The organism is Streptomyces sp. NPDC057271 (assembly GCF_042668715.1).
In the GTDB taxonomy this organism is placed as follows: Bacteria; Actinomycetota; Actinomycetes; order Streptomycetales; family Streptomycetaceae; genus Streptomyces.
This window is the reverse complement of the sequence record NZ_JBHUYJ010000043.1, coordinates 1-55,647: the sequence shown is the minus strand read 5'-3', so window position 1 is coordinate 55,647 and position 55,647 is coordinate 1. Positions and strand designations below refer to the sequence as shown.

Sequence of the window (55,647 nt, the reverse complement as noted above, 5' to 3'; positions counted from 1 at the left end):
GGGATCAACACCGGGACGTTCTACGGCTGCTACCTGCTGCTGCACCCCTGGATGCCGTACTTCGCCGCCTACTCCGTCGCCTTCGTGCTCAGCATGGTCGGCTCGTTCTTCCTCAACACGTACTTCACCTACCGCACCCGGCCCACCTGGAAGAAGTTCGCGCTCTTCCCGCTCACCAACCTCACCAACTACCTCGTGCAGAGCGTCGGCCTGTACGCCCTGGTGACGTGGGCCGGGATGGACGACCGGATCGCGCCGCTGGTCGCGGCCGTCGTCGCCATCCCGTTCACCTATCTGCTGGCGAAGAAGATCCTCGTGCCCGGCGGGCGGAAGGCGGAGGCGGACGCCGCGGGCTCCGCCGGTGACGCCGGCGTCGAGTCGGACTCCGTCGCCACACGGTGACGTCAGACGCCACACGGTGACGTCGGACGCCACACGGTGACGTCGGACCGGGCGGAGCGGCGCCGGTCCGTTCCGGCCACGCGGCGCCCCGCCGCTCCGCGCACGCGCCGCCCGGCCGTTCCACTCAGCGGAATGGACGGGCGCCGTCCGTCCCGGCTCGCGTAGATTGCCTGGCAGACATCCGAATGAGGGCGACGCAGGTGACGGCGGTACAGGTGACAGTGGCAAGGCAGTTCGTGACGGAAGCCCGCAGGATCGTCGTCAAGGTCGGCTCGTCCTCGCTCACCACCGCGTCCGGCGGTCTCGACGCCGACCGGGTGGACGCCCTCGTCGACGTCCTCGCCAAGGTCCGCAGCGGCGGCGAGAAGGAGATCGTGCTGGTCTCCTCCGGCGCCATCGCCGCAGGTCTCGCCCCGCTCGGCCTCACCCGCCGGCCCAAGGACCTCGCCCGCCAGCAGGCCGCCGCCAGCGTCGGCCAGGGCCTGCTCGTCGCCCGCTACACCGCCTCCTTCGCCCGCTACGGCGTACGGGTCGGGCAGGTGCTGCTCACCACCGACGACACCAGCAGGCGCGCGCACTACCGCAACGCCTACCGGACCCTCGACCAGCTCCTCGCCATGGGCGCCCTGCCGGTCGTCAACGAGAACGACACCGTCGCCACGGACGAGATCCGCTTCGGCGACAACGACCGGCTCGCCGCCCTCGTCGCCCATCTCGTCCGCGCCGACCTGCTGGTCCTGCTCTCGGACGTCGACGGGCTCTACGACGGCGACCCCTCCAAGCCCGGCTCCGCTCGGATCGCCGAGGTGGCGGGCCCCGCGGACATCGCGCATGTCGAGATCGGCTCCGCCGGCAAGGCAGGGGTCGGCACCGGCGGCATGGTCACCAAGGTCGAGGCCGCCCGGATCGCCGCCGCCGCAGGCACCCCCGTCGTCCTCACCTCCGCCGTCCGCGCCGCCGACGCCCTCTCCGGCCGCGACACCGGGACGTACTTCCACCGCACCGGCCGCCGCTCCGCCGACCGGCTGCTCTGGCTCGCCCATGCCTCCACCCCGCAGGGCCACCTGACCCTCGACGAGGGAGCGGTGCGGGCCGTCGTCGAGGGCAAGAAGTCGCTCCTCGCGGCCGGAATCGCCGCCGTGGAGGGGGAGTTCGTGGCCGGCGACCCGGTCGAGCTGCGCGACACAGACGGCCGAGCCGTCGCCCGCGGACTCGTCAACTTCGACGCCAAGGAGATCCCCCGGATGCTCGGCCGCTCCACACCCGAGCTCGCCAGGGAGCTCGGCCCGGAGTACGAGCGGGAGGTCGTCCACCGCGACGATCTGGTCGTCGTCCGCCCCTGACGGCGCCGCCGCGTGATCACCGTGTGGAGAAACGGCTGAAAGACCGGCCATCCGGTAGGGACCTTTACCAAAACCGCCCCAGACGCCGCCTCGGGCTGGTCAACTTTGTCTCGGGGACAAGACAAGGGCGGGGTACAGCACCACACGCATCAAACAGGAGGCCGCCGGTGAGACGAGCGCGCCCAGGGGCACCGCCCCGCGGGACTGCCGAACGCGCCCTGACCAGTGTCGAGGCCGGAGCCGACTTCGACGAGGGACAGGACACCGACACAGCTGGGACACGCGTCGAGGAGCGACCGGTGGTCGCCTCGAAGCTCTGGCACATCACCCTCAGCGTCTCGGGCGCCGAGGCCCCGCTGAAGGAGGTCAGGCGCGGCCTCGAACAGCTGGCCCATGACCATCCCTTCCTGCTGACCAGCCGCTACGCCAATGATCACGCCGAGATCCGCTACTGGGAAGAGGCCCGTGACCTGCACGATGCCGCGGCGGTCGCGCTGCGGCTGTGGGGCGAGCACCGGCAGAGCGCCAAGCTGCCGCCCTGGGAGATCGTCGGCCTGGAGGTCATCGACCGCGAGACCTACCACCAGCGCATCGCCGAGGGCTACGGCCCCCCACCGGCCGCCCCGGTGGGGGTCCATCCGTACTGAGACCGCTGTCACCGCGCCCGCCGGGACAGCCGTCTCGGAGTGCGGGATGCGAACGGCATTCGTGAGGGATGTCCGCAGAGGTGCCAGTACCCTGCGGGCATGACCTCGCTCACGCCCCTCGACAACCTGTCCCCGGTCGCCCGGGCCGCCTACCGCGCCCGCGCCGCCGCCGCCGAAATCGCGCCACTTCCGCGCGCGGCCAAGGACGACGCCCTGCTGGCGATCGCGGACGCCCTCGAGGTCCGCACCGCCGAGATCGTCGAGGCGAACGCCGAGGACATCGCCCGTGCCCGTGAGGCCGGCACCAGCGAGTCGATCATCGACCGGCTCACCCTCACCCCGGAGCGGGTCCGCGCCATCGCCGCCGACGTGCGCGACGTGGCCGCCCTGCCCGACCCGGTCGGCGAGGTCGTCCGCGGCTCGACCCTCCCCAACGGCATCGACCTGCGCCAGGTCCGCGTTCCCCTCGGCGTCGTCGGCATCATCTACGAGGCCCGTCCCAACGTGACCGTGGACGCGGCCGCCCTCTGCCTCAAGGCCGGAAACGCCGTGCTCCTGCGCGGCTCGTCCTCCGCCTACTCCTCCAACACCGCCCTGGTGAAGGTCCTGCGCGACGCCGTCGGCGGCGCCGGACTGCCCGCCGACGCCGTCCAGCTCGTTCCCGGCGAGTCCCGCGACTCGGTACGGGAGCTGATGCGCGCCCGCGGCCTGGTCGACGTCCTCATCCCGCGCGGCGGCGCCTCCCTGATCCGTACCGTCGTCGAGGAGTCCACCGTCCCGGTCATCGAGACCGGCACCGGAAACTGCCATGTCTACGTGGATGCCCAGGCCGACCTCGACATGGCCGTCGACATCCTGATCAACTCCAAGGCCCAGCGCCCCAGCGTCTGCAACGCCGCCGAGACCCTCCTCGTCCACCGGGACATCGCGGACGCCTTCCTGCCCCGCGCCCTGGCCGCCCTGGCCGACGCCGGGGTCACCGTGCACGCGGACGAGCGGGTCCTCGCCCTGGCCGAGGGCTCCAAGGCCACCGTCGTCCCCGCGACCCCGGAGGACTGGGAGACCGAGTACCTCTCCTACGACATCGCCGCCGCCGTGGTCGACTCCCTCGACAAGGCCGTCGAACACATCCGGCTCTGGTCCTCCGGCCACACCGAGGCGATCGTCACCACCTCGCAGGCCGCCGCCCGCCGCTTCACCCAGCTGGTCGACTCCACGACGGTCGCCGTCAACGCGTCCACCCGTTTCACCGACGGAGGCCAGTTCGGCTTCGGTGCCGAGATCGGTATCTCGACCCAGAAACTCCACGCCCGTGGGCCCATGGGCCTGCCCGAGCTGACCTCGACGAAGTACATCGTCACCGGCGACGGCCACACGCGCTGACCTCCGAATCCCCCGATCGGCCCCGCCTGCGCGGGGCCCCGGGGGAGCCGGACGGGCGGGCAGAGTTCGCACTCTCCCTGCCCAAAACCACCTCCCAGGTCTACTCTGAAAAACGTGCCGGACGACGTGGGGGGCAAGCCGTTCCCGGACGGCAGGGACCCTGAGAACGCTGACGACCGCGGCGGCGCGGACGACTTCGCCACCGTGGTGTTCGACGAGGACTTCGTACGGGCCGCCGAGGTCCATGAGCCGACCGCCGTGGAGCGCCTGCTCGCGGCCGCGCAGGCGCGGGCCGAGGCGGAGGCCGCCCGTGCCCGGGCCGGCGGCGGACCTGGCGACGACGATCTCCACGAGGACGGTTACGACCTCGCGCACCCTCTCGGCGGCCGCTACGGCCACGAGTACGACCCGGACGACCCCGACGACGACTCCGGCCCCTACGGCCCCCACGGCGGCGCCCTGCGCCCCTACCGGGGCAGCGCCCGCTGGCACCGGCCGGTCGCCTGGGTGCTCGCCCTGGTGATGGGCGTCGGTATGGTCGCCCTCGCCTTCACCGCGGTCTATCGCGGCGCGTCCGCCAACCGGCAGGACCAGGTCCCCGCCCCCGCCACCACCGGCATCGACAAACCGCGTGTGAACCCTCCGGCGGTCACCGCGCCCTCGGCCTCCGCCGAGTACTCCGCGCCCCCCGCCCCCGCCGTCCCCCGGACGCCCTGAACCCCGCGATCCGAGCTCCCGGGCATGTGGCCTGATGGCCGGGGGTTTCGTCGGAATTCCTCGGAACTTGTCGTGTACCTGGGCGTTTACCCGGGCCGCGTCCGACCTACTCTGAAGGTATGGCAGGGCGTGGCGACCCGCCTGAGGGGCCGGTTCCCGACCCCGGCGGTGGTGAGGACGAGTACCGATCCGTCGTCTTCGACGAGTCGTTCGTCCGCGCTGCCCGGCTCCAGGAGTTCTCCGCCGAGGAGCGGATGGGCGAGCACTCCCAGGCCGTACGCTCCCGCCCCACCTGGAGGGAGACCAGAAGCGGCTCCCGCCAGGCCCTCCTGCTGGTCCTGCTGATCCTCCTCGCCTTCGGTACGGCCATCTACCTCGGTGTCCGCAACCCCTACCAGCCCCCCGTCGACCAGCGGGCAGAACCGCTGCGGATCACCATGGTCCCGCTCGCCCCGCAGGGCCCCGTGCCGGGCGGTGAGCCCGCCCAGCTGTTCGCCCACAGCCCCGCCGCCGAGTACCGCACGGGGGCCGCCGGCATCAACCTGCCGGTCACCGGACGCACCACGCACTTCTCGGAGAGCCAGGTCGTGGCCGCCCTGACGATCGCGAAGGAGTACCTCGTGGCCTCCTCGCTGGATCCCGAGGTCCTGGCAGGCACGACGGTCCGGCCCGCCCGGCTGCTCCTGGACCCCGACCAGCTGGCGCAGTTCGACCAGAGCGTCGAGGCGTCGCTCGACGACGGCCGCCACGCGGTCGCCGGCTGGCTGGTGCGGTTCGACCCCGCGGAGGTCGCCCTGGCGTCCCCCGGCATCCGCGTCCAGGGCACCCTCCGCTTCGCGGAGACGGCGACCGACATGCTGGAGGTCACCTCGGACCACACCTTCACCTACGCCCTGCGCCCCGCGGCCTCAGGCGCCGGGCCCGTCGGCGAGGCGTCGCTCTTCACCGTGCACCGCGAGACGCACTTCCGCTTCGACCGTGAAGACCTGCGGATGCACCGCGCCGAACTGCTGACCAGCACCGTCCGGGCCGGTCCGCAGGCCTGCGGAACCGCCCCGGCCGGCACGCTGCAGCCGTTGCTCGCCGGTGAGCGTGCCCGGGACTCCGGCGGGGCGGCCGTCACCGACCCGTACGCCACCGGCCGGCCGGCCGTCTCCTCGCTCTGCGGGACCCTCGCCCCGAGTGCTCAGCCCTCCTTCTGACCGCCGTCGGCGCCACCGACGTCACCCTTGCCGCCCGCGCCGCCGCCCGCGCCGCCGTCCGTACCCGGGGTGCCGCCGCCGAACCGGTTGCGCAGCTTCCCGCCCAGGTCGTTCGCCAGGTCACCCGCGCCGCCGGCTATGTCACCGACCAGCTTCATCAGCGGATCCTTGCTGGTGCGCACCGATTCGGCGTAATGCCCGGCCGATTCCCGGAAGGAGTCGGTCACCGAGGTGTCCTTGTCCTCCGACCGTCGCGGGTAGTGCCCCTCCATGATCCGCTGGTAGTCCCGGCTCTCGGACCACTTCTTCAGCTCGGCCGCCCGGACCGTGGTGAAGGGGTGCGTGCGCGGGAGCACGTTGAGGATCTTGAGGACGGAGTCGCGCAGGTCGCCGCCCTTCTCGTACTCATCGGCCTGGGCGAGGAAGGCGTCCACGTTCATCTCGTGCAGGTGGTTGCCGCCGGCGATCTTCATCAGACCGCGCATCGAAGCCTGGATGTCCTGACCGGCCAGGAGGCCCGCGCGGTCCGCGGACAGCTCGGACTTGCGGAACCACTCCCGCAGCGCCGTCACGATCGCCATGATCGCCACGTTCCCGAGCGGGATCCAGGCGACCTTGACCGCCAGGCTGGTGAGGAACAGCAGGATCGTGCGGTAGACGGAGTGACCGGAGAGGGCGTGGCCCACCTCGTGGCCGACGACCGCCCGCATCTCCTCCTCGTCGAGCAGCTCCACGAGGCCCGTGGTGACCACGATGATCGGCTCGTCAAGGCCGATGCACATCGCGTTCGGCTTCGGGTCCTGCGTGACGTACATCGGCGGGACCTTCTCCAGGTCCAGGATGTAACACGCGTCTCTCAGCATGTCGTTGAGGTGCGTGAACTGGGCGTCGCTCACCCGCACGGAGTCGGAGAGGAAGAGCAGTCGGAGGCTGCGCTCGGGCAGCAGCGCGCTGAGGGCCTTGAAGACCGTGTCGAAGCCGGTGAGCCTGCGCAGGGCCACGAGCGCCGAGCGGTCCGCGGGGTGCTCGTAGGCGCGTGAGGAGATGCCGGGGAAGCGCTTGCGCTGCCTGCTCGGCACGTTCCCCTGGTCGTTGTCGGACTTCTCGGTCATGGATGCCCCCTGTTCGTACGAGACCTTGCTCGTCCCCCTGACGAATCCCAGCCTAGGCGCTGGGGCCCACGCGCACCGGAGCCTGTGGATAACTCGGCACGGTGGACGCGACGGGGTACGACAGCCCGGACAACGACTGAGTCGGCGTGAGCGTGCCCGGACGGCCCGCATACGATGTGCGCGAAGTCTTCGCTCCCGTCCCCGATCGATAGGTCCTGTTGAAGATGAGCCTCCACAGCACCGCCGCCAACCTGGTCATGCTCGCCGAAGGCGCCGAGCACGGTGGCAACCACGACAGCCTCAACCCGTACCTCACCGGTTTCGGCGCGCTCGGCGCGCTGCTCCTGCTGCTGTGGATCACCACCCGCTTCAACCGCGACCGCTGAGCCGGCGACCGGACCGAGGGCGCCCGCTGCCGTGCCAGTAGGCTCTGCACGCATGGGAGAGCAGGAAGTGTCTACTGGCGGCCGCGGCAAGCGCCGACTCGGCGTGATGGGCGGAACGTTCGACCCGATCCATCACGGACACCTGGTGGCCGCCAGTGAGGTGGCCGCCCTGTTCCACCTCGACGAGGTGGTGTTCGTGCCGACCGGGGAGCCGTGGCAGAAGAGCCACCAGGCCGTCTCGCCGGCCGAGGACCGTTATCTGATGACGGTCATCGCCACGGCGTCCAACCCGCAGTTCTCGGTCAGCCGTATCGAGATCGACCGCGGCGGGCCGACGTACACGATCGACACCCTGCGGGACCTGCGCTCCCTCAACGGCGACTCGGACCTCTTCTTCATCACGGGTGCCGACGCGCTGTCGCAGATCCTCACGTGGCGCGACGCCGAGGAGCTGTTCTCGCTCGCCCACTTCATCGGCGTCACCCGGCCGGGCCACGACCTCACGGACGACGGCCTGCCCAAGGGCGGCGTCTCGCTGGTCGAGGTTCCCGCGCTCGCCATCTCGTCCACCGACTGCCGGGCCAGGGTCGCGCAGGGCGACCCGGTCTGGTATCTGGTGCCGGACGGTGTGGTGCGCTACATCGACAAGCGCCAGTTGTACCGCGGCGAGTGAGCCTCGGAGAGGGGCACCGGTGAACGATCAGAACCCGTACGACCCGTACTACCCGCAGCCGCAGATCATCGGCTACGACGAGTACGGGCAGCCGGTGTACCAGCAGGTCCCACCGCAGGCACAGCAGTCGTACGACGCCTACGACCCGTACGCCGCGCAGCAGCAGCCGCAGGCTCCCCAGCAGGGGCAGCAGCAGGGGTACGGCTACGACGCCTACGGGCAGCCCGCCCAGCCCCAGCAGCCCCAGACGTCCCAGCGACCGCCGTACGACCCGTACGGGCAGCAGGGGCAGCAGCAGGGCTACGGGTACCCCTCGTACGAGACCGGTCAGCAGTGGGCCGTACAGCCCGAAGCGGCGCCCGCTCCCGCCCCGGCCGCCCCCGTGGCCGCTCCGGCCGGTGTGCCGGGCCCGCGCTCCGCGCCGGAGGACCGCGGCGAGCGCGACTACCGCACCGAACAGTTCTCGTTCATCGAGGAGCCCGACGAGGACTCCGAAGACGTCATCGACTGGCTGAAGTTCACCGAGAGCCGCTCCGAGCGGCGCGAGGAGGCCAGGCGCCGGGGCCGCAACCGGGTCGTCGCCCTGATCGTGGTCCTCGCCCTCGCCGCCGTCGGCGGGGTCGGCTACCTCTGGTCCGCCGGCAAGCTCCCCGGCCTCTCGAGCGAGGAGCAGAAGCAGAACACCGCGACCGGACCGCAGAAGCGCGACACGATCGTCGTCCACCTCCACGACCTCAAGGGCGGCGGCACCTCCACCGCGCTGCTCGTCGACAACACGACGACCGGGCAGGGCACCACCGTCCTGCTCCCGAACGCGCTCTCCGTCTCCACCGAGGACGGCACTTCGACCACCCTCGCCAAGTCCGTCGAGGACGACGGCTCCAGCGGCACCCGCGAGTCGCTCGGCAACCTCCTCGGTACGGAGATCGCCGGCACCTGGCGGCTGGACACCCCGTACCTGGAGAACCTGGTCGAGATCGTCAGCAACATCGACCTGACCACCGACGTCACCGTGCCCAGTGACAAGAAGGGCGAGGACCCGCTCGTCACCAAGGGCGAGAACCAGACACTGAACGGCCGCGCCGCCGTCGCCTACGCGACCTACCGCGCGCCCGGCGAGGCCGAGGCCAAGCAGCTCCAGCGCTTCGGCCAGGTCATGTACGCCGTGCTGCGGAAGATGTCCGACGACCCCAAGGCCAACGCGGACACGATCGCCACGCTGGTCATGATCCTCGACCCCTCCCTGCCCGAGAAGGACCTCGGCGCCTCGCTCGCCGGACTGGCCAAGCACGCCAAGGGCGGCGACTACAAGACGGCGGTCCTCCCGGTGCAGCAGGACGGCTCCCTCGGCGAGGGCGCGGCGGACAGCGTGGTCAAGGACATCCTCGGCGGCAAGGTCACCCTTCCCGAGCAGGGCGGCGCGGTCCGCGTCTCGGTCCGCGACGCGACCGGCAAGGACGCCACCGAGGCCGCCAGGGTCGTCCTGGTCAACGGAGGCTTCGCCTTCGTCGGCGGCACCGAGACGGACACCCGGAAGAGCTCGCAGGTCCTGTACGGCGACGACGCCCAGAAGGGGACCGCGGTCGAGGTGGCCAAGACCCTCGGTCTCCCGGAGAGCGCGGTCAAGAAGGGCGAGCCCGCCGGAAACGCGGCGGTCACGGTGGTCCTGGGCCAGGATTACAAGATCCCCGGGAGCAAGAAGTGACCCGTTCGTAATCGTTTGCGGGGCGGTCGGCGGTACGTGAGACCCTTGATGTGTCTCTGACCGCCGACGAAAGCCTGCTTGTGACCGCCACGGATCGCTCCATCGAGCTCGTCAACGCCGCCGCCCAGGCGGCGGCCGACCGGCTCGCGCACGACATCATCGCGTACGACGTCAGCGATGTGCTGTCGATCACCGACGCCTTCCTGCTCGCCTCCGCGCCCAACGACCGCCAGGTCAAGTCGATCGTCGACGAGATCGAGGAGCGGCTGAACAAGGACCTCGGCGCCAAGCCGGTCCGCCGTGAGGGCGACCGGGACGCCCGCTGGATCCTCCTGGACTACGTCGACATCGTCGTCCACGTCCAGCACAGCGAGGAGCGGGTCTTCTACGCCCTGGAGCGGCTCTGGAAGGACTGCCCCGAGATTCCCCTCCCCGAGGACGCCCTGAAGACCCGCGGCAAGGCCGCCGAGCACGCCGCGCTGACGGGTGCCGCCGAGGAGACGGACGGTGAGCTGAGCTGAGCACCACCAGGGGCGGCAGTGGCCGCCGCATCGTCCTGTGGCGGCACGGTCAGACCTCGTGGAACCTGGAGCGCCGCTTCCAGGGCTCCACGGACATCGCGCTGACCGAGACCGGTGTCGCCCAGGCGCGCCGGTCCGCCCGGCTGCTCGCCTCGCTCAAGCCGGACGCGATCATCGCGTCCGACCTGAAGCGGGCGGCGGCCACCGCGGCCGAGCTGGCCGCGCTCACCGGTCACCCCGTCGCGCACGACTCCGCACTGCGCGAGACGTACGCGGGGGAGTGGCAGGGGCTGACCCACGACGAGATCGTCGTGCGGTACGGCGAGCAGTACGCCGCCTGGAAGCGCGGCGAGCCCGTGCGCCGGGGCGGCGGCGAGCTGGAGACCGAGGTCGCCGACCGGGCGGCTCCGGTGGTCCTGGAGTACGCCGACAAGCTGCCCGAGGACGGCACGCTCGTCGTCGTGAGCCACGGCGGCACGATCCGCACCACCATCGGCCGGCTCCTCGGTCTGGAGGCGCAGCACTGGGAGAGCCTCGGCGGGCTCTCCAACTGCTGCTGGTCCGTCCTCGGCGAGGGCGCCCGTGGCTGGCGGCTCATGGAGCACAACGCCGGCACGCTGCCCGAGCCGGTTCTCGGCGACGACGACTGAGCCGCCCGCAGACCCGGATTTCACTTTCCGGCAGGTCACAGGCTAAAGTTCTTCTTGTTCGCAGCGCGGAGCGCGAAGAACACGAGGGGCTATAGCTCAGTTGGTAGAGCGCCTGCATGGCATGCAGGAGGTCAGGAGTTCAATTCTCCTTAGCTCCACAGTCACCGGATCCCGTCCCCGCCAGGGGGCGGGATTCGTCGTCTCCGTCTCCGTCACTCCCAGCCGTCCACCTCCTCGACGCACAGCGTCTCGACGGCCCGCCGGCTCTCCTCGTCGTTCGGCGTGTACGCCACGATCCGGCACTCCGGCATCCCGTTGATGGAGAGCGACACCGACGTCAGCCGCAGCTCCCCCACCGCGTCGTGACGGAAGGTCTTGATCTGGCTGCGTGGCGGCACGACATCGCCGCTCCGCCACATCCGCGCGAACTCGGGGCTCGCCTCCGAGAGGCGCCGGACGAACGACTCCCAGGCGGGCTCGCCGACATGCCGGCCGTACGCCCCGCGCATCTGGGCGACCATGAGCGGCAGCTCTCGCTCCTTGTCGACCACCGGGCAGCTCCCGTCGGGGATCGTGAAGAGCGTCCACAGGACGTTGCGGACGCCGGGCGATCGCATCTCCGGTACGGAGAACAGCAGCCGGTACGTGGAGTTGGTCGCGAGCACGTCGTACCGGCTGTTGTAGACGACGGCCGGATGGGGCGCCAGGGCGTCGAGGATGCCCTGGATCTCCGGGCTGACGACGTCCACGTCCACGGTGCCCTGGTCGGGTGCGAACGGCACCTCCGCCAGGTGGTACAGATGCTCCCGCTCGGGCCGGTCGAGCCGGAGGACACGGGCCACCGCGTCCAGCACCTGGGCGGAGGCGTTGATCGGGCGTCCCTGTTCCAGCCAGGTGTACCAGGTGACGCCGACGCCGGAGAGCTGGGCGACCTCCTCGCGCCGCAGCCCGGGCGTGCGGCGGCGCAGGCCCGGTGGCATGCCCACGTCCTCCGGCGTCACCCGGGCCCGGCGGCTGCGCAGGAACGCGGCCAGTTCGTGCCTGCGCCGGCGCGGTGTCGGTGTTGCCACGATCGTCACACCCCCCATGGTCGAGTCCCCCCGCCGCCGTTGCCAGGTGGTGTCAGTACCAGCATCGGCGGGCTCTCGTTACTCGTATCGAATCGTCGTCACGCTGCCTGTCATGACGACGACCACAACACGTCCCGTACTCAGTAAAGACGGCGGCACCGACAACCGGCGGCGGCTGCTGCTCGCGGTCGTGCTCGCCGCCCAGTTCATGGCGCTGCTCGACGTCTTCGTCGTCAACGTCGCCGCACCCACCATCCGTACCGAACTCTCCGCCTCAGGAGCGGGACTTCAGCTCGTCGTCGCCGGATACACCGTCGCCTACGCGGTCCTGCTGATCACCGGCGCGCGCCTCGGCGACCGGCTCGGCCACCGCCGTGCCTACCTCGGCGGACTCGCCCTCTTCACCGCCGCCTCGCTCGCCTGCGGACTGGCCGCGGGAGCGGGTCAGCTGATCGCCTTCCGGCTCGTCCAGGGCGCCGGAGCCGCCCTGATGATCCCGCAGGTGCTCAGCCTCATCCAGCGCAACTTCACGGGGGAGGGCCGCGTCCGCGCGCTCGGCGCGTACTCCGCGGTGCTCGCCACCGGCGCCGCCGCCGGCCAGGTCGCCGGCGGTGTCCTCGTCAGCGCGGATCTCTTCGGCAGCGGCTGGCGGCCGGTCTTCCTCGTCAACGTGCCCATCGGCCTCGCCCTCCTGGCCCTGGGCGCCCGCGTCCTGCCGCCCGACGCGCGCACGGAGCCGGAACGCTCGCGCTCCCTCGACCTGCCGGGTCTGGTCCTGCTCGCCGCCGCCGTCTCCCTCCTGACCGTCCCCCTGGTCCTCGGGCAGGAGGAGGGCTGGCCGCTGTGGTCCTGGCTCTCGCTCGCGGCGTCCGCCGTGGTCCTCGCCGCCTTCGGCGCCTACGAGTCGCGGCTCGCCCGCCGTGGCGGCGCCCCGCTCATCTCCCCGCGCGTCCTGCGCACCCCCGGGATCGGACGGGCCGCGATCCGGATCGGTGCGGCGATGGCCGTCAACGCGGGGTTCCTCTTCACCATCACCCTGCACCTGCAGGGAGGGCTCGGGTACAGCGCCCTGCGCGCCGGGCTGACCTTCACGCCGGCCGCCGTCGTCTTCGGCGTGATCGGGCTCACCTGGCGGCGCTGGCCCGCCCGCGGTCAGCGCTTTCTGATCCCTGGAGGATTCCTCGCCGCAGCGGCGGCGGCGGCCGCCGTGGGCGGCCTCCTCAAGGACGGCGACAGTGGCGGCTGGGTGCTCTACGGGGCGCTCGCCGCCATGGGCGGCGGGCTCGCCCTGGCCTTCAGCCCCGCCCTGACCGGCGCGTTGGCCGGTGTACGGCGGGAGGACGCCGCCGACGCCGGCGGACTGCTCGCCACCGTGACCCAGCTCGGCCAGCTGATCGGCGTGGCGACCTTCGGCACCCTCTTCCTCGGCCGGCTGGACGCGCCAGGGGCACATGCCTCCGCGGACGCGCTCTGGGCGTGCGCTCTCGCGCTGGCCGCCGCGTCGATCTTGGGCGCCTCGACCGCCCTCGTACGCCGACCTCGCTGACCCCCTTGCGGGACCATGGCAGAATCGGACGGCCGGAGGGGAACGAGGGTCCGGACGGGAGGGGAGTGCGCGTTGGCCGTGAGTGGTGCCGAGGATGCCGAGGCCCATGCCGTCGCCGAGCCCGCAGCGGTCCCAGACGCGGTCCCACGCGCGGTCCGCGCCGCCGTCGAGGGGGCCGGAGCCCGGCTCGACTGCCCCCCGTGCGGTTCCGCCCAGGTGGCCCAAATGCTCGGTGACAACGGCGGAGTGTCCTATGTGTGCACGTCCTGCGGCCACAGCTGGAGCTGAGTGATGGGAGCACACAGGCGGAAATGCGACTGGTGCGGCAGCGGTACGCCCATCGTCAGGGACATGGATCCGGTCAATGCCGAGTACCAGTACTGGTGCGAGGAGTGCGCGCGGGCGCTGATCATAAAGGGCGACCCGATCGAGACGTACCGCGAACTCGAGGGAGAGCCGATCTACGGCCGCCTCCTCGACGAGCACTGCACCCTCAAGCGGTTCTACTCCTTCGCCACGGCCTGACGCCGGCGCGCCAGCGCATAGCCCACGAAGAGAGCCGTCATGGTCAGCGGATAGACCGCCGACAGCAGCATCTGACCGGCGTTCTGGTCGAGTTCGGGCCGGCCCGGGTCGTGCGGCACCCACCACAGCGCGAACGAGGCGAAGACCAGCGCCACCGCCCCCGCGGTCCAGCGTGGCCGCACCCGGTCGCGACGGTCCACAAGGAGCACGAGCAGCGGGACGCACCACACCCAGTGGTGCGACCAGGAGATCGGGCTGACCATCAGCGCCGTGATCGCGCAGACCACGACGGCCAGGGCCTTGTCCCCACGCAACGCGGCCCGTACGGCGAGCGCCATCGCCGCACCTCCGAAGAGCACCGCGACCACAAGCCACCACAGCCCCGGGTCGTCGGTGTGCATCAGCCGGGCCAGCACTCCACGCAGCGACTGGTTGGCTGTCTCCTCGGCGAAGCCGACCCGCCCCGTCTCGAACAGCGTCTCGGTCCAGAACCGCTTGGAGTCGTACGGCAGGACCAGCGCGCTCGCGAGGGTCGCCCCGAGAAAGACCCCCGTCGCCGTGGCGGCCGTGCGCAGCCACTGGTTCCAGCGCCTCTCCCGGCGCCACCGGAGCACCCCGGCAACCAGCAGGAACACCACGAACAGTCCCGGTGTGAGCTTCACCGCAGTCGCCAGACCGATGCCCATCCCCGCCCAGCGGTTTCCCTCGCGGCGTGTGAAGTCCCACAGCACGGCCACGGCGATGAGCAGGTTGATCTGCCCGTACCGCAGGGTCGTCCACACCGGCTCGCACCAGACCACGACCGCCGCCACCAGCAGCGCGGCACGCCAGAGTCGCGCCCCGGACAGGGACGGACGGACCAGTTGCAGGGAGAGCTGGACCAGCGCGACCACGAGGAGCAGATTCCCCGCGGTCGTCAGCGTCCGCATCAGCGGCACACCGACGAACGTCAGCGGGACGAAGAGCAGCCCCGCGAAGGGCGGATAGGTCATGGCGAGGTTCGCCGAGGTGGCGCGCATCGCGTAGAGGTCGCCCCCGGCCCGGACCGTCTCCCCCTCCGCCCGGTAGACCATCACGTCGAGCATGTTCACGTGGGCGAGCCGTTGGGCCACCCAGAACGCTATGAACGACAGGAGACAGGCAGCCGCGGCGGTGGCGAGAGGCCACTGGCGGGCGCGGGTTCGGGCGAGCACGGACACGGTCACAGAGGGGGACCCTACCCGCCGCCGCAGGGCCGCCAGGGAAACGATTTGGTGATCCCCCGGGGAGCCGGTTAATGTTCTGTCTGTCGCCGCGGGGGAAACCCTGACGGGTCGGACAGCAAGGGGCTATAGCTCAGTTGGTAGAGCGCCTGCATGGCATGCAGGAGGTCAGGAGTTCAATTCTCCTTAGCTCCACAGAAGAAGAAGCGGACCATCCGAATCGGATGGTCCGCTTCTTCGTTTCAGGTGCTCCCGGGGTCAACCCCGTCCGCTGCCCAGTGCCTTACGGCCACCGCCCGGCGGCAGGGCCGGCCGCTCCTGGGGCCCCTGCTCGATCCGGAGAGCCAGCGCGGGACAGCGGCGTACGGCCCGCTGCGCCCGCCCTCGCAGATGCATCGGCACGGAGGCGTCGGCGAGCGCGGGGTAGCCGTCGGGGCCCAGCCTGATCAGCTCCGGCACGATGTCCGCGCAGAGCCCGTGGCCCTGGCACAGCGTCCAGTCCACCGCCAGCTTCTCGCCGCTCGGAATCGACTCCTCCGCGTCCTGGTAGCCGGCGGCGGGGAGGGGGAGCACGCCGACGGTCGGGCGGCCGCAGCCGCCGTCGAGGACATGGGCGGCCAGGTCGTCCGTGAAGGCGGAGAGGGTCGAGGCGAAGAAACGGGCCGAACCGTCCGGGTGCTTGCACGCACCACGGCCCTTGACCGCCTGGGTGACCTCCCGCAACGCCTCCAGGGCGGCCGGGCCGCCTCCGTTCAGGACGTCGGACAGTCCGCCCGCCGCCGCGGGAAGCCCGAGCCGGCAGGGTCCGCACTGACCTGCCGTCTCCGCCGCCAGCCAGTTCGCGACCCGCAGCGACTCGCCGAGCGGACAGGTCTCCGGGCCGATCGGCAGGATCGCCCCGGCGCCGAGCGCGCCGCCGACGGCCGCCAGCGACGCGCGCGAGACGACGGCGTTGTCGACCGAGACCGAGTCGATCCAGTTGCCGTGGTAGCCGCCCGTCAGTACGCCCTGGGGCAGCAGCGGGGCGCCTGCCAGCTGGAGCACGTACCGCAGCGGGACACCCGTCGGCACCTCGACGACCATGGGGCGCGCGACCGCCCCGGAGAGCGTCAGCAGGACCGTGCCGGGCTCCGAATCCAGACCGGAGTGTCCGTAGCGGTGCGGGCCGACCCGGGCGGCTATGGCCAGCTGGGCGTACGTCTCGGCGTTGGACAGCAGCGTCGGCGCGCCGCCCACGCCCGACTCCGCGGCGCGCTCCCGGCGGCCGGCCGGCAGGGCGGGCCCGCCGCCTGCCGCGCGGATCACCGCCGAGGCCTCTCCGGAGACCATCCGCTCCGGAGTCCGGACGACACGCGCGCGGAGCGCCTGCCCTCGCCGGTCGGTGAGACCCCGCTCGGCGAGCGCCGACCGGATGGAGATCTCCGTGGAGTTGCGTGTCACGGCCACGATCAGCGTCCGGGCGCCGAGCGCCTCGGCGGCCAGCAGCGCGCCGTCCAGGATCAGGTGCGGGGCACGGTTGAGCAGGACCGTGTCCTTGCGGCAGGCGGGCTCGCCCTCGCTGCCGTTGACGACGACCACGGGGCGTACCCCGCGGCGGATCGCCGCCTTGCCGACCGCCCTGAGCTTGCGCCCGAAGGGAAATCCGGCGCCCCCGCGCCCGTGGAGGGATATCTCGTCCGCGAGCTGGGCGAGCTGGTCGCCGCTCATGGGGTCCAGGGGCCCGTGCACCTTCAGGTGCATGTCGAGGCCAAGCCGCTCGACCAGGTCGAAGCCCTGGGTGAGCTGGGGCAGACCGACGACGCGGACCTCGGGGACGTCGGGGAGCGGGGCGTTCACGGGCGGTCTCCTGCGGGTGCGGTCCAGGGCTCACCCGCGGGAGGCGGGGTGGCGTAGGTCGAGGTCGGGGGCGGGGGCGTGTACGTCTGCACCGGGGGCGGGGTGGAGTACGCGGGGACGGAGGGCGGGGGTGTGTACGTCTGCACCGGGGGCGGGGTGGAGTACGCGGGGACGGAGGGCGCCGTGTACGGCGGCCCCGGAGGCGGCTCCTCGTACGGCTGCATCGCGGGTGGGGTCGTGTACGTCGGCATCGGTGGCGAGGGAGAGGGCCAGTAGCCGGGACGGACGGGTGTGTCGGGGACGACGGGGAGCTCCTCGGTCAGGGGGACGCGTTCGGCGAGCGGGGCACTGCCTTCGGGGGCGTAGGGAGTGGGCTCGGGCGCCGTGGTGGCGCGGGACACCGCGCGGTAGGCGGCCGAGAAGCCGCCGGGGACGCCGGGCGAGGGGCGGTCGAGCCACTCGGTGGACACGGTGGGGGGTTCGTAGCGTGGCTCCTCGCCGGCCGTGAAGGCCGGGTCGGCCGGTCCTGCGGCCGGGCCGGGCGGATCGGCGCGGTCGGGCTCCGCGGGCCGTGTGCGGCCTTCCAGGGAGGAGAGGAGCCCGGCGAACCGGTCGGCGAGCGCCCGCTGCGTCGGGGCGGGCAGCATCCTGAGCGCGACGGCGGAGGCGACCGCGGTCAGCGCCAGGCAGTACATGACGACGACCCAGGTGGCGGCCGGCCGGCCCGTGTACAGACCGTGCACGAGGGCGAAGCACCAGGCCGGATAGGCCAGCATGTGCAGCGGCCGCCAGCGGGCCGCGAAGCGGCCGCGGCCCGCCAGTGTGCTGCGCAGGGCGCCGGTGGACGCGGCGACGACCATGAGGAGCCCGGCGAGCGAGCCGAAGCCGATGAGCGCCGACGTGCCCGTGATGCCCAGGCCGAAGGGGACGAGGGCGCCGATGAGCTCCACATGGCCGAGCGAGACCTTGACGGTGCCGTGCAGCAGCAGGAAGCCGAGCGAGGCGATCGCGGTGGCGCGATGGATGCCCTGGGCGAGCAGCCGGTGCCGGGTCGAGAGCAGCAGCCGGTCGGTGGCGATCAGACCCCACGCGACCGACGCGGTCAGGGACACCAGCGACAGCACGCCGCTGGTGAAGTCGAGCGCGGCCCGGAATCCGTCACTGCCGAAGATGGCGAGCAGAGGAATGATCACCAGCGCCGCGGCCGATATCCCGCCCTGAACCGGTCTGCTCAAACCGGTGCGCTCGGCGGGGGTGGAGCGGATCTTACGATGAGGGTTCATGGGGGCGACTCCGAATGGTGCGGATTGAGAGGTCCCGTTGCCGCATGCTAGGTCGCCCCATACCAGGCGGTAGGTGATTTGCTCGTTTACAACGCGCCGGACGTGCAACTGACTTTTGGGTTGCCCCGGATAAGGGCGATACGCGGAGTAACCCGGGCGGCTCGGGCGCCCCGCCCGCCCGGTGGAACGTCGGTGCGGCCCGCACAGGCCCTGCGGTACCCTGACGCCATGCGTGCCGTACGCCTTCTGCTTAGCGAGCCGCGCTGATCAGTCCCGACGGATGAAAGATCCGGTCGGAATCGGCGCGGCGTCCCCTCCTGTGCGAGGGGATTTTTCATTTCGTGGCAGTGCAGTTCGCGGGCAGTGGGCAGAGACGATCGATGGAGCTTCAAGGATCATGAGCGAGATGAATTCGGCTGCCGAGACGGCGGCCCCGCATCGTTACACGGCGGCCATGGCCGCCGACATCGAGGCACGCTGGCAGGACTTCTGGGACGCCGAGGGAACCTACGAGGCTCCGAACCCGACCGGTGACCTGGCGGGTGACGCGGCGATCGCCGCCCGCCCCAAGAAGTTCATCATGGACATGTTCCCGTACCCCTCGGGTGCGGGCCTGCACGTCGGCCACCCGCTGGGCTACATCGCCACCGATGTCTTCGCCCGCCACCAGCGCATGACCGGGCACAACGTGCTGCACACGCTGGGCTTCGACGCCTTCGGCCTGCCGGCCGAGCAGTACGCCGTGCAGACGGGCACGCACCCGCGCGTGTCCACCGAGGCCAACATGGAGAACATGAAGGTCCAGCTGCGCCGGCTGGGCCTGGGCCACGACAAGCGCCGGTCGTTCGCGACGATCGACCCGGAGTACTACAAGTGGACCCAGTGGATCTTCCTGCAGATCTTCAACTCCTGGTACGACGACGAGGCGAAGAAGGCCCGCCCGATCGCCGAACTGGTCGAGCAGTTCGAGAACGGCACCCGTGACATCCCCGGTGCCTCCACGCGCGCGTGGAGCGAGCTGAGCGCCGCCGAGCGCGCCGAGGCCCTGGGCGAGTACCGCCTGGCCTACGCCTCCGACGCGCCGGTCAACTGGTGCCCCGGCCTGGGCACCGTCCTGGCCAACGAGGAGGTCACCGCCGACGGCCGTTCCGAGCGCGGCAACTTCCCCGTCTTCAAGGCCAAGCTGCGCCAGTGGAACATGCGCATCACGGCCTACGCGGACCGCCTGCTGGACGACCTGGACGCGCTGGACTGGCCCGAGGCCATCAAGCTGCAGCAGCGCAACTGGATCGGCCGCTCCGAGGGTGCCCGCGTCGACTTCCAGGTCGGCGAGACCGGCGCGATCACCGTCTTCACCACCCGCCAGGACACCCTGTTCGGCGCCACCTACATGGTCCTGGCCCCGGAGCACGACCTGGTCGAGAAGATCGTCCCGGACGCGTGGCCGGCCGGTACCCACGACGTGTGGACGGGCGGGCACGCCACCCCGGCCGACGCCGTCGCCGCCTACCGCAAGCAGGCCGCCTCCAAGTCCGACGTCGAGCGCCAGGCCGAGGCCAAGGACAAGACCGGTGTCTTCACCGGCGCGTACGCGACCAACCCGGTCAGCGGCGAGCAGGTCCCGGTCTTCATCGCGGACTACGTCCTGATGGGATACGGCACCGGTGCCATCATGGCCGTACCGGCACACGACATCCGCGACTTCGCCTTCGCCCGCGCCTTCGAACTGCCGATGCGCTGCGTCGTCGAGCCGAGCGACGACCGTGGTACCGACCCGTCCACCTGGGACGACGCCTTCGCCTCGTACGAGGCGAAGCTGGTCAACTCCGCGAACGACGAGATCTCCCTGGACGGCCTGGGCGTCGTGGAGGCCAAGGCGAAGATCACCGCCTGGCTGGCCGACCGCGGTATCGGCGAGGGCACCGTCAACTTCCGTCTGCGCGACTGGCTGTTCAGCCGTCAGCGCTACTGGGGCGAGCCCTTCCCGATCGTCTACGACGAGGACGGCATCGCGCACTCGCTGCCCGAGTCGATGCTGCCGCTGGAGCTGCCCGAGGTCGACGACTACTCGCCGCGCACCTTCGACCCGGACGACGCCGACACCCAGCCCGAGACGCCCCTGTCCCGCAACGAGGACTGGGTCAACGTCACGCTGGACCTGGGCGACGGACCGAAAAAGTACCGCCGCGAGACCAACACCATGCCCAACTGGGCCGGTTCCTGCTGGTACGAGCTGCGCTACCTTGACCCGAACAACTCCGAGAAGCTGGTCGACCCGGCGATCGAGCAGTACTGGATGGGCCCCCGTGAGGGCATGCCCACCGGCGGCGTCGACCTGTACGTCGGTGGTGCCGAGCACGCCGTACTGCACCTGCTGTACGCGCGGTTCTGGTCCAAGGTGCTGTTCGACCTGGGTCACGTCTCCTCGGCCGAGCCGTTCCACAAGCTGTACAACCAGGGCATGATCCAGGCCTTCGTCTACCGGGACGCCCGCGGCATCGCCGTGCCGGCGGCCGAGGTGGAGGAGCGTGACGGCGGCTTCTGGTACGAGGGCGAGAAGGTCAGCCGCGTTCTGGGCAAGATGGGCAAGTCCCTGAAGAACGCCGTCACGCCGGACGAGATCTGTGCCGAGTTCGGCGCCGACACCCTGCGTCTGTACGAGATGGCGATGGGTCCGCTGGACGTCTCCCGCCCGTGGGACACGCGCGCGGTGGTCGGCCAGTACCGGCTGCTGCAGCGGCTGTGGCGCAACATCGTCGACGAGTCGACCGGCGAGGCGACCGTCGTCGACACCGAGGACGCCGACATCGACACGGCCACGCTGCGCGCGCTGCACAAGGCGATCGACGGTGTCTCGCAGGACATGGCGGCCATGCGCTTCAACACCGCCATCGCCAAGGTCACCGAGCTGAACAACCACCTGACCAAGGTGGGCGGCCCGGTCTCCCGGTCGGTCGCCGAACGACTGGTCCTGCTGGTCGCTCCGCTGGCGCCGCACATCGCCGAGGAGCTGTGGCGCAAGCTGGGCCACAGCGACTCGGTCGTCCACCAGGACTTCCCGGTCGCCGACCCGGCATACGTCGTGGACGAGACCGTGACCTGCGTCGTGCAGATCAAGGGCAAGGTCAAGGCCCGCCTGGAGGTCTCCCCGACGATCACGGACGCGGAGCTGGAGGCGCTGGCGCTGGGTGACGCGAACGTGGTCGCGGCACTGGGCGGGGCCGAGATCCGCAAGGTGATCGTGCGCGCGCCGAAGCTGGTCAACATCGTCGCCTGACAGCCGCACCGGCACGGCATGGGGGCTTTCCCCTACGGGCAGGTTGGGGGTTCCAGGGGAACCACCAGCCTGCCCGTTCCGTTTACCGTGGAAGAACGACAGCCGAGGGAACTCGACCCACGCCGGAGGGGCGCACATGGAAGCCGCGATTGTGATCATGGCGCTGCTCTTCTTCGCCTTCGTGGCGCTGGGGGTCTACGCGACCGTGAAGGCGGTCAAGGCCGCCAAGCGCGGCGTCGACCGCACGATCCACCAGGCCAGGCGTACCGTCGAGGACACCACGCTGCGCGCCAAGAGCTTCGGGCAGGGCGGGGTCGGCGGTGAACTGGCCCAGCTGCGGCTCTCCCTGCGCACCTCGATGCGCGCCACGCAGGACGCCCTGCAGGCCGGGGTCGCCGAGGACGCCTCGCTGAAGGAGTCCCTCGACCTCTTCCAGCGGCTCACCGCCCACGGCCGCGAACTGGACGAGGACCTCAGGCGCCTGGAGCGCGAGCCCGACCGGGCGAGGGTCGCCGGGCAGCTCACGGACCTGCGGGAGCGCACGGAGCGGATCACGCACTCGGCGGACTCGCTGCGCTGGGCGGCCAGGGACCGGGCGCGCCGGTTCGCGGAGGACGACCTGACCTCGCTGAGCGCCCAGATCGACCTGGAGGCGGGCGCGCTGCGCCACTGGTCGGGGGCGGCCGCCCAGGACCCGGCCTCGGACGACTTCTCCTGGCCCGACGCGGGCGCCGCCGCGCCGGGAGACGAGCGCGGACAGGTGTGGCCCGGCGAGGCCGACGGCCGGGCGTCCGCGTCCGCCGAGGCGGACGGAGCGAACGCGGGCGAGCGCCCGGACACGGCGGCCCCCGGACAGCAGCCGCCGCAGGCGATCACGGCACGCGATCCGCGCCGGACCGCCTATCCGTGGGAGAAGACGGCGCGCCCCGAGACCACGAACTGACCTCCGGCCGACGTCGCTGAACGCGCCGAGGCCACAGAACGCGCCGACCTTACGGAACGCGCTGACGTGACGGGGCGCGCCGAGGCTGCGGAACGCGCCGACGTCGCTGAACGCGGGGCCGGGCTGCCGTGGGGCCGCCCCGGCGGGTAACCTCCCGCTCATGTCCCGGCATGTCGCGATCGTCACTGATTCCACGGCCTACCTGCCACCCCAGACGATGGAGCGGCACGGCATCACCGCGGTCCCGCTCACCGTCGTCATCGGCGACAGAGCGCTGGAGGAGGGGACCGAGATCTCGGCCCGTTCGCTGGCCCAGGCGCTCCAGAGGCGGCGGCCGGTGACCACGTCGCGGCCGAGCCCCGAGGTCTTCGCGGCGACCTACCGCGCGGCGGCCGAGGCCGGGGCACGCGGGATCGTCTCGCTGCACCTCTCCGGCGAGTTCTCGGGGACGTACGACGCCGCCGTCGTCGCCGCCAAGAACGCCCCCGTGCCGGTCAGGGTGGTCGACACCCGCATGGTGGGGATGGCGCTCGGCTTCTGCGCGCTGGCGGCGGCCGAGGTCGTGGAGGCCGACGGTTCGATCGACGAGGCGGTCGCCGCCGCCGAGAAGCGGGCCGCCGGTACCTCCGCCTTCTTCTACGTCGACACGCTGGACTACCTCCGTCGTGGAGGCCGGATCGGACCCGCGCAGGCTCTGCTCGGCTCCGCGCTCGCGGTGAAGCCACTGCTCCAGCTCGACGGGGGCCGGATCGAGTTGCGCGAGAAGGTGCGGACGGCGTCGAAGGCGATCGCCCGGCTCGAGGAGATCGCGGTGGAACGGGCGGGCACCGGAGCCGTCGACATCGCCGTGCACCATCTCTCCGCCCCCGAGCGGGCCGCCGTGCTGGCCGACCGCCTGCGGGAGCGGGTTCCGGGGATGGAGGAGTTGCAGGTCAGCGAAGTGGGAGCGGTGATCGGGGCGCACACGGGTCCCGGGCTTCTGGCCGTCGTCGTGTCGCCCCGCTGACGTTCACATCCCTCGTGTGAGTGACGGGTTTTTCCACAACTGGGTATCCGTCCACGGAAATCGAAGCGTCTCAGCGGATTCGGACGGATGTGCCTACCGTCCTGTCCATGGCTCTTCGCACACATCTCGCATCCCGTCCGCCGACGCGTGACTCCGCGCGTCACGTCAGTCGCCCTGCCGCGTCCAGCGGTCCCGGCCGCGCGCCCGGATCGGACGGGCGCATCCGCGTCCGTCGGCGCGGTTCGCCTCCAGCCAGGCCGCGAGGCCGGGGGCGGGGGAGAAGGGCGGTCATGGTGAACGGCGCCGCCGTACGGCGACGGGGGGAGGCGCTGTTCCCCGACGCGGCCCGGCCCGTCGGGTCGTCGCCGCCCTCGTCGGAGTGGGGCGTGGCGGAGGCCGTCGCGCCACCGGGCCACCCGCAGGAGACGGCGGCCGCCGGGCGGTGGGAGCGGCTGCGGCTCGCGCTGAGCGAGCGGTTACCGGTGTGGGTCCAGTCCCGGTGCGGCCTCGAACCGCGGACGCTGGCCGCGCTCGCCGTGGTGCTCGTCGTGGCCGCCGGCTTCGCCGGTCGGTACTTCTGGGCCGGGCGACCGGAGGCCGTCAGGGCGCCGGAGATCGTGCGGGAGGCTCCGATGCCGGAGAGCGAGGCGTCCCCCGTGGTCTCGGCAGGGCCGACGAGCGCGGCATCGCCCTCGGGCGTCGTGGTCGACGTGAGTGGCAAGGTGCGACGGCCCGGGGTACTGACCCTGCCGACGGGGTCGCGCGTCGCCGACGCGCTGCGGGCGGCCGGCGGAGTCCGTCCGGGGACGGACCTCACCGGGCTCAACCGCGCCCGGATCCTCATGGACGGAGAACAGGTCGCCGTCGGAGTGCCGGCGGCGGCGGTCGTGGGTGGCGGCGCGGGCGTGGGCACGGGGACGGGCCCCGCTGCGGGCACGCGGGCGGCTCCGCTGAGCCTCAACGTGGCGACGGTTGAGCAGCTCGACACCCTGCCAGGGGTCGGGCCGGTACTGGCCCAGCACATCGTCGACCACCGTACGGAGCACGGCGGGTTCCGGTCGGTCGCCGAGCTGCGCGAGGTCAACGGCATCGGAGACGCGATATGTCTACGGTAACCTATCAACATGACTCCTTCAAGGGCCGCGATCCTCGTCCGGATCAGCGATGACAAGGCCGGCGACGCCAAGGGTGTGGCCCGGCAGGAGGCCGACTGCCGCAGCCTGGCCGAGCGCCTCGGGTGGACAGTCGCGGAGGTCGTCGTGGAGAACGACACATCCGCCTACAAGCGCAAGAGGATCAAACTGCCGGACGGGACCTCCGTCCTGCGCACAGTCCGGCCACGATTCCGGTACGTCCTCGACGGACTGGCGTCGGGCGAATTCGACGGACTCATCGCCTACGACCTCGACCGCGTTGCGCGCGACCTGAGGGACCTGGAAGACCTCGTTGACGTGGTGCAGTCCAGTCACCCGCACATCCCCGTGGAGAGCGTCTCGGGGTCGCTGCGTCTGGCGAACACGAGCGACATCGCGATGGCCCGGGTGATGACCGTACTCGCCAACAAGTCGAGCAGCGATACAGGCCGCCGCGTCGCGCGCAAGCACGAGGAGCTTGCGGCCGCCGGCAAGCCCGGCGGTGGTGGCTTCCGTGGCTACGGGTACGACCGGAGCAACCTGGAGATCGTGCCCGAGGAGGCCGAGATCGTCCGGGAGATCGCGCGCCGTATCCTCGCCGACGAGTCCCTGAACGCCATTGCCGCCGACCTCCAGACACGCGCCGTTCCCACGGTGACGGGGGCCGCGTGGAACTCCCGCAGCGTCAAGTCGGTCGTGACCAAGCCCCGGGTGGCCGGCCTGCGCGCGCACCGCGGTGAAGTTGTGGGAAAGGCGGTCTGGCCCGCCATCATCGACACGGCCACATGGGAGGACGTCTGCGCCCGCTTGGCGGGGCGGGTGCGGAACACCGACCTGACGCTTCAGCGGTGGCTCACGGGCGCCCTGGTCTGTTCCCAGTGTGATCGGCCCATGGTCGGATGGCAGGGCAACAACGGTGTTCGCTACTGGTGTGCAACTCCTCGGGGCGGTTGCGGAAAGATTGCAATCAAGGCGGAGACCGTCGAGGCCGAGGTTGAGCGCCAGGTGCTCGAACTGCTGTCCCTGCCCCGGGTCCTGGAGCAGCTCCGAAACGCGGCCACCACAGAGGTGACTGACGACGCGCGCCGTTCCCTCGCGGAGGACGAGCAGCAGCTCAAGGAGCTGGCGGGTATGTGGGCGCGGAAGGAAGTCAGCCTGGCGGAGTACCGGGAGGCCAGGACCGTCGTAGAGGCCCGGGTGAAGGACTCCCGAGCGCTCATCACCTCACGCGCGCCTCGGGTGCTGCGCCGCTTGCTCGCGGGCGATGTGCGGAAGGGCTGGAAGCAGCTCATCCCGGCGGACAAGCGGGAGACCGTGCTCGCGCTGGACGCCCGGTACCGAGTGCTCCCTCACGACCGCTCCAGGGGCAACAAGTTCGACCCCGCCCGCCTGGTCCCGCTCGACTCGGGGGAGGGCTTCTGACGGGCGCACAGGCCCCAAAAACCCACTCTGGCCGGACACCCCATGCGGGTGGCCGGCCAGAGTCGTATCCCAGGGGTCAGTCCTGCGGGGGCGCGCCCCGCTCGCGGCCTACCTCCCGCATGATCTGGGCAACTTCCTCATTCGAGACTTGAGAGAGCGTCTCCTTCAGGTCCTTCATGACGCGCTCCAGATTCGGCGTGGCTTGCAGCGACGGTAGGAAGCGTTCGCTCCAGGACCGGAGACCTGCGGGGCGCGCAGTTCGGGTGAAGTCGATGGCGGCCGTACCGTCGTCCCCTTCCGGTGTCCGAAGCGGGCTCTCACCATCCGCCCAGTCCCAGGCAAGTCGGACCGGCACGGTGCCGACGCCCGTGATCTCGGTGTCACCCTCCACGGTGAAGGGCAGCAGCAGCGCGGATGGATTCACTCCGAAGACAACAGCGAGTGCGACTAGATCGTCGGCGTCAACGCGCCTCTCGCCTCGCTCAATGCGACGCAAGCCCAGCACAGGGATCGGCCGGTCAATGTCGTTCAACCGACCAGCCAGCTCCACATAGGTGAGCTTCTGGCTCTCGCGTAGGCGGGTCACGTTCGCCCGCACTGTCTCGCCGGTTGGTCCCAGAGCCGTCTTCTTCGTCTGTCCCATGGCAACACCTTGGCATCAAAATGATGCGTGCACAAGCTGCACGCGATGCGCTTGACGATCCTTCCGGCGCCATGCAGGATTGAGCGCATGAAGGAACATCTTGATGCTTCTTCGCAGCTTTCTTGCGCTGCCCGGACATCACTCCCGAATCCCGATGAGGTCCCTACGATCACGGTCCCCGTCGCCGCTCGAATCGCTGGCGTAGCCAAGCGGACCGGCTACGCAGCAGCTCAGCGCGGGGAGTGGCCGATCGTCCGAACCGGCCGATCGGTCCGCGTACGTACCCGTGAATTCCTGGCCTACTGCGGATTCCAGGAGTCGCGGTGAGCTCGCCGGCCGCCCGTCAGCAAGTCACGCTCGCTGACCTCTACCGCGACCGCGGCCTGAGCGACACGCAGGTACGCCGCATCGTCGCCCTGCTCCGACTCGCGCAACGCCGTGACGAGAACGGAGACGGCGCCGGGGTTGCCGCCCCGACGCCGCCCAACGAGAGCCCCCAACAGCAAGCCAGCTGAAACGCGAACGGCCGGGGGTTGCCGCCCCCGGCCATCGATTGGAGTCCTCATGTCCCACTCTAAGGCCACCGTTTCCGCGTCCGCCACGGCGCCCACGGGCAAGCTGCCCGCGCTGCTCGGCGGCATCCCCGGCCAGCCGAAGACCCAGCAGCCGGAGTACACCACCTACCAGCTCGCCGGCGAGGAATGCGCCCTCTGCGGCACCGACCGCGCCTACACCGACGGCGAGCGGCTCTACGGCGTCACCCCGGAAGGTCAGCGCCTCATCGCCTGCGCCCCGACCTGCACCCCCAAGGACATCCGCATCGAGGCCGCCGACCTCGACGACGGCGTCGCGCTGATCTTCAAGGAGTTCAGCCAGACGGTCCGCGTCGCCTACGACCCCCGCCACCTCACCGTCGAGCGGGCGCTCAGCATGGCCCAGCACTACATCACCCAGGCGACCGCGTGACCAGCGACCGGCACGACCGCCCCCTCCTGGCCAAGGCCGGGCGGGGGCCCCGCCTGCGCGCCGTACCCGAGCAAGTCACTGCCGACGACATCACCGGCCTCCGCGCCGAAACCCAGGTCGCGGCCCTCGGCGTCGACAGCTGGCCGACCTACGGCACCACGGACTGGCTCAGTCTCAGCCCGAGCGACCCGCGCTGCTACGCGGCCACCCTCGAGGCCGCCGAGCTTCACCGCCTCGCCGAAGCCGAACGGCGCCGCCTCGACTGGCTCATGGACACCGACCCCGAGACGTGGTGGCGCGAAGTCACGGCCGACGCGAACGCCTACGCCGCCACCCGGGGCCACGCCCTCGCCGCCCGGCGCACCGCCGAGGAACGCCGCACCGCCCACGACCGGGCCACCAACCGGCCCCCGCACAAGCTCCAGGCCACCCCCGGCTGGCCACCCATCGCCATCCCCGGCCAGCCCGGCCGCTACCTCACCTTCGGCCAGGAGGCCACAGCGTGACCACCCCGTACGACTCCGCGAGCCTGCCGCCGAGCGACATCCTGGCGGCAGGCCTCGCGGACTTCCCCACGCAGACCGGTGGCGAGCAACACCGCGGACAACTCCGCATGGCTGAACGCTTCGTAGACCAGCACTCCAACGACCTCCGCTACGTCCACGGCATCGGCTGGCACCAGTGGGACGGTGCCCGCTGGAAAGCCGACGAGGAACGCGCCGACATGCAGGCCGCAGTCAACACCGTGAAGGCCGCCATCGGCGCACTGGCCGACCTTGACAAGCCCGAGCGGGACGCCCTGTACCAGGACATCCGCAGGTCCGAATCAGCGTCTGGGCTCGAGGGCATGCTCAGGATCGCCTCGGCCCTCGCACCCATCTCGACCGCCTCGCGAAAGCTCGACGCCGACCCGTACCTGTTCAACACCCCGAGCGGCACCCTCGACCTCGAGACCGGCCAAACCAGGCCCAACGACCGCGCACAACTCATCACGAAGGTGGCCGGCGGCCAGACCGGCGCCCAGGCCTATGCCGAGTGGGAGAAGTTCCTCGCCCGAATCCTCCCCGACGAAGAGGTCCGCGCGTTCGTACAACGGCTCTTCGGCTACGCCATGCTCGGCAAGGTCACCGAGCACGTCATGCCGATCTTCACCGGCTCCGGCGCCAACGGAAAGGGCACCCTCCGCGACGCCATCATGGCGGCCTTCGGCGACTACGCCATCGAGGTAGACCCGGCCATCCTCATGGAGTCCAAGCACGAACGGCACGGCTCCTTCAAGATGCGGCTACGTGGCGCCCGGCTGGTCTTCTGCTCCGAGACGGAGAAGGGCCGCAAGTTCGCTGAGGCAGGCATGAAGCGGCTCGTGGGCGGCGACCAGATCGAGGCGAACCTGATGCACAAGAACCCCATCACGTTCGAGCCGTCCCACACCCTCATCATGCTGACCAACCACTTGCCGGCCGTCTCCGGGGACGACCCAGCAGTCTGGCGACGGATCCTCGTCGTCCCGTTCGACGTCGTCATCCCGCCCGAGGAACGCGACGGCGACCTCCCCGGCCGCCTGAAGGCCGCGTCCAGCGCCGTCCTCACCTGGGTCCACCAGGGGTGGAAGGACTACCAGGACCAGGGCCTGAATCCCCCGGCCGCCGTACGCGCCCGCACCGAGGCGTACCAAGCCGACTCCGACGCCCTCGGCCGCTTCCTCAGCGAGCGCACCATCCAGACGGCCCACGGGTACGTGCGCGCCCGCGAGCTCTACAGCACCTGGTCCAGCTGGTGCCACGACACGGGCATCAAGGCCGAGGAGGTCGGGAGTGAAGTTGCCTTTGCTGCCTCAATGAAGGCCCGTGGCTTCGAGAAGAAGCAGCGCAACATCGGGGCGGTCTGGCTCGGCATGGTGCTCGCTGGTCCGGAGGAGGGCGAAAGCTCGTGACCTGCGGAAGTGGTGGGTTGTGGTGGGTTTCCCGGTTTCTCTCCATGCGCGTACGCGTAGCGAGTTTCGGAAAACCCACCACAACCCACCACCCACCACTTCCGCACGCCGCCCAAGTGGAACCTGACAACGTTGTCCAACCGAACGGAGACCCCTCGTGAACGTCGACGACATCGTGGCCGAGCGCATCGCCGCAGCACGACGCAAAGCGGAGAACAACAAGCGCCGACGCCGCGAGCTTGCCGAAGCCCGACGCCACGGCCTCCCCCGCCGCCACGCACAAAAACTCCGCAACCTCGCCCGCCACCCTGGCGGAGTAGCACAAGAGTTGAACAACCCCGTCCCACCCCCACCCGACGCCGCATAGCCCGACAGGAGGCCCCAGTGACCACAGTTGACCTTTCCGCGCGCGAGAGCGCAATCACGCTGCTTGCCGGCGGCATGAGCAGCAACGACGTCGGCACCACCATCGGCGTCTCCGGGCGCACTGTCCGCCGCTGGCGCCAGGAACCCGACTTCAAGGCCGAGGTCGAAAGCGCACGCCGGGAACTCCTTGCCGAGTCCATCGGTGCCGTAACCAGCGCGCTGCGCCGGTCGATCGCGACGCTCGAGGACCTGATGGGCAACGAGAGCGCGGCGATCCGCGTGAAAGCAGCCGGCGACGTTCTGCGGATGCTGCCCGCACTCGGTACACACGCCGAGCTCGAGGAGCGCCTGGCGGCCCTGGAAGCCCGTCTCGCCGACCCGCCGAAGGAAGGTGGCCGCAGTGGTCTCACGATCGCTTAGCACCCGCCTCGCCGCCCTCGAGGCCCGCTACCGCCCCCCATCCGCCGACGTCCTCGACCGCGCCACCGCCCTCATCGACCGCATGGAACGCGTAGACCCCGGCGGGACCGCCCGCGCGGTCCGCGACATGGGGCTCGCCGCCAAGCTCCCCGGCCTTGTTGCCGAGTCCGAAGCACACGCCCAGCTGCACCGTGCGGGCCTGCCCTGCCCCCTCTGCCCGACCAACTCCACCGAGGAGATCCGATGAAGCCCCGCCGCCGCCGTACCCCCGCACAGCCCGCCCACGCCCCTCAGGCGGCCGTGGATCCCACCCCGGCCCCCACAGCCGCCCCCGACCTCCTGGCCCGCCTCGCGGCCCTGGAGGGCGCTGTGAGCGCCGCCGCCGAAGCGCAGGACCTCACCCCCGCCGGCCGCCACAACGCGAAGGTGCGCAAGGAGCAGGCGCGCACCACCCGCCCCGCCGGGCCCGGCCCCGTGGCGCACTGCCCCCTGTGCGGCACCCGGGAGTCGCCGACGGGATGGCGCCTCGCCGAGGAGACGCGCACCGGCTGGTGCTGCACCGAATGCGCCAACGTCATCGAACCGCCGTACATCCGGGGCGCCCGCCGCATCCCGCACCCCAGCCACGTCACCTCGCTGCTCGCCTCCAGCTTCCTGGGCATCGAGCCGGTCTGGTGGCTGACCACCTTCGGAAGCCGGTACGGCCTCACGTGGCACCTCGCCACCGACCCGACGGCCGGCGCCCGCGGCCAGCAGCTCGCCCCCGGCGCGACTGGCGTCCCGTGGAGCCACGTGAAGGACCTCCCCCACTGGCGGATGCTGGCGCGCCTCGCCGAACGCCGCCTCGCCACCGGCATGGGCGCGCTCCCGCCCGTGGACTGGGGCGCGTACATGGCCGGCCCGGAGACCCGGTGGGTGCGCCGGTACGACCCGAAGCTCGGCTACGCCGGTCCCGAGCCCGTGCAGGTCCCCCGGACCGGCGAGAACCCGAACACTCCCGAGCGCCTGGCGGCCGAAGCCGCCGTCGTGGAGGAGCTGCTGAAGGCCAAGCGCCGCCAGGCCAAGGAAGCCGAGGCCGCCGCCGCCGAGAAGGCACGGCAGGCCGACATCCGCCGCCACTACCGGGAGCACGAAGCGCGCCTCGAGGCGGAGATCCGGGAGCACCGCGCGGCGCTCCGCCGCGACCTGCGCAAGGCCCTCGGGAAGGAGACGGCATGAAACCCCTCTGCCCCTGCCCCGACTGCGCCAGGCGCGCCCTGAAAGCGGCCCGGGTCCCATCCCCGGTCTTCGCCAAGGGCGCCACCTGGGCGGTCCGGGCGCAGACGGAGGCGCGGCGCCGCAGGCTCGTAGACGCTCTGGCCGCCATGGACGGCGTCGTGCGGGCCTGGGAGGCCGTCCAGGCCCGGGAGGCTGCCTGGCGTGCCGTACACGAGGCTGGCTGGCTCGACGACGACCAGGCGTTCGCCGCGCGCCTGGCGCAGCGCCGAGACGAGATGTACGCGGCAGCCGAACGGGGCGACACCGCCTACTTCCGCCGCCTCGACTGACAGACACCGAGCAGCCCGCCACGTCATAGGCACAGGCCCCACCTGACACTTACGTGGCGGGCTGCAGGCTCAGCGGCGCACCCCCACGGCGGCCCTTTCCCATCATCCCACCGGCCACTGACACGGCCGGGGTGCAACAGGGCTGCCGTCGCACCGAAGTTGGCCGAGAACACGGAAGGACCCCTGCCGCAGATCCATGCGACAGGGGCCCTCCGGCAGGATGGGACTGCACCCCTCTACCCGCGCTACCTTGCAGGTCAGAGCCCTCTACCGCCCCCGCTACCGGGGTAAAGGGCCCCCACTACTTTCGGGGCCTACGGCGAGGGACCGGACCCGTCGACGACAGGTCCGGCCCCAGGGGCTCGGTAGAGGGGGAGGGCGCTACCCGGTGAAGGGGATGGCGCCCTCGATGTCACGCCTCTGCCACCCGGCGCCGTTGGTGCCGTCGATCTTCACCTGCTTGCTGGTGCGCTTCACGCCCGCCAGCTCGAGCTCCTTGGCGAGCTGCGTCTCGTCCCAGTCGCCGTAGGTGTCCTCGTCCATGACGACGAGGCGCTGCAGCAGGTCGCGGGAGAACATGCGCGGCGCGTGCCGCATCGCCTCCATGACGTCGGACAGGACCGCGGGGATCCGCTGTCCCTGCTCGGCGGCCTCCGTCATCACGTCGCCGGCCGCGTCGCCGGTGAGCTGCCCGGCTTCCTTGCGCATGGCCCGCCCCTTGGCGCACAGCTGGTTGAACTCGGCCGTTGTCAGCAGGTCGTTCTTGACCGTGGCGAACGACGCGGGCCCGGTGACCAGGACGACGACACCCTTGTGGTCCTCGGAGAGGACCGAGGCGTCAGCGCCCATGGAGGCCTTGCCCTTGCCGAGCACCATGTCCGAGCTCGTCTGGTCGGTGACTTGGGTGCATGCCCGGATGGTGATCATCTCCCGCAGTTTCGTCGGCACCGACTCGGCATCGGGCCGCTGGCTGGCGTAGTTGGAAACGAACCCTGCGGCCGGCCCACGGCGGGCGATACGCGCCATGTCGTCGATGACCTGCTTGCGCTCCTTCTCGTCGCTCATCGCGATGAAGCATTCCTGCAGCTCATCCACGGTGAAGAAGATGAAAGGCATGTTGTAGCGGGTCACGATCTCCGGGGTCAGCTTGCCCTCCGGGCAGATGGACGTCGGGAGCTCTCGCAGGATCGCGAAGCGCCGTTCCATCTCCGTCAGCAGCTCGTCGAGCAGGGCCTTGAACGCCTCGATGGCGTCGTCCTCGGCGCCGAGGACCAGGCGGTGCGCCACCTGCCGCATCTGCATCCAGTCCTGGCCGCCCTTGAAGTCGGCGACGTAGTGCCGCACGAACGGGTCGAGCAGGCCGGCCGCCGTCATCAGCCGCTGCGTGAACGTCTTCCCGCGGCGCGGGAGTCCGCCGAAGAACATCGACTGCCACACGACCGGGACCGCGATGCGGTTGCCACGGGCGTCGTGCCCGAACGGGATCGGGTCCCAGATGGAGAACCGCTCCATCTTCGCCAGCGGCGAGGGCACCGGGTCCGCGAGGTACGGGTCATCGTCCGCTACCCACATGCTCACCCGGGACGCGTTACCGCCCTGCGCCGCACGCACACGGGACATGACTACCTGGATCTCGTCTACGCCGAGCTCGGCGGCAATGGTGGTCCGCTTGGCCAACACGTCCGCAGCAGTCTTCCCGCCACCCTTCGGCAGATCGAAGACCACCGCCCAGCCGCGGCCGTCGCGGACCGGCCCCATGATGCAGGTGACCTTCGGTCCGTCGTCGTCTCCACGGCCGCTTTTCAGGAGGCCAGAGGCGCGCAGAGCGTCGTTGAGCTGCTGGGCGGACATGTCGACCTTCAGCGGCGGGGCGCCCTGGTCGAGCAGCTGCGTGTGCTCACCACGCCCCAGGTAGGCGAGAGGGCTGATGACGGCGCCGGCGATACCGGTCTGCAGGAGCGGCGGCGCCAGGTACACGCCGACCGCCGCCGCGGCGACACCGACAGCTGCGGCACCGAAGCGCCACCGCCTGGTCGTCGTCCGTGCCGCGTGCGCGGCCTGCAGGCGTGCAGCGAGCTCGACGTCCTCGGGCTTCACCTTCACCTGCGCCTTGAGGGCCTTCACGGTCGCGCTGTGGTCCTGCGCGGAGAGCGTCGGCCACAGTCCGGTCGTGGCCCGGTAGAGGCCGCGGGACGCCAGCCACACCGTCTTCACTGCGTACTTGGGGACGCGGATGCCGTGGAACCGGGTGTGCCACCAGCACAGCCTGCCCAGCGCCACCGTGTTGGCCTTCAGCAGCGCCGGGGTGCGGGCCCACGCGGGCAGTACGGGGACGTCGGGGACGGTCAGCCAGTCGGCGAGCGGGTTGTCTTCCCGGTCGACCGCCTCGACGGCCGGGACTTCCGTCACGGATTCCGTCACGGCCGGCTGCTCGGCGGCGACGGTGTACTGCGGCTTGAGCAGATTCACCTTCACGATCGGATGGCCGTTGACGGGCCGCTCGAGAATGTCAGTCATGCTGGTCATCTCCTACTGCTCCGAGAGCGGTCAGGGGCACGGGGCGGCCGACTTCCTGGGTGGTGGACGGCCGCCCCGTGGCGTAGCTACTTGCGCTTCTCCTGGCGCTTGCGGGCGCCCTCGAGGATCCGGTCGACCTTGCGCTCGAGGTCGCTGCGGTCGACGGTCTCGCTCGCCAGGCAGCGCTTCGCCATGCGGGCCACCAGGCCGGCCACCTTCACGTGCTCGGCGACCGTCAGCTTCGGATAGTTCGGGTCCGGCGCCGCCATCACTTGGCCTCCGCCTTCAGCTCGGCGGCCTCGACGATCGCGGCGGCCGTGGCGAGCTGCGCCCACACGGCGGCCTGGTCGACGATGACCGGGCTCAGGTGCCGCGGGTGGTCACTCGTCAGCAGCTTCTCGGCTTCCGCCCGGTACTCGGTGCTGTCCATGGCTCTCCTCTGGGGTTAGGCGGGGGTGATGTCGCGGGCGCTGACGATGTCCTCGCGCAGGATGCGGCCACTGTCCATGGCGATCCGGACGTCGCCGCCGCCGAGTCGCTCGATGAGGGTGACGCGCTGGCCGGTGGCCTTCAGGCGGTACTGGTCGGTCTGTGCGGTGGGGGTGGTCGCGGCCTTGCGCTTGCTCTTGCCGAACATGGCGGGTTCCTCTCAGGTCAGTTCAAGACGAAGTACGGGAGCCGTGGCAGCCAGTCAGCTGCGCTTGGCCTTCTCCTGCTGCATGTCGACCCACAGGCCGCGCAGGATGAGGAGGCAGATGGTGACCGCGACGGCGGAGATGGCGACCGCCACGAACCCGACGGCGAGGGACACCGCGAGGAACGGGGCGGCGACACCGACCGCGATCCACTTGCCGGTGTTGGGCTGCTGTACGGGGGCCGGCGGGTGCTGGCATCCCTGGTGCTGGGTGAGCTGCTGCGCCTGCAGGATGGCCATCACCAGGGCCAGCTGCTCCGTGTTGTGCGCGGCCTCGACCGCCTCGCGGGCGGCCTTCTCGATGTCGCTCACTGCGCTGCCTCCGCTACCACCTCGCGGCGGAGCTCCGCCGCCTCCCGGCGTGAAATCCCCAGCTGATCCTTGAGCTGATCGATGGTCACCCCACGGCCGCCGTCGGCTACCACCTTCCGGTGGATCCTGCGCGCCTCTCGTCGCAGGTCAGCCGGGGTCAGGGTGACCACCTCGGTTACCACCTGGCGGGGGGTCTCAGCGGGTACCGCAGTGGTCACCTTGCTGGTCACCCACTCGTCCCACAGGGGAGAGGCCGCGGGCAGTTCCAGGGCGGCCGGGGTGACCACCGGGAGCGGCGCCACGTCGGCCCGCTCGATGGTCACCGCAGCGGCAACCGGGATGGCCACCTCGGCCACGTCCTCCCGGGCGGCGAGCGCCTGGTGGACCTGCCGCATGAGGGCGCCGAACGCCAGGAGCGCGGCCGTGGGAGGCACAGCGGCCACCACATAGTCGAGCAGCGGCACATCGGCAGGGTTCCGGTCACCGGTCACACCGGCCACGTTCAGGACGATGGAGCCCAGCGAACCGACCGTCGTCAGACCGATCGCCCACGGGTCGACCTTCTTCACCAGCGCGGCCCGCAGCATCAACAGCTCACCCGCCACGATGAACAGATCCAGCGTCGCCGGCCACGCCCACGCCCGCTCCGTCGCGCCACCCAGCCCGTGAGCCAGAGCCACCTCCGCCAGGTGCGCGTACGACAGCCAGAACGCCGCCCCGGTCAGAGCGATGATGACTACGCCGGCCGCGATAGCCAGGGCCCGCGTGGGGTCGATGTCCTTCACCGGTCAGCCTCCAAGTCGAGAGCGTCGAGCAGACCGGCCAGCACGTAGGCCAGGCCATAGGCCGCGCGGATCATCTCGTCGCCGTCGTGGAGGTTCGCCTTGCCCTTCTCCGCGAGCACGGCGCGAGCCCGGTCCCGGGCGTGGATCAGGTCCCGGAAGTACACGGGCCCGTCCTTCTCCGGGTCGAACAGGGGCGAATGAGTGCTCACCGGGCACCGCCCGTCCGCGGGCCGCGGAGATTCGCGTCATCGCGGTTCGACTGGGCCTGTCGGCGGGCCTCCGCCTCGGCGTAGTCGCGAGCGTCCTGCGTCCGCTGGTCGGCGCTCATGCCGCCACCGCCTTGGCGGCCGTGGCCAGGTACTCGCCCCGGTAGGCGAGGTAGTGCTGCAGCGGCATCTCGCCCGCGTTCGGCACCTTCACGGGGACGCCGAGCAGTCCCTGTTCGGCCGCCTTCCGGTACAGGGCGCGCACCATCTCCGGGTCGGTGGCTTCGGCCGCGGCCTGCATGCAGCCGTTGACGAGGGCGTAGAACGCGTCGTGCTCCGACGACGCGGGGACCTGCTGTACGGGCGCCGGGGGCGCCTCATCGACGGCCGGGGGCTCGGGGTGGTCCCGGTCCCCATCGTCGATACTGCGCCCGTCCACGGGGATCATCAGCACCTGGAGGAGCAGGTACTTGAACGCGGCGCTCATGGCCTTGTTCGTGGCCTTGTCCGCGAAGTCGGACGCCTCACCGGGGACGGTGGCCTCCAGGCAGTCACCGGCCGGCCCGTACACCCGGTAGCGCATCGTCAGCCGGACCGTGGTCATCTTCCCGTCCGGCCCGTACCGCTCGGCGGTCTTCTCCACGACCTCGGGGAGGATGAACACCCCGTGGGCCCGCAGCGGGCCGGCCACGGCGGACATCAGGTCGTCGATGCCGCGGAACTTGTACCGCTGGGACGTGTTCACCTGGTCCTTGCCGACCGGGACAACGTCACGCATCACGTTCGCGAGGGCCATGTGAACGCTGGGGGCGGGGATGGCAGTATCTGCCATAGCGGTTCTCCTGTTCAGGCAGGTGGTCCGTGAGGCCCCGGGCCGGAGTTCGTACCTCCGACCGGGGCCGTTCTTTGCGCTAATTCGCAGACCCCTTAGGTTGCAAGTGACCTATTGGAGAGCGCCGGTTCGCCGACCTCTCACCCCTGGTCCGGCCATGAGCGCACCCGACGCGCCCGGTGTCCTCGACGCGGACGAGGCGGTCGAGCCTGGGCGCGGGCCCGAGGAGGGGCCGGTCGACCTCCGACTCGTGCCACCGGCGCTGGCGGCGTGGGGCGCGGCGGCATGGGCGGTGGGAGCCGCCGGGTGGTGGGTGATCGCGGGCGTGCTCCTCTGCCTGGCGGGGGCGGCCGCCCTCCTGACGGCTCTCCGGGCGCGGCCCCGGTGGGCGCTGCGGGCCACCGCGGGCGGGGCGGTACTGATCTGCGCCGCCGCCGGCGCCGCATCGGGCGGGTTCCACGCGGCCGACCTGCGTCGGGGGCCGGTGCCCGGCCTCGCGGAGGAGTACGCCCGGGCGAGGGTGGAGGTGACGGTCACCTCCGACCCCCGGCTCACCCGGGCCCGGATCCGGGGCGACAGGACGGCGCCGGTCTCCGTCGTGCTGGACGCGGAGGTGACCCGGATCGAAGAGACGGGCGGAGCCGCGCACCGGACCAGGACCCCGGTCCTGGTCGTCGTGCCGGCCGGGGAGGCGCAGCGGGAGTGGCTGCGGCTGCTGCCCTCGACCCGGCTGCGGCTCACCGTGCGGCTCGCGCCCCCGATGCACCCGGACGACCGGTTCGCGGCGGTGCTCCGGGTCGGGCCCGGGCCGCCCCGGATCACCGGGCCGCCGAACGCCGCGCAGCGCACGGCGGGAGGGCTGCGGGCGGGGTTGCGCCGCGCGACCGAGGACCTCCCTCCGGACGCCCGGACGCTGTTGCCCGGCCTGGTCGTGGGCGACACCTCGCGGATCGAGCCGGAGCTGAGCGACGCCTTCGAGGCCACGGATCTCACCCACCTCCTCGCCGTGTCCGGCTCCAACCTCACCATCGTGCTGCTCCTGCTCATCGGACGCCCGGGTACGGCGATGCGGGCGGAACGCGGCGGGCTCGCGCCCCGGCTCGGGCTTTCGTTGCGGTCCACCGCGGTCATCGGAGGAGGGCTGACGCTCGCCTTCGTCGTCGTGTGCCGGCCGGATCCGAGCGTGCTGCGGGCGGCGGCCTGCGGCGCGGTCGTCCTGCTCGCCATCGGCACGGGCCGCCGCAGGTCACTCGTCCCCGCGCTGGCCGCGGCGGTCCTGGTCCTGGTGCTGTACGACCCGTGGCTCGCGCGGAGTTACGGTTTCCTGCTCTCGGTTCTGGCGACCGGGGCGCTGCTGACCGTCGCGCCGCGGTGGAGCGATGCGCTGCGGCGCCGCGGGGTACCGGGGAGGATCGCCGAGGCGCTGGCGGCGGCCCTGGCCGCCCAGGCGTTGTGCGCGCCCGTGGTGGTGGTCTTCGCCGCCCGGGTGAGCCTGGTCGCGATCCCCTGCAACGTGCTCGCCGAGCTGGCCGTGGCGCCGGCCACGGTCCTCGGGTTCGCCGCGCTCGCGCTGGCGCCGGTCTCGCTGCCTGCGGCAGAGCTGGTGGCCAGGGTCGCGGCCTGGCCCGCCGGGTGGATCGCCGGCGTGGCCCGGGCCGGTGCCTCCCTGCCCGGGGCGGAGACGGAGTGGCCCGGCGGATGGTGGGGTGCGCTGCTGCTGGCGGGTCTCTTCGGTCTGGGGGCGCTCGGGGCCTGGAGGCTGCCCTTCCGACGGAGGATCGCAGCGGGCTGCGTCGTCCTGCTGTTCCTCGCGGTGGTGAGACCGCCGCCGTTGACCCGGCTGGTCAGCGGCTGGCCGCCGCCGGACTGGGCGTTCGCGATGTGCCAGGTGGGGCAGGGCGACGCGACGGTGTTGGCCGCCGGCGGTGGTGCTGCGGTCGTCGTGGACGCGGGGCCCGACCCGGACCTGGTGGACCGGTGTCTTCACGATCTCGGGGTCGGCTCGGTTCCCCTGGTGGTGCTGACGCACTTTCACGCGGACCATGTCGCGGGGCTGCCCGGGGTGCTGCGCGGGAGGTCGGTGGGGGCGATTCAGACGACGGGGCTCGAAGAGCCCCCAGGGCAGGCGGCGTTCGTGCGTCGCGCGGCCGCGGCGGCGGGGGTGCCCGTCGTCCGTGCGGGGGCCGGAGAGCGCAGACGCCTGGGCCCGCTGGAGTGGCAGGTGTTGTGGCCGCGGGCGCGGGCCGGTGCGGTGGGGGCGGAGGAGTCGGGGCCGAACGACGCCAGTGTCACGCTGTTCGTCCGGACCGGGCGCGGGCTGCGGCTGTTGCTCCTGGGGGACCTCGAACCACCGTCCCAGCAAGGTCTGTTGCGGGCGCATCCGGGGCTCGGACCGGTGGACGTGCTCAAGGTCGCCCACCACGGTTCGGCCCATCAGGATCCCGGGCTGATACGGGCGGTCAGACCGCGGCTGGCGTTGGTGTCGGCCGGCCGGGACAACCCGTACGGCCACCCCTCGCCCCGGACCGTCGAGGCGTTGCGGGCGGGGGGCGCGGAGGTGCTGCGGACGGACCGGGACGGTGCGATCGCGGTGACGGGGGCAGGGGCCGGGCTGCTTGCCGTGCCGAGCGTGCGGCGGCGCTGATAGGGAAATGCTTGTAAAGGAATCTTTCTAAAGATAGCTTTACATCATGTCGGAGGACGAGACGGCGGCCATGTCGCCCGGCGGCGAGCAGCCGCGCAGCGTCAGCCTCACGGACGCCCGCGCCCTGCGGGCCTACGCCCACCCCACGCGGATGACACTGGTCGGTCTGCTGCGGCGGAGCGGGCCCTTCACCGCGACCCGGGCGGCCGAGCTGACCGGGGAGTCGGTGGCCAGCTGCTCGTACCACCTGCGCATACTCGCCAAATACGGGCTGGTGGAGGAGGCGCCAGGCGGCCGGGGGAGGGAGAAGCCCTGGCGGGCGACCGCCCGGTACACCGCCTGGCCGGGCGACAGTGAGGACGCCTCCGTCGCGGAGGCGGCGGACGCGCTGAGCGTCGCCGTCGCCGAGCGGTACTTCGAGCGGGTCCTCCGGGCCATGGAGGACCGGCACCGGTTGCCCAAGGAGTGGCGGGAGGCGGAGATGTTCGGCGATTCCCTGCTCCACCTCACGCCGGACGAACTGGCCACCTTCAGCCGGCGGGTCGACGAGTTGCTGCAGCCGTACGAGGACCGCGAGGCCGACGTGGCACTGCGGCCGGAAGGAGCCAGGCCGGTCAGTGTGCTGCGGATCGCGTACCTGGACCGAGAGATTCCCGAGGAGATCCCCGAACTCCTCCACGGCGACGATGAGGAGTGAGGGATGAGAGTGACGGAACGCATACCCGCGCTGCTGCGGGAGCGGACCTTCCGGCGGTACTGGACCGGCCAGACCGTCTCGCTCGTCGGCGACCAGATCTCCCTCATCGCGATTCCGCTCGCGGCCGTGCTCGTCCTCGGTGCCGACGCCGCGGAGATGAGCTGGCTCAAGACCGCGGAACTGCTGCCCGCGCTCCTGCTCAACCTGCCCCTCGGCGCCTGGGCCGACCGGCAGGCGAAGCGGCGACGCGCCATGATCGCGGCAGACCTCGCGCGGGCTGCGTTGCTGCTGACCCTCCCCGTCGCGTATCTGCTCGACGCCCTCACCCTCGGGCAGCTCTACCTCGTGGCCTTCGGGGTCGGTGCGCTGGCCGTGCTCTTCGAGGCCTGCAACGCCTCGCTGTTCGTGGCGCTGGTCCCGACCGATCGCTATGTCCAGGCAAACTCACTGGTCAACGGCAGCCGTTCGATGGCCTGGCTGGCGGGTCCCAGCGCGGGCGGTGTACTCGTGCAGATGCTGACGGCGCCCATCGCCCTGGTCGCCGACGCCCTCACCTACCTCGTCTCGGCGGGCTATCTGGCCCGGATCAGACCCGAGGAGCCCCCGCCGGCACCGGGCGGCAAGGGCCACTTCACCCAGGGCCTGCGCTGGCTCGTCCGGGAGCGGTCCATGCGGGCGCTGTTCGCGGCATCCGGAACGATCCAGTTCTTCAACTACATGTTCCACACGCTCTTCGTGCTCTACGCCACCGTCGAACTGGGCCTCAGCGCCGGCGTTCTCGGCGCCGTGCTCGGCGCGGGAGCGGTAGGAGGGCTGATCGGCGCCGCGTGCAGCGGGGCGGTCGTACGCCGCTTCGGAATCGGCCCCTCGATCGTGTTCGGCTTCGTGGGCTTCACCGCGCCGCTGCTGCTCATACCGCTCGCCCAGGGCCCCACCGCCCTCGTCGTCGCGCTGCTGTTCACGGCGGAGTTCCTCTCCTGCGTCGCCGTCATGGTCGTCGACATCGCCGCGGCGTCCTGGCAGATGGCGCTGATACCCGAGAGCATCCGGGCCCGGGTGATGGGCGCGTTCCGTACCCTCAACCATGGCTTCCGCCCGATCGGGGCGCTCGCCGCGGGTGCGCTGGGCACGGTGCTCGGGCTGCGTCCGACCCTGTGGATCGCCACCGTCGGAGGCGTGTTCGCCGTGCTGTGGCTGCTGCCCTCGCCCCTCGCCCGTACCCGCGAACTGCCCACGCCCGCCCAGGAACCCGAACCCGCGGCCTGAGCCCGGCCGGCGTCGGCCGACCGTCAGACCAGCCACTCCCCGGCGCGCATCAGCTCCCGGTCCGCCAGCTCGTTCACCTCACGCCATGCCTTCACCGATCTGGGGGCGACCCGGAGGTAGACCCAGGTGGGCCGGTCGCGCGGATCCCAGGCCAGCTTGGCCGCGAAGGCGTCGGCCGAGGCGGTCGGCAGGTCGGTGCCCTCCACCACCTCGGCCGTGCCGTCGATCAGCACCACGTCCCGGGTGTGCCCGAGGCTGAGCCTGACCTCACCCTTCGGGGTGAGATTGCGGGCCGTGGGATTGGTCCGCCTCGTGCAGAGCAGAAGGGTCCCGCGGCCGGGCAGTCCGTCCTGGACGTCCCAGACGAAGGACAGCGGCACCAGGCAGGGTTCGTCGCAGCCGGACGCGGTCGCGACCCAGAGGTCCTCGTCCTGCGCGAGGCGGGTCAGGACGTCCTGCTTGCGCTGCAAGCGGGGTCGGGGAAGGGGCAAGGGCGGTTCATGGTCGGTCATGATCCGGACGGTACGGGAGGCGGTGTGGGGGCGCCTCGGGCCTCGGGCATCCGACCTAGGACCAGCGCCTCATGGCCGAGCCGAGGGGCGTGGCGGCAGACTCGGAATATGACCACGCATACCCAGCGAGCTTCGGACACGGATGACACCGGTGAGACGGCCGAGGCGGCCGAGGCGGCCGAGGCGGCGAAGACGGTGGGCGCGGTGGACGTGCCGGTCGAGGCCTATCTGCGGCGCATCGGAGCGGCCCGGCCGGTGCGCCCCGACCTGGCCGCTCTGCGCGACCTTCATCTGCGGCACCTGAGGACGATCCCCTTCGAGAACCTGTCGGTCCACCTCGGCGAGGACATCGTCCTGGAGGAGAAACCGCTGCTCGACAAGATCGTCGGGGCGGGCAGGGGAGGCTTCTGCTACGAACTCAACTCCACCTTCGCCGTCCTGCTGCGCGAACTCGGCTTCGCCCCCACGCTCCTTCAGGCGCGTGTCGTCGGCAAGGACGGCCGGCTGGGCATCCCGTACGACCACATGGCGGTGCTGGTGGAGACGGAGGAGGAGGGACGGTGGCTCGTGGACGTCGGGTTCGGTGACCACAGCCACTTCCCGCTGGCACTCGACGAACGGGGTGACCAGTCCGATCCCGGAGGCACGTTCCGCGTCGTGGAGACCGAGGACGGCGACCTGGACGTGCTGCGCGACGGCGAGGCGCAGTACCGGCTGGAGCCGCGGCCGCGCGTGCTCGCCGACTTCGCGGCCGGTGCCTGGTACCACCGCACCTCCCCGGACTCGCACTTCACCCGCTCCCTCGTCTGCTCCCGGCTCACCGAGGAGGGCCGGATCACCCTCAGCGGCCCCACGCTCGTCACGACCGTGTCCGGCGGGAAGCGCCATGAGCAGGTGCTGGACGGGGAGGAGGCGGTGAGGGCGGCGTACCGGGACCTGTTCGGCATCGAACTCGTCGAGCTGCCGGCCGTACGGTCGTCGCGGGCCCGTGAGGCCGCGGGCTCCGAGCCGGGCTCCGAGCCGGGCTCCGACTCGGGGTCGGGCGCGGACGGTTCGGATCCGTCCGCGTAAGGGCCGCTCGGCCCCTTACGGTGCCTCCAGCCAGCCTTCGTACTCCGCGGCGAGTTCGTCCAGCGCCGCGGAGTCCAGCCGGCCCTCCGGGTCCTCCACGACCACCAGCCACTGGGCGTCCTCGGCGTCGTCCTCGCCGGCCAGCGCGTCCCGTACGAGCTGAGGCTCCTGGGCGACCGCGAAGCGGGCGGGAAGCTCCTCGGCGACCTCCTCGGCGGCGTCGCGGTCGGGCAGTACCAGTACGTGTCGTTCACTCACCTCGCCATTCTCGGGCATGGGGAACGGTGTCAGCGGCCCGTGGGATGCTGGACGAGATGGCCACCAGGAAGAATTCGAACGACGACCTTCTCGCCCCCGTCACGCTCGCCGTGGGCCAGGAGGACCTGCTCCTCGACCGCGCCGTCCAGGAGGTGGTGGCGGCCGCGCGGGCCGCCGACGCCGACACGGACGTACGGGATCTCACCTCCGAGCAGCTCCAGCCGGGGACACTCGCCGAGCTGACGAGCCCGTCGCTCTTCGCCGAGCGCAAGGTGCTGGTCGTGCGGAACGCGCAGGACCTGTCCGCGGACACGATCAAGGACATCAAGGGGTACCTCGGCGCGCCCCTCGAGGAGATCACGCTGGTGCTGCTCCACGCGGGCGGCGTCAAGGGCAAGGGCCTGCTCGACGCGGCGCGCAAGGCGGGTGCGCGGGAGGTGGCCTGCCCGAAGACGACGAAGCCGGCGGAACGGCTGACGTTCGTACGGCAGGAGTTCCGGACGCTGGGGCGGTCGGCCACGCCCGAGGCATGCCAGGCGCTGGTCGACTCGATCGGCAGCGACCTGCGGGAGCTGGCGTCGGCGGTCGCGCAGCTGACGGCGGACGTGGAGGGGACGATCGACGAGGCGGTCGTCGGGCGGTACTACACGGGGCGGGCCGAGGCGTCGTCGTTCAACGTGGCGGACCGTGCGGTGGAGGGGCGGGCGGCGGAAGCGCTGGAGGCGCTGCGCTGGTCGCTCTCGACCGGTGTCCCGCCGGTCCTGATCACCAGCGCGCTGGCGCAGGGCGTCCGGGCGATCGGCAAGCTGTCGTCGGCGCGGGGCGGACGGCCGGCGGATCTGGCGCGGGAGCTGGGGATGCCGCCGTGGAAGATCGACCGTGTGCGGCAGCAGATGCGGGGGTGGACGCCGGACGGGGTGTCGCTGGCGCTGCGCGCGGTGGCGGAGGCGGACGCGGGCGTGAAGGGCGGGGGGGACGACCCGGAGTACGCGCTGGAGAAGGCGGTGGTCGCGGTGGCGCGGGCGGCGAGGTTGCGGCGCTAGGGGCCGTGGCCGGTTGATTCCCGCCGGGCCTCCGCCCGTCCCGCAGGAAGCCGGCAGCTTCGCGCCGGTGGGGTCCTGATCCTTGCCTGGAAGTGGCAGCAGGCCCCGGCGTCGGCGGGCCGGGGTTGGGTGCGGCGAAGGCCCCGCGGGCTCCTGGGGAAGGAGCGCGCGGGGCCTTCGGCGTGGTGCTTGTGGGCTCGTACACGCGTGGCGAACGCGTGTCGCGTACGAGTCCGGGGTGCCGGTTGGGAGCGGGAGAGAGGGCCCGCTGCGTCCCGTCCGGCGTTACATCAGAGAGCTCAGCCCTGCAGAGCGGCAACCTTGGTGGCCAGCGCCGACTTCTTGTTGGCGGCGGCGTTCTTGTGGATGACGCCCTTCGAGACAGCCTTGTCGAGCGCGCGGGAGGCGGCGCGAGAAGCCACGACGGCCTTCTCGACGTCACCCGCGGCAACGGCCTCGCGGGCCTTGCGGATCGCGGTCTTGAGCGAGGACTTGACGGCCTTGTTGCGCAGGCGCGCCTTCTCGTTCGTCTTGTTCCGCTTGATCTGGGACTTGATGTTCGCCACGAAAAGAGCCTTTTCAGGTTCGGTGTTGTTTCTGAGGTGTGCCTCTGCGCTGAGAGGGCGTACGAGACACAGCTGTCCACGGTATCAGGGCCCGTAACCTCTGCCCAAACCGAGCGGAGCCGCTCACTCGTGGGACCATGGAGCCTACGTATCCAACCGACCATCGCCCCGAGACGAGACCTTGCGTGCCCGCGACTCCTACCCACGTGCCTGAGCCGAGCCGTACCGACCCGGCGTTGATCCGTAATTTCTGCATCATCGCGCACATCGACCACGGCAAGTCCACGCTTGCCGACCGGATGCTCCAGCTGACCGGTGTGGTCGACCAGCGGCAGATGCGTGCCCAGTACCTCGACCGGATGGACATCGAGCGCGAGCGCGGCATCACGATCAAGTCCCAGGCCGTGCGTCTCCCCTGGGCGCCCACCGAGGGCGAGGGCCAGGGCAAGACCCACATCCTCAACATGATCGACACCCCCGGGCACGTCGACTTCACCTACGAGGTCTCGCGGTCCCTGGCGGCCTGTGAGGGCACGATCCTGCTGGTCGACGCCGCCCAGGGCATCGAGGCGCAGACCCTCGCGAACCTGTACCTCGCGATGGAGAACGACCTCACGATCGTTCCCGTGCTGAACAAGATCGATCTGCCCGCCGCCCAGCCGGAGAAGTTCTCCGAGGAGCTCGCCAACCTCATCGGCTGCCAGCCCGAGGACGTGCTCAAGGTCTCCGCCAAGACCGGCATGGGCGTCGAGGCGTTGCTCGACCGGGTCGTCGCGAACGTCCCGCCCCCCGTCGGCGTCGCCGACGCCCCCGCCCGCGCGATGATCTTCGACTCCGTCTACGACTCCTACCGCGGTGTCGTGACGTACGTCCGTGTCGTCGACGGCCAGCTCAACAAGCGCGAGCGCATCAAGATGATGTCGACCGGCGCCACCCACGAGCTGCTCGAGATCGGTACCAACTCGCCCGAGATGCTGCCGGCCGACGGCCTCGGCGTCGGCGAGGTCGGCTACCTGATCACCGGTGTGAAGGACGTCCGGCAGTCCAAGGTCGGTGACACGATCACCAGCCTGACCAAGGGCGCCACCGAGGCCCTCGGCGGGTACAAGGACCCCAAGCCGATGGTCTTCTCCGGCCTCTACCCGCTCGACGGCTCGGACTACCCCGAGCTGCGCGACGCCCTCGACAAGCTGCAGCTCAACGATGCCGCGCTGGTCTACGAGCCGGAGACCTCCGCTGCCCTCGGCTTCGGCTTCCGCGTCGGCTTCCTCGGCCTGCTGCACCTGGACGTGATCCGGGAGCGCCTGGAGCGTGAGTTCGGTCTCGACCTGATCGCCACCGCCCCCAACGTGGTCTACCGCGTGGTCATGGAGGACGGCAGCGAGCACACGGTCACCAACCCGAGCGAGTTCCCCGAGGGCAAGATCAACGACGTGTACGAGCCCGTCGTACGCGCCACGATCCTCGCCCCGAGCGAGTTCATCGGCTCGATCATGGAGCTCTGCCAGACCCGTCGCGGCACGCTGCTCGGCATGGACTACCTCTCCGAGGACCGGGTGGAGATCCGTTACACCCTCCCCCTCGCCGAGATCGTCTTCGACTTCTTCGACCAGCTGAAGTCCAAGACGCGCGGTTACGCCTCCCTCGACTACGAGCCCACCGGCGAGCAGGCCTCCAGCCTGGTCAAGGTCGACATCCTGCTGCACGGCGACAAGGTGGACGCCTTCTCGGCGATCACCCACAAGGACGCCGCGTACGCGTACGGTGTGCGGCTCGTCGCCAAGCTGCGCGAGCTCATCCCGCGGCAGGCCTTCGAGGTGCCCATCCAGGCCGCGATCGGCTCCCGGGTCATCGCCCGCGAGACCATCCGCGCCATCCGCAAGGACGTCCTCGCCAAGTGCTACGGCGGTGACATCTCCCGTAAGCGGAAGCTGCTGGAGAAGCAGAAGGAAGGCAAGAAGCGGATGAAGATGGTCGGCTCCGTGGAGGTCCCGCAGGAGGCCTTCATCGCCGTCCTGTCGAGCGACGACTCCGCGGGCGGCAAGGCCAAGAAGTGATCGGCTGTTCAGCTGACTGATACACCGAACGGGTCTCCGCGTGGCAGGTGCGGGGGCCCGTTCGGCGTTCGTTCTGTTATCAACCGGGTATGAAGAGGCGGCCGCCAGACTCTTACGCGTCGGACTTCGGCCATCTACTCTGATCCCCGAATCAAAGGTTACTCGCCAGTTAGATACGCACCGCCAGATCGCACCACCCGCAGGCACCGCCGCCGCCCGGAGGACGTCGTGAGCGACACACAGACCTTGATCGAGAACCGGCCGCCCTCCGTGGCGACCCTCTTCCTTGAGCGCGTCGAGCGGACTCCCGATGCGGAGGCCTATCGCTATCCGGTTCCGGCGGTTTCCGGCCAGGGGCCGGACGAGTGGAAGTCGCTCAGCTGGGGGCAGGCCGCCGAGCGGGTCTACGCCATCGCGGCCGGTCTGATCGACCTGGGGGTGCAGCCCGAGGAGCGCGTGGCCCTGGCCTCCTCCACGCGGGTGGAGTGGATCCTCTCCGACCTCGGTGTGATGTGCGCGGGAGCGGCCGTCACCACGATCTACCCGCAGACCAACGCCGAGGAATCGGCGTTCATCCTCTCCGACTCCGAGTCCAAGGTGCTGATCGCGGAGGACGCGGCCCAGGTCGCCAAGGCCCGCGAGACCCGCGCCGACCTGCCCGGTCTCCACCACGTCGTCGTCATCGACCCGACGGGCGTCGAGAGCGACGACTGGGTCCTCTCCCTCGCCGAACTGGAGAAGCGCGGCCAGGCCTACCTGGAGCGGCACGCCGACGCGGTCAAGGAGCGCGTCTCGGCGATCACCGCCGACCAGCTCGCCACCCTCATCTACACCTCGGGCACCACCGGCCGCCCCAAGGGTGTCCGCCTCCCGCACGACAACTGGTCGTACATGGCCAAGGCCATCGCCGCGACCGGTCTCGTCACCGGCGACGACGTCCAGTACCTCTGGCTGCCGCTCGCGCACGTCTTCGGCAAGGTGCTCACCTCCGGCCAGATCGAGGTCGGCCACGTCACCGCCGTCGACGGCCGCATCGACAAGATCATCGTGAACCTTCCGGTGGTCCAGCCGACCTACATGGCCGCCGTGCCCCGCATCTTCGAGAAGGTCTACAACGGCGTCGCCGCCAAGGCGCGCGAGGGTGGCGCGGCCAAGTACAAGATCTTCCAGTGGGCGGCCGGGGTGGCCCGCGAGTACGCCAAGGTCACCCAGGACAACTTCCGACGCACCGGCACCGCCTCCGCGCCCTTCGGTCTCACCGTGAAGCACAAGGTCGCCGACGCGCTGGTCTACAAGAAGCTCCGCGAGGCCTTCGGCGGCCGGCTGCGCGCCGCCGTCTCCGGCTCCGTCGCGCTGGCGCCCGAGATCGGCTTCTTCTTCTCCGGCGCGGGCATCCACATCCTGGAGGGCTACGGCCTCACGGAGTCCAGCGCCGCCTCCTTCGTCAACCCGGGTGAGGCCTATCGCACCGGCACGGTCGGCAAGCCGCTGCCCGGCTGCGAGGTCCGGATCGCCGACGACGGCGAGATCCTGCTGCGCGGCCCCGGCATCATGCAGGGCTACCACGGTCTGCCCGAGAAGACGGCCGAGGTCCTGGAGGCGGACGGCTGGTTCCACACCGGGGACATCGGCGAGCTGTCCGCCGACGGCTACCTGCGGATCACGGACCGCAAGAAGGACCTGTTCAAGACGTCCGGCGGCAAGTACATCGCGCCCACCGAGATCGAGGGCCAGTTCAAGGCCGTCTGTCCCTTCGTCTCGAACATCGTCGTCCTCGGCGCCGACCGCAACTACTGCTCCGCCCTCATCGCGCTCGACGAGCCCGCCATCCTCGGCTGGGCCGCGGAGAACGGCCTCGCGGGCAAGGCGTACGCGGAGGTCGTGGCCGCCCCGCAGACGCTGGCGATGGTCCAGGGGTACGTGGACCGGCTCAACGAGGGCCTGCAGCGCTGGCAGACGATCAAGAAGTTCCGGCTGCTGCCGCGGGACCTGGACGTGGAACACGGTGAGCTGACCCCGTCGCTGAAGATGAAGCGGCCGGTGGTGGAGCGGACGTACAAGGACCTGATCGAGGACATGTACGCGGGGGCGCGGGAGGCGTGACCGCTCCGGTCCAGCCGTAGCCGGGGTTATCCACAGGCCGGCGGCTTACGTCGGGCGGTACGGGACAATGGGCTCATGCCTTCCGTACTGCCCGATGGTGAGCCCATGCCCGAGGACGGGGTGCTGCCTGCGCACGCCCTGGAAGGGGCCGGGGACCGGCCGCTCGGGTTCTATCTGCATGTGCCGTACTGCGCGACGCGCTGCGGCTACTGCGACTTCAACACGTACACCGCGAGCGAGCTGCGCGGTGCCGGAGGCGTCCTCGCCTCCCGGGACAACTACGCGGGACAGGTCGTCGAGGAGATACGCCTCGCCCGGAAGGTGCTCGGCGACGACCCGCGGCCGGTGCGGACCGTCTTCGTCGGCGGCGGTACGCCGACGCTGCTCGCGGCCGGTGATCTCGTACGGATGCTGGGGGCGATCCGGGACGAGTTCGGGCTCGCGGACGACGCCGAGGTGACCACGGAGGCGAACCCGGAGTCGGTGGATCCGGCCTATCTGGCGGAGCTGAGGGCCGGCGGCTTCAACCGGGTGTCGTTCGGGATGCAGAGTGCCCGGCAGCACGTCCTGAAGGTCCTCGACCGTACGCACACCCCGGGGCGGCCCGAGGCGTGCGTCGCGGAGGCGCGGGCAGCGGGCTTCGAGCACGTCAACCTGGACCTGATCTACGGGACGCCGGGGGAGTCCGACGACGACTGGCGTGCGTCGCTCGAGGCGGCGATCGGAGCGGGCCCCGACCATGTCAGCGCGTACGCGCTGATCGTCGAGGAGGGGACGCAGCTGGCGCGCCGGATCCGCCGCGGCGAGGTGCCGATGACGGACGACGACGTGCACGCGGACCGGTACCTGATCGCCGACTCCGTGTTCGCCGAGGCCGGCTTCGAGTGGTACGAGGTGTCGAACTGGGCCACGTCGGAGTCCGGGCGGTGCCTGCACAACGAGCTGTACTGGCGCGGCGCCGACTGGTGGGGCGCGGGCCCGGGGGCGCACTCGCACGTGGGGGGTGTGCGGTGGTGGAACGTGAAGCACCCGGGGGCGTACGCGGCCGCCCTCTCGGCCGGGAGGTCGCCGGGCGCGGGGCGGGAGCTCCTCTCGGCGGAGGACCGGCGCGTGGAGCGGGTGCTTCTGGAGCTACGGCTCCGGGAGGGTGTGGAGCTGGAGCTCCTGCGTCCCGCCGGGCTGGCCGCCTCGCGCAAGGCGCTGGCGGACGGGCTCCTCGCGTCCGAGCCGTACGAGGCGGGGCGCGCGGTCCTGACCCTGCGGGGCCGGCTCCTTGCCGACGCGGTCGTCAGGGACCTGGTGGACTAGAGCGTGGTGCGCGCCACGGCATTCCTGGTGGGGATCCGGCAGTGATCGAACGCCGTGCTATTCATGGACCGTGACGGCTTCCGGCATATCCAGCAGGCCCTTCGACGCGGTGCTGTGCGACCTCGACAACGTGATCCGCTTCTACGACCTGGCTCCGCTGGCCGAACTCGAACGTGCTGCGGGACTGACCGAGGGCACCACCGCGAAGGTGGGCTACGCCCCTGAGACGGACCTGCCGCTCCTCCTCGGCAGGATCACCAAGGAGGAGTGGGTGAGCGCCATCGCTTCGGCGCTGTCCGGCCAGGTGTCACAGGCGCACGCCCATGGGCTGGGGGCAGCTCTTGCCGATGCTCCGTTCCGGGCCGACGAGGCGGTGGTGGCCCTGCTTCGCCAGGTGCGGCGACACATGCCCCTGGTCCTGGTGACCAACGCGACCCTCGAACTGGAGCGTGACCTCGAGTCGATGGGGTTGGCGGATCTCGCGGACCACGTCGTCAGCAGCGCCCGGGTGGGAGTGGCCAAGCCCGACCGGGAGATCTACGAGATCGCGGCGGAGCGGGCAGGAACAGTCGCCGACCGGTGCCTGTTCGTGGACGACCGGCTGGAGAACGTCCAGGCCGCCACCGCGCTCGGGATGACCGGCGTGCTCTACCGCGAGCCGGCCGACCTCCAGAAGGCGCTGGGCTCCGTGCTCGGCGGCTGAGAAGCCCTCTCCTTCGGCACCGGCCCGGTGGAAGGCCGGGGCGACCCGTCGTGACGCGGTGCGGTCATCCGGCTCCCCAGCCTCCGGGCCAGCTCATGATCGCGACCGGGAGAGGCCTCAGGGCGCCGTCACGAAGTCGATCAGCTCCTCCACCCGGCCCAGGAGCGACGGTTCCAGGTCCTTGTAGGAGTGGACCTTCGACAGGATGTGCTGCCAGGCCGCTCCCGTGTTCTGCGGCCAGCCCAGCGCGTGGCAGACGCCCGTCTTCCAGTCCTGGCCCGGGGGGACCACCGGCCATGCCGGGATGCCCACGGAGGACGGCTTCACCGCCTCCCAGACGTCGATGTACGGATGGCCCACGATCAGGACGTCCGGGGACGAGACCCGCGCCGCGATGCGGGACTCCTTCGAGCCCGGCACCAGGTGGTCGACGAGGATGCCGAGCCGCGCGTCCGCCGCCGGGCCGAAGTCCGCGACGATCGACGGGAGGTCGTCGATGCCCTCCAGGTACTCCACCACCACGCCCTCGACGCGCAGGTCGTCGCCCCAGACCCGCTCCACGAGCTCCGCGTCGTGCCGGCCCTCCACGTAGATCCGGCCCGCCCGTGCCACCCGCGCCCGCGCGCCCGGGACCGCGACGGAGCCCGAGGCCGTGCGGCTCGGGCGCGCCGGGCCGGCCGCGGGGCGGACCAGCGTCACCACCTTGCCCTCCAGCAGGAAGCCCCGCGGGTCCATCGGGAACACGCGGTGCTTGCCGAAGCGGTCCTCCAGCGTGACCGTGCCCGCCTCGCAGCGGATCACCGCTCCGCAGAAGCCTGTCGAGACCTCCTCCACCACGAGGTCCACCTCCGCCGGCACCTCCGGCACCGGGGCGGATCGCTTCCAAGGGGGCGTCAGATCCGGGTTGTAGCTGCGCATTCGGGCGACGTTATGCGACGGAGAAGCGCCGTGCCAGCTCATCCCGCTGGCGCCGCACGAACGCCGCGTCCACCACCGCCCCGTGCCCCGGCACGTACAGCGCGTCCTCCCCGCCCAGCGCCAGCAGCCGGTCCAGGGCCGCCGGCCAGCGCGAGCCGACGGCGTCACTGCCGGCCTGCGGCTCGCCCGACTCCTCGACGAGGTCGCCGCAGAAGACGACCTCCACCCCGTCGACGTCCGGGACCAGCAGCGCCAGGTCGTGACCCGAGTGCCCCGGCCCGACGTTGGCCAGCAGCACCTGGCGGCCGCCCAGGTCCAGCGTCCACTCGCCCGACACCATGTGCCCCGGAAGGACGAGGGTGTCCACGGCCTCCGTCGCCGCCGACTCCGCCACCCCTTGTCGTACCGCGTCCTCCCGCAGCGCGTGCCGCTCCCGCCGCATCAGCTCGTCCAGGCCCACCGCCCCGAACACCTCCGCCCCCGCGAAGACCGCCGTGCCCAGCACATGATCGAAGTGCGGGTGACTCAGTGCGATGTGCGTCACTCTCCGGCCGCCCGTGAGCGCCTCCGCCTGCGCCCGCAGCTCGGCGCCCTCGGCGAGCGTCGAGCCCGTGTCGTAGAGCAGCACGGCCCGCTCGCCCAGCACCAGGCCCACCGTGGCGTCCCAGCCGGGCAGCCGACGCCTGCCCACCCCGTTACCGAGCCGCTCCCAGCCGTACTCTTCCCAATCGACATCCATACCGCGACGCTATCCGCAACGACGTGGCCTCCGACACGGCCTCCTTGCCAGGAGCGATGCCCGCCGCCGTACACTGGCCGGGGGATTCCTGGCACTCGAACAGGGCGAGTGCCAAATGCGGAGCAACCGATACGACAGCTGGAGGTGTGCGCGATGCTCAGCGAACGCAGACTCGAGGTGCTGCGCGCCATCGTCCAGGACTATGTCGGGACGGAGGAGCCGGTCGGCTCCAAGGCGCTCACGGAGCGCCACAAGCTCGGCGTCTCGCCCGCCACCGTGCGCAACGACATGGCCGTCCTGGAGGACGAGGGCTACATCGCCCAGCCTCACACCAGCGCCGGACGCATTCCGACCGACAAGGGCTACCGCCTCTTCGTCGACCGGCTCGCCGGCGTCAAGCCGCTGTCGACGCCCGAGCGGCGCGCTATCCACAACTTCCTCGACGGAGCCGTCGACCTCGACGACGTCGTCGGGCGCACGGTGCGGCTGCTCGCGCAGCTGACCCGGCAGGTCGCCGTCGTGCAGTACCCGTCGCTGACCCGCTCGACGGTCCGCCACGTGGAGCTGCTCGCGCTGGCCCCGGCCCGGCTGATGCTGGTGCTGATCACGGACACCGGCCGGGTCGAGCAGCGGATGATCGACTGCCCGGCACCGTTCGGCGAGGCCTCGCTCGCGGACCTGCGAGCCCGGCTCAACAGCCGCGTCGTCGGCCGCCGTTTCGCGGACGTGCCGCAGCTGGTGCAGGATCTTCCGGAGTCCTTCGAGGAGACGGAGGACCGCGGCACGGTCTCGACGGTGCTCGCGACCCTGCTCGAAACCCTGGTGGAGGAGCATGAGGAGCGGTTGATGATCGGCGGCACCGCCAATCTCACCCGCTTCGGCCATGACTTCCCCCTCACGATCAGGCCCGTTCTCGAAGCACTGGAGGAGCAGGTCGTGCTCCTCAAGCTGCTGGGCGAGGCCAAGGACTCGGGCATGACCGTACGGATCGGGCACGAGAACGCCCATGAGGGCCTCACCTCCACGTCCGTCGTCGCGGTCGGCTACGGTTCGGGCGACGAGGCAGTCGCCAAACTCGGCGTGGTCGGACCGACCCGCATGGACTACCCCGGAACGATGGGAGCGGTACGCGCAGTGGCACGTTACGTCGGACAGATCCTGGCGGAGTCGTAAGTGGCCACGGACTACTACGCCGTACTCGGCGTGCGCCGCGACGCGTCCCAGGACGAGATCAAGAAGGCATTCCGGCGGCTCGCCCGCGAGCTGCACCCGGATGTCAATCCCGATCCGAAGACGCAGGAGCGGTTCAAGGAGATCAACGCCGCCTACGAGGTGCTGTCGGACCCGCAGAAGAAGCAGGTCTACGACCTCGGTGGCGACCCGCTGTCCGCGTCCGGCGGCGGTGGTGGAGCCGGTGGCTTCGGCCAGGGCGGCTTCGGGAACTTCTCGGACATCATGGACGCCTTCTTCGGTACGGCGTCACAGCGAGGGCCGCGCTCGCGCACACGCCGCGGCCAGGACGCCATGATCCGGCTGGAGATCGACCTCAACGAGGCCGCCTTCGGCACGACGAAGGACATCCAGGTCGACACGGCGGTCGTCTGTACGACCTGCTCCGGCGAGGGTGCCGCGCCCGGCACGTCCGCCCAGACCTGTGACATGTGCCGCGGCCGCGGTGAGGTCTCGCAGGTCACGCGGTCCTTCCTGGGCCAGGTCATGACCTCCCGCCCCTGCCCCCAGTGCCAGGGCTTCGGCACGGTCGTCCCGACCCCGTGCCCCGAGTGCGCGGGCGACGGACGGGTCCGTTCGCGGCGCACGCTCACCGTGAAGATCCCGGCCGGTGTCGACAACGGCACGCGCATCCAGCTCGCGGGCGAGGGCGAGGTCGGTCCCGGCGGCGGCCCCGCCGGTGACCTGTACGTCGAGATCCACGAGGTCCCGCACGAGGTCTTCCAGCGCCGTGGCGACGACCTGCACTGCACGGTCACCATTCCGATGACGGCGGGAGCGCTCGGTACGAAGGTGCCGTTGCAGACGCTCGACGGGATGGAGGAGGTCGACATCCGCCCGGGCACCCAGTCCGGCCAGTCGATCCCGCTGCACGGGCGCGGCATCACGCACCTGCGTGGTGGCGGCCGCGGCGACCTGATCGTGCACGTCGAGGTGACCACGCCGTCGAAGCTCGACGCCGAGCAGGAGCGGCTGCTGCGCGAACTGGCGAAGCTGCGCGGCGAGGAGCGGCCGACGGGCCAGTTCCAGCCGGGTCAGCAGGGGCTGTTCTCGCGGTTGAAGGACGCGTTCAACGGGCGGTAGGCGGGGTGGCTGGGGGTCCGGGGGTCGTCCCCCGGGTCGGCACTGTCAGCCGGGTCGGCAGGGGCTGTTCTCGCGGTTGAAGGACGCGTTCAACGGGCGGTAGGCGGGGTGGCTGGGGGTCCGGGGGTCGTCCCCCGGGTCGGCACTGTCAGCCGGGTCAGCAGGGGCTGTTCTCGCGGTTGAAGGACGCGTTCAACGGGCGGTAGGCGGGGTGGCTGGGGGTCCGGGGGTCGTCCCCCGGGTC

Annotated in this window: 59 protein-coding genes and 2 tRNA genes (1 of these 61 only partly in view); 41 read left to right on the top strand and 20 right to left on the bottom strand. The window is 71.2% G+C overall.

The annotated features are described in order from the left end of the window. From ACFUJR_RS20935 to ACFUJR_RS20910, 6 genes are all read left to right on the top strand, one after another. Positions 1-402, top strand: partial view of a GtrA family protein gene (locus ACFUJR_RS20935; RefSeq protein ID WP_383174331.1) — the 3' portion only. Its footprint begins 45 nt before the window's first position; only the last 402 of its 447 coding nucleotides appear in the window; its start codon lies beyond the left edge, outside the window; it ends in the stop codon at positions 400-402. A gap of 215 nt (positions 403-617) precedes the next feature. Further along, complete coding sequence (gene proB, locus ACFUJR_RS20930) at positions 618-1,745, top strand: glutamate 5-kinase (RefSeq protein ID WP_383174335.1); 1,128 nt, start codon at positions 618-620, stop codon at positions 1,743-1,745. Between the two features lie 167 nt (positions 1,746-1,912). Beyond that, positions 1,913-2,392: a hypothetical protein gene (locus tag ACFUJR_RS20925; protein ID WP_352187868.1), complete on the top strand. Its 480-nt coding sequence runs from the start codon at positions 1,913-1,915 to the stop codon at positions 2,390-2,392. A gap of 99 nt (positions 2,393-2,491) precedes the next feature. Further along, complete coding sequence (locus ACFUJR_RS20920; protein ID WP_383174339.1) at positions 2,492-3,775, top strand: glutamate-5-semialdehyde dehydrogenase; 1,284 nt, start codon at positions 2,492-2,494, stop codon at positions 3,773-3,775. Between the two features lie 114 nt (positions 3,776-3,889). Then, positions 3,890-4,492, top strand: a complete 603-nt coding sequence (locus ACFUJR_RS20915; RefSeq protein WP_383174342.1) for a hypothetical protein — start codon at positions 3,890-3,892, stop codon at positions 4,490-4,492. Positions 4,493-4,611: 119 nt separating this feature from the next. Further along, positions 4,612-5,694: a hypothetical protein gene (locus ACFUJR_RS20910; protein WP_383174345.1), complete on the top strand. Its 1,083-nt coding sequence runs from the start codon at positions 4,612-4,614 to the stop codon at positions 5,692-5,694. Here the strand turns inward: ACFUJR_RS20910 and ACFUJR_RS20905 are convergent. Then, on the bottom strand, positions 5,679-6,806 hold the full coding sequence (locus ACFUJR_RS20905; RefSeq protein ID WP_383174348.1) for a M48 family metallopeptidase: 1,128 nt from the start codon (positions 6,804-6,806) through the stop codon (positions 5,679-5,681). The two genes, ACFUJR_RS20910 and ACFUJR_RS20905, sit on opposite strands and share 16 nt — an antisense overlap. 224 nt (positions 6,807-7,030) lie before the next feature. Here ACFUJR_RS20905 and ACFUJR_RS20900 point away from each other — a divergent pair, with 224 nt between their 5' ends. From ACFUJR_RS20900 to ACFUJR_RS20875, 6 genes are all read left to right on the top strand, one after another. Beyond that, on the top strand, positions 7,031-7,192 hold the full coding sequence (locus ACFUJR_RS20900) for a hypothetical protein (RefSeq protein WP_260226309.1): 162 nt from the start codon (positions 7,031-7,033) through the stop codon (positions 7,190-7,192). 52 nt (positions 7,193-7,244) lie between these two features. Beyond that, positions 7,245-7,865, top strand: a complete 621-nt coding sequence (gene nadD / locus ACFUJR_RS20895) for a nicotinate-nucleotide adenylyltransferase (RefSeq protein WP_383174353.1) — start codon at positions 7,245-7,247, stop codon at positions 7,863-7,865. 19 nt (positions 7,866-7,884) lie between these two features. After that, the gene (locus ACFUJR_RS20890; RefSeq protein ID WP_383174356.1) at positions 7,885-9,570 is read left to right on the top strand and encodes an LCP family protein; all 1,686 of its coding nucleotides are present in this window, start codon (positions 7,885-7,887) and stop codon (positions 9,568-9,570) included. Positions 9,571-9,650: 80 nt separating this feature from the next. Further along, positions 9,651-10,091 (top strand): ribosome silencing factor, encoded by a 441-nt coding sequence (rsfS, locus tag ACFUJR_RS20885; RefSeq protein WP_383174359.1) that lies wholly within the window; start codon positions 9,651-9,653, stop codon positions 10,089-10,091. Further along, positions 10,088-10,741 carry a histidine phosphatase family protein gene (locus ACFUJR_RS20880; RefSeq protein WP_383174374.1) on the top strand — a complete coding sequence of 218 codons (654 nt, stop codon included), beginning with the start codon at positions 10,088-10,090 and terminating at the stop codon, positions 10,739-10,741. Before rsfS ends, ACFUJR_RS20880 begins: the two co-directional genes overlap by 4 nt. A gap of 85 nt (positions 10,742-10,826) precedes the next feature. Continuing rightward, a tRNA-Ala gene (locus ACFUJR_RS20875) sits at positions 10,827-10,899 on the top strand. Between the two features lie 54 nt (positions 10,900-10,953). Here ACFUJR_RS20875 and ACFUJR_RS20870 read toward each other — a convergent pair. Further along, positions 10,954-11,829, bottom strand: coding sequence for a helix-turn-helix transcriptional regulator (locus ACFUJR_RS20870; RefSeq protein ID WP_383174361.1), 876 nt, complete (start codon positions 11,827-11,829; stop codon positions 10,954-10,956). 94 nt (positions 11,830-11,923) lie between these two features. Here ACFUJR_RS20870 and ACFUJR_RS20865 point away from each other — a divergent pair, with 94 nt between their 5' ends. From ACFUJR_RS20865 to ACFUJR_RS20855, 3 genes are all read left to right on the top strand, one after another. After that, positions 11,924-13,357: an MFS transporter gene (locus ACFUJR_RS20865; RefSeq protein WP_383174364.1), complete on the top strand. Its 1,434-nt coding sequence runs from the start codon at positions 11,924-11,926 to the stop codon at positions 13,355-13,357. Between the two features lie 72 nt (positions 13,358-13,429). Beyond that, positions 13,430-13,645, top strand: a complete 216-nt coding sequence (locus ACFUJR_RS20860; protein ID WP_383174367.1) for a hypothetical protein — start codon at positions 13,430-13,432, stop codon at positions 13,643-13,645. Positions 13,646-13,648: 3 nt separating this feature from the next. Then, positions 13,649-13,882, top strand: coding sequence for a hypothetical protein (locus tag ACFUJR_RS20855; protein ID WP_260226316.1), 234 nt, complete (start codon positions 13,649-13,651; stop codon positions 13,880-13,882). On the opposite strand, the gene ACFUJR_RS20850 is transcribed toward ACFUJR_RS20855, so the two are convergent. After that, entirely contained in the window at positions 13,861-15,087 is a 1,227-nt protein-coding gene (locus tag ACFUJR_RS20850) for a glycosyltransferase 87 family protein (protein ID WP_383174371.1), read from the bottom strand. The two genes, ACFUJR_RS20855 and ACFUJR_RS20850, sit on opposite strands and share 22 nt — an antisense overlap. A 119-nt stretch (positions 15,088-15,206) precedes the next feature. Here ACFUJR_RS20850 and ACFUJR_RS20845 point away from each other — a divergent pair. Continuing rightward, a tRNA-Ala gene (locus tag ACFUJR_RS20845) sits at positions 15,207-15,279 on the top strand. A gap of 63 nt (positions 15,280-15,342) precedes the next feature. Here the strand turns inward: ACFUJR_RS20845 and ACFUJR_RS20840 are convergent. Further along, on the bottom strand, positions 15,343-16,920 hold the full coding sequence (locus ACFUJR_RS20840; RefSeq protein WP_383169815.1) for an NADH-ubiquinone oxidoreductase-F iron-sulfur binding region domain-containing protein: 1,578 nt from the start codon (positions 16,918-16,920) through the stop codon (positions 15,343-15,345). Beyond that, positions 16,917-18,203: a hypothetical protein gene (locus ACFUJR_RS20835; protein ID WP_383169817.1), complete on the bottom strand. Its 1,287-nt coding sequence runs from the start codon at positions 18,201-18,203 to the stop codon at positions 16,917-16,919. Before ACFUJR_RS20835 ends, ACFUJR_RS20840 begins: the two co-directional genes overlap by 4 nt. Positions 18,204-18,600: 397 nt before the next feature. Here ACFUJR_RS20835 and leuS point away from each other — a divergent pair, with 397 nt between their 5' ends. The 5 genes from leuS (at position 18,601) to ACFUJR_RS20810 (ending at position 25,984) form a co-directional block, all read left to right on the top strand. After that, positions 18,601-21,480 carry a leucine--tRNA ligase gene (gene leuS, locus ACFUJR_RS20830; RefSeq protein ID WP_383169819.1) on the top strand — a complete coding sequence of 960 codons (2,880 nt, stop codon included), beginning with the start codon at positions 18,601-18,603 and terminating at the stop codon, positions 21,478-21,480. 136 nt (positions 21,481-21,616) lie between these two features. Beyond that, positions 21,617-22,423, top strand: coding sequence for a hypothetical protein (locus ACFUJR_RS20825; protein ID WP_383169821.1), 807 nt, complete (start codon positions 21,617-21,619; stop codon positions 22,421-22,423). Between the two features lie 160 nt (positions 22,424-22,583). Continuing rightward, complete coding sequence (locus tag ACFUJR_RS20820; RefSeq protein ID WP_383169822.1) at positions 22,584-23,429, top strand: DegV family protein; 846 nt, start codon at positions 22,584-22,586, stop codon at positions 23,427-23,429. 290 nt (positions 23,430-23,719) lie between these two features. Further along, positions 23,720-24,544: a helix-hairpin-helix domain-containing protein gene (locus ACFUJR_RS20815; protein WP_383169824.1), complete on the top strand. Its 825-nt coding sequence runs from the start codon at positions 23,720-23,722 to the stop codon at positions 24,542-24,544. A 9-nt stretch (positions 24,545-24,553) separates the two neighbouring features. Next, a complete protein-coding gene (locus tag ACFUJR_RS20810; protein ID WP_383169826.1) occupies positions 24,554-25,984 on the top strand; it encodes a recombinase family protein in 1,431 nt (476 codons plus the stop codon). Positions 25,985-26,060: 76 nt separating this feature from the next. Here ACFUJR_RS20810 and ACFUJR_RS20805 read toward each other — a convergent pair whose 3' ends face one another. Then, a complete protein-coding gene (locus tag ACFUJR_RS20805; RefSeq protein ID WP_383169828.1) occupies positions 26,061-26,627 on the bottom strand; it encodes a helix-turn-helix domain-containing protein in 567 nt (188 codons plus the stop codon). A 323-nt stretch (positions 26,628-26,950) separates the two neighbouring features. Here ACFUJR_RS20805 and ACFUJR_RS20800 point away from each other — a divergent pair, with 323 nt between their 5' ends. The 9 genes from ACFUJR_RS20800 (at position 26,951) to ACFUJR_RS20760 (ending at position 31,859) form a co-directional block, all read left to right on the top strand. Beyond that, the gene (locus ACFUJR_RS20800; protein WP_383169830.1) at positions 26,951-27,142 is read left to right on the top strand and encodes a hypothetical protein; all 192 of its coding nucleotides are present in this window, start codon (positions 26,951-26,953) and stop codon (positions 27,140-27,142) included. 49 nt (positions 27,143-27,191) lie between these two features. Further along, the gene (locus ACFUJR_RS20795; RefSeq protein ID WP_383169832.1) at positions 27,192-27,593 is read left to right on the top strand and encodes a hypothetical protein; all 402 of its coding nucleotides are present in this window, start codon (positions 27,192-27,194) and stop codon (positions 27,591-27,593) included. Further along, complete coding sequence (locus ACFUJR_RS20790; RefSeq protein WP_383169834.1) at positions 27,590-28,099, top strand: hypothetical protein; 510 nt, start codon at positions 27,590-27,592, stop codon at positions 28,097-28,099. Before ACFUJR_RS20795 ends, ACFUJR_RS20790 begins: the two co-directional genes overlap by 4 nt. Next, positions 28,096-29,526 (top strand): phage/plasmid primase, P4 family, encoded by a 1,431-nt coding sequence (locus ACFUJR_RS20785; protein ID WP_383169836.1) that lies wholly within the window; start codon positions 28,096-28,098, stop codon positions 29,524-29,526. Before ACFUJR_RS20790 ends, ACFUJR_RS20785 begins: the two co-directional genes overlap by 4 nt. A gap of 157 nt (positions 29,527-29,683) precedes the next feature. Next, the gene (locus ACFUJR_RS20780; protein WP_383169837.1) at positions 29,684-29,893 is read left to right on the top strand and encodes a hypothetical protein; all 210 of its coding nucleotides are present in this window, start codon (positions 29,684-29,686) and stop codon (positions 29,891-29,893) included. Between the two features lie 17 nt (positions 29,894-29,910). After that, positions 29,911-30,312, top strand: a complete 402-nt coding sequence (locus tag ACFUJR_RS20775; RefSeq protein ID WP_383169839.1) for a hypothetical protein — start codon at positions 29,911-29,913, stop codon at positions 30,310-30,312. Then, positions 30,293-30,559 (top strand): hypothetical protein, encoded by a 267-nt coding sequence (locus ACFUJR_RS20770; protein WP_383169841.1) that lies wholly within the window; start codon positions 30,293-30,295, stop codon positions 30,557-30,559. Before ACFUJR_RS20775 ends, ACFUJR_RS20770 begins: the two co-directional genes overlap by 20 nt. After that, entirely contained in the window at positions 30,556-31,530 is a 975-nt protein-coding gene (locus ACFUJR_RS20765; RefSeq protein ID WP_383169843.1) for a hypothetical protein, read from the top strand. The genes ACFUJR_RS20770 and ACFUJR_RS20765 overlap by 4 nt, the downstream gene beginning before the upstream one ends. Beyond that, on the top strand, positions 31,527-31,859 hold the full coding sequence (locus ACFUJR_RS20760; RefSeq protein ID WP_383169845.1) for a hypothetical protein: 333 nt from the start codon (positions 31,527-31,529) through the stop codon (positions 31,857-31,859). The genes ACFUJR_RS20765 and ACFUJR_RS20760 overlap by 4 nt, the downstream gene beginning before the upstream one ends. 381 nt (positions 31,860-32,240) lie before the next feature. Here the strand turns inward: ACFUJR_RS20760 and ACFUJR_RS20755 are convergent, their stop codons facing one another. The 9 genes from ACFUJR_RS20755 to ACFUJR_RS20715 all read right to left on the bottom strand — a co-directional run bounded on the left by ACFUJR_RS20755 (position 32,241) and on the right by ACFUJR_RS20715 (position 37,205). Further along, positions 32,241-34,376 (bottom strand): cell division protein FtsK, encoded by a 2,136-nt coding sequence (locus ACFUJR_RS20755; protein WP_383169847.1) that lies wholly within the window; start codon positions 34,374-34,376, stop codon positions 32,241-32,243. 86 nt (positions 34,377-34,462) lie between these two features. Continuing rightward, the gene (locus tag ACFUJR_RS20750; protein ID WP_383169889.1) at positions 34,463-34,645 is read right to left on the bottom strand and encodes a DUF6257 family protein; all 183 of its coding nucleotides are present in this window, start codon (positions 34,643-34,645) and stop codon (positions 34,463-34,465) included. Further along, entirely contained in the window at positions 34,645-34,806 is a 162-nt protein-coding gene (locus tag ACFUJR_RS20745; protein ID WP_383169849.1) for a hypothetical protein, read from the bottom strand. The genes ACFUJR_RS20750 and ACFUJR_RS20745 overlap by 1 nt, the downstream gene beginning before the upstream one ends. Before the next feature lie 15 nt (positions 34,807-34,821). Then, complete coding sequence (locus tag ACFUJR_RS20740; RefSeq protein ID WP_383169851.1) at positions 34,822-35,013, bottom strand: hypothetical protein; 192 nt, start codon at positions 35,011-35,013, stop codon at positions 34,822-34,824. A 54-nt stretch (positions 35,014-35,067) separates the two neighbouring features. After that, positions 35,068-35,382, bottom strand: a complete 315-nt coding sequence (locus ACFUJR_RS20735) for a hypothetical protein (RefSeq protein ID WP_383169852.1) — start codon at positions 35,380-35,382, stop codon at positions 35,068-35,070. Continuing rightward, positions 35,379-36,167 carry a DUF2637 domain-containing protein gene (locus tag ACFUJR_RS20730; RefSeq protein WP_383169854.1) on the bottom strand — a complete coding sequence of 263 codons (789 nt, stop codon included), beginning with the start codon at positions 36,165-36,167 and terminating at the stop codon, positions 35,379-35,381. Before ACFUJR_RS20730 ends, ACFUJR_RS20735 begins: the two co-directional genes overlap by 4 nt. Then, the gene (locus ACFUJR_RS20725) at positions 36,164-36,376 is read right to left on the bottom strand and encodes a hypothetical protein (protein ID WP_383169856.1); all 213 of its coding nucleotides are present in this window, start codon (positions 36,374-36,376) and stop codon (positions 36,164-36,166) included. The genes ACFUJR_RS20730 and ACFUJR_RS20725 overlap by 4 nt, the downstream gene beginning before the upstream one ends. Then, the gene (locus ACFUJR_RS20720; RefSeq protein WP_383169858.1) at positions 36,373-36,495 is read right to left on the bottom strand and encodes a hypothetical protein; all 123 of its coding nucleotides are present in this window, start codon (positions 36,493-36,495) and stop codon (positions 36,373-36,375) included. Before ACFUJR_RS20720 ends, ACFUJR_RS20725 begins: the two co-directional genes overlap by 4 nt. Beyond that, positions 36,492-37,205: an ERF family protein gene (locus ACFUJR_RS20715; protein ID WP_383169860.1), complete on the bottom strand. Its 714-nt coding sequence runs from the start codon at positions 37,203-37,205 to the stop codon at positions 36,492-36,494. Before ACFUJR_RS20715 ends, ACFUJR_RS20720 begins: the two co-directional genes overlap by 4 nt. A 157-nt stretch (positions 37,206-37,362) precedes the next feature. Here ACFUJR_RS20715 and ACFUJR_RS20710 point away from each other — a divergent pair, with 157 nt between their 5' ends. From ACFUJR_RS20710 to ACFUJR_RS20700, 3 genes are read left to right on the top strand one after another with little or no spacing between them, the layout of a single operon-like run. Beyond that, complete coding sequence (locus tag ACFUJR_RS20710) at positions 37,363-39,849, top strand: ComEC/Rec2 family competence protein (protein ID WP_383169861.1); 2,487 nt, start codon at positions 37,363-37,365, stop codon at positions 39,847-39,849. A 46-nt stretch (positions 39,850-39,895) separates the two neighbouring features. Then, entirely contained in the window at positions 39,896-40,546 is a 651-nt protein-coding gene (locus ACFUJR_RS20705) for a winged helix-turn-helix domain-containing protein (RefSeq protein WP_383169863.1), read from the top strand. A 3-nt stretch (positions 40,547-40,549) separates the two neighbouring features. Then, positions 40,550-41,812 (top strand): MFS transporter, encoded by a 1,263-nt coding sequence (locus ACFUJR_RS20700; protein WP_383169865.1) that lies wholly within the window; start codon positions 40,550-40,552, stop codon positions 41,810-41,812. Between the two features lie 23 nt (positions 41,813-41,835). Here the strand turns inward: ACFUJR_RS20700 and ACFUJR_RS20695 are convergent, their stop codons facing one another. Then, the gene (locus ACFUJR_RS20695; protein ID WP_383169867.1) at positions 41,836-42,324 is read right to left on the bottom strand and encodes a pyridoxamine 5'-phosphate oxidase; all 489 of its coding nucleotides are present in this window, start codon (positions 42,322-42,324) and stop codon (positions 41,836-41,838) included. Positions 42,325-42,432: 108 nt separating this feature from the next. Between ACFUJR_RS20695 and ACFUJR_RS20690 the strand changes: the two genes are divergently transcribed. Then, a complete protein-coding gene (locus tag ACFUJR_RS20690; protein WP_383169868.1) occupies positions 42,433-43,395 on the top strand; it encodes an arylamine N-acetyltransferase in 963 nt (320 codons plus the stop codon). Between the two features lie 15 nt (positions 43,396-43,410). On the opposite strand, the gene ACFUJR_RS20685 is transcribed toward ACFUJR_RS20690, so the two are convergent. Continuing rightward, positions 43,411-43,671, bottom strand: coding sequence for a hypothetical protein (locus tag ACFUJR_RS20685; protein ID WP_383169870.1), 261 nt, complete (start codon positions 43,669-43,671; stop codon positions 43,411-43,413). 38 nt (positions 43,672-43,709) lie between these two features. Here ACFUJR_RS20685 and holA point away from each other — a divergent pair, with 38 nt between their 5' ends. Beyond that, a complete protein-coding gene (gene holA, locus ACFUJR_RS20680; RefSeq protein ID WP_383169871.1) occupies positions 43,710-44,696 on the top strand; it encodes a DNA polymerase III subunit delta in 987 nt (328 codons plus the stop codon). 299 nt (positions 44,697-44,995) lie between these two features. Here holA and rpsT read toward each other — a convergent pair whose 3' ends face one another. Then, positions 44,996-45,262 carry a 30S ribosomal protein S20 gene (gene rpsT / locus ACFUJR_RS20675; protein WP_137989361.1) on the bottom strand — a complete coding sequence of 89 codons (267 nt, stop codon included), beginning with the start codon at positions 45,260-45,262 and terminating at the stop codon, positions 44,996-44,998. 185 nt (positions 45,263-45,447) lie between these two features. On the opposite strand from rpsT, the gene lepA reads away from it, so the two are divergent. The 4 genes from lepA (at position 45,448) to ACFUJR_RS20655 (ending at position 51,433) form a co-directional block, all read left to right on the top strand. Further along, the gene (gene lepA / locus ACFUJR_RS20670) at positions 45,448-47,319 is read left to right on the top strand and encodes a translation elongation factor 4 (RefSeq protein ID WP_383169873.1); all 1,872 of its coding nucleotides are present in this window, start codon (positions 45,448-45,450) and stop codon (positions 47,317-47,319) included. A 228-nt stretch (positions 47,320-47,547) separates the two neighbouring features. Then, positions 47,548-49,422 (top strand): AMP-dependent synthetase/ligase, encoded by a 1,875-nt coding sequence (locus ACFUJR_RS20665; protein ID WP_383169875.1) that lies wholly within the window; start codon positions 47,548-47,550, stop codon positions 49,420-49,422. Positions 49,423-49,497: 75 nt separating this feature from the next. Continuing rightward, positions 49,498-50,730, top strand: a complete 1,233-nt coding sequence (hemW, locus tag ACFUJR_RS20660) for a radical SAM family heme chaperone HemW (protein ID WP_383169877.1) — start codon at positions 49,498-49,500, stop codon at positions 50,728-50,730. 70 nt (positions 50,731-50,800) lie between these two features. Continuing rightward, positions 50,801-51,433 (top strand): HAD family hydrolase, encoded by a 633-nt coding sequence (locus ACFUJR_RS20655; RefSeq protein ID WP_383169879.1) that lies wholly within the window; start codon positions 50,801-50,803, stop codon positions 51,431-51,433. A gap of 117 nt (positions 51,434-51,550) precedes the next feature. Here ACFUJR_RS20655 and ACFUJR_RS20650 read toward each other — a convergent pair whose 3' ends face one another. Both ACFUJR_RS20650 and ACFUJR_RS20645 read right to left on the bottom strand, forming a co-directional pair. Then, entirely contained in the window at positions 51,551-52,351 is an 801-nt protein-coding gene (locus ACFUJR_RS20650) for a DUF3097 domain-containing protein (RefSeq protein WP_383169881.1), read from the bottom strand. 10 nt (positions 52,352-52,361) lie between these two features. After that, entirely contained in the window at positions 52,362-53,090 is a 729-nt protein-coding gene (locus ACFUJR_RS20645; protein WP_383169883.1) for an MBL fold metallo-hydrolase, read from the bottom strand. Positions 53,091-53,243: 153 nt separating this feature from the next. Between ACFUJR_RS20645 and hrcA the strand changes: the two genes are divergently transcribed. Together hrcA and dnaJ are read left to right on the top strand one after the other, a co-directional pair. Then, positions 53,244-54,263 (top strand): heat-inducible transcriptional repressor HrcA, encoded by a 1,020-nt coding sequence (gene hrcA, locus ACFUJR_RS20640; RefSeq protein ID WP_383169885.1) that lies wholly within the window; start codon positions 53,244-53,246, stop codon positions 54,261-54,263. Further along, positions 54,264-55,403, top strand: coding sequence for a molecular chaperone DnaJ (dnaJ, locus tag ACFUJR_RS20635; protein WP_383169887.1), 1,140 nt, complete (start codon positions 54,264-54,266; stop codon positions 55,401-55,403). The last annotated feature ends 244 nt before the right edge of the window (positions 55,404-55,647 follow it).

Coding starts and splice junctions, on each gene's coding strand:
- ACFUJR_RS20805 (WP_383169828.1), bottom strand. CDS start 26,627: ATGGGACAGACGAAGAAGACGGCTCTGGGACCAACCGGCGAGACAGTG.
- ACFUJR_RS20695 (WP_383169867.1), bottom strand. CDS start 42,324: ATGACCGACCATGAACCGCCCTTGCCCCTTCCCCGACCCCGCTTGCAG.
- ACFUJR_RS20750 (WP_383169889.1), bottom strand. CDS start 34,645: ATGGCGGCGCCGGACCCGAACTATCCGAAGCTGACGGTCGCCGAGCAC.
- ACFUJR_RS20815 (WP_383169824.1), top strand. CDS start 23,720: ATGGTGAACGGCGCCGCCGTACGGCGACGGGGGGAGGCGCTGTTCCCC.
- ACFUJR_RS20905 (WP_383174348.1), bottom strand. CDS start 6,806: ATGACCGAGAAGTCCGACAACGACCAGGGGAACGTGCCGAGCAGGCAG.
- ACFUJR_RS20710 (WP_383169861.1), top strand. CDS start 37,363: ATGAGCGCACCCGACGCGCCCGGTGTCCTCGACGCGGACGAGGCGGTC.
- ACFUJR_RS20755 (WP_383169847.1), bottom strand. CDS start 34,376: ATGACTGACATTCTCGAGCGGCCCGTCAACGGCCATCCGATCGTGAAG.
- ACFUJR_RS20795 (WP_383169832.1), top strand. CDS start 27,192: ATGTCCCACTCTAAGGCCACCGTTTCCGCGTCCGCCACGGCGCCCACG.
- ACFUJR_RS20645 (WP_383169883.1), bottom strand. CDS start 53,090: ATGGATGTCGATTGGGAAGAGTACGGCTGGGAGCGGCTCGGTAACGGG.
- ACFUJR_RS20765 (WP_383169843.1), top strand. CDS start 30,556: ATGAAGCCCCGCCGCCGCCGTACCCCCGCACAGCCCGCCCACGCCCCT.
- ACFUJR_RS20810 (WP_383169826.1), top strand. CDS start 24,554: ATGACTCCTTCAAGGGCCGCGATCCTCGTCCGGATCAGCGATGACAAG.
- ACFUJR_RS20715 (WP_383169860.1), bottom strand. CDS start 37,205: ATGGCAGATACTGCCATCCCCGCCCCCAGCGTTCACATGGCCCTCGCG.
- ACFUJR_RS20855 (WP_260226316.1), top strand. CDS start 13,649: ATGGGAGCACACAGGCGGAAATGCGACTGGTGCGGCAGCGGTACGCCC.
- ACFUJR_RS20760 (WP_383169845.1), top strand. CDS start 31,527: ATGAAACCCCTCTGCCCCTGCCCCGACTGCGCCAGGCGCGCCCTGAAA.
- nadD (WP_383174353.1), top strand. CDS start 7,245: ATGGGAGAGCAGGAAGTGTCTACTGGCGGCCGCGGCAAGCGCCGACTC.
- ACFUJR_RS20910 (WP_383174345.1), top strand. CDS start 4,612: ATGGCAGGGCGTGGCGACCCGCCTGAGGGGCCGGTTCCCGACCCCGGC.
- ACFUJR_RS20705 (WP_383169863.1), top strand. CDS start 39,896: ATGTCGGAGGACGAGACGGCGGCCATGTCGCCCGGCGGCGAGCAGCCG.
- hrcA (WP_383169885.1), top strand. CDS start 53,244: ATGCTCAGCGAACGCAGACTCGAGGTGCTGCGCGCCATCGTCCAGGAC.
- ACFUJR_RS20900 (WP_260226309.1), top strand. CDS start 7,031: ATGAGCCTCCACAGCACCGCCGCCAACCTGGTCATGCTCGCCGAAGGC.
- hemW (WP_383169877.1), top strand. CDS start 49,498: ATGCCTTCCGTACTGCCCGATGGTGAGCCCATGCCCGAGGACGGGGTG.
- ACFUJR_RS20920 (WP_383174339.1), top strand. CDS start 2,492: ATGACCTCGCTCACGCCCCTCGACAACCTGTCCCCGGTCGCCCGGGCC.
- ACFUJR_RS20865 (WP_383174364.1), top strand. CDS start 11,924: ATGACGACGACCACAACACGTCCCGTACTCAGTAAAGACGGCGGCACC.
- ACFUJR_RS20685 (WP_383169870.1), bottom strand. CDS start 43,671: ATGCCCGAGAATGGCGAGGTGAGTGAACGACACGTACTGGTACTGCCC.
- ACFUJR_RS20870 (WP_383174361.1), bottom strand. CDS start 11,829: ATGGGGGGTGTGACGATCGTGGCAACACCGACACCGCGCCGGCGCAGG.
- ACFUJR_RS20745 (WP_383169849.1), bottom strand. CDS start 34,806: ATGGACAGCACCGAGTACCGGGCGGAAGCCGAGAAGCTGCTGACGAGT.
- ACFUJR_RS20650 (WP_383169881.1), bottom strand. CDS start 52,351: ATGCGCAGCTACAACCCGGATCTGACGCCCCCTTGGAAGCGATCCGCC.
- leuS (WP_383169819.1), top strand. CDS start 18,601: ATGAGCGAGATGAATTCGGCTGCCGAGACGGCGGCCCCGCATCGTTAC.
- ACFUJR_RS20720 (WP_383169858.1), bottom strand. CDS start 36,495: ATGAGCGCCGACCAGCGGACGCAGGACGCTCGCGACTACGCCGAGGCG.
- ACFUJR_RS20825 (WP_383169821.1), top strand. CDS start 21,617: ATGGAAGCCGCGATTGTGATCATGGCGCTGCTCTTCTTCGCCTTCGTG.
- ACFUJR_RS20740 (WP_383169851.1), bottom strand. CDS start 35,013: ATGTTCGGCAAGAGCAAGCGCAAGGCCGCGACCACCCCCACCGCACAG.
- ACFUJR_RS20820 (WP_383169822.1), top strand. CDS start 22,584: ATGTCCCGGCATGTCGCGATCGTCACTGATTCCACGGCCTACCTGCCA.
- holA (WP_383169871.1), top strand. CDS start 43,710: ATGGCCACCAGGAAGAATTCGAACGACGACCTTCTCGCCCCCGTCACG.
- ACFUJR_RS20690 (WP_383169868.1), top strand. CDS start 42,433: ATGACCACGCATACCCAGCGAGCTTCGGACACGGATGACACCGGTGAG.
- ACFUJR_RS20700 (WP_383169865.1), top strand. CDS start 40,550: ATGAGAGTGACGGAACGCATACCCGCGCTGCTGCGGGAGCGGACCTTC.
- ACFUJR_RS20835 (WP_383169817.1), bottom strand. CDS start 18,203: ATGAACCCTCATCGTAAGATCCGCTCCACCCCCGCCGAGCGCACCGGT.